Origin of the sequence: Cellulomonas persica (assembly GCF_007989825.1) — a bacterium.
Lineage (GTDB): Bacteria > Actinomycetota > Actinomycetes > Actinomycetales > Cellulomonadaceae > Cellulomonas > Cellulomonas persica.
In genome coordinates this window covers 57400-115070 of the sequence record NZ_BJUA01000011.1, presented here as the reverse complement: position 1 = coordinate 115070, position 57671 = coordinate 57400, and the positions used below count along the sequence as shown (strand labels likewise).

The 57671-nt window shown below is 73.1% G+C and carries 44 protein-coding genes, 1 tRNA gene and 1 riboswitch (2 of these 46 only partly in view); of the genes, 25 read left to right on the top strand and 20 right to left on the bottom strand.

Annotation, left to right across the window (positions count from 1 at the left end; genetic code table 11):
• Positions 1 to 175, bottom strand: the 5' end (the start) of a protein-coding gene (locus CPE01_RS12130) for an undecaprenyl-diphosphate phosphatase (protein ID WP_186811523.1). It extends 710 nt beyond the left edge of the window; the window shows 175 of its 885 coding nt (coding positions 1-175); the start codon lies at positions 173 to 175; its stop codon lies off the left edge, out of view.
• A gap of 94 nt (positions 176 to 269) precedes the next feature.
• Between CPE01_RS12130 and CPE01_RS12125 the strand changes: the two genes are divergently transcribed.
• Positions 270 to 1241, top strand: a complete 972-nt coding sequence (locus CPE01_RS12125; RefSeq protein ID WP_146807058.1) for an aldo/keto reductase — start codon at positions 270 to 272, stop codon at positions 1239 to 1241.
• Between the two features lie 106 nt (positions 1242 to 1347).
• Here the strand turns inward: CPE01_RS12125 and CPE01_RS12120 are convergent, their stop codons facing one another.
• The 4 genes from CPE01_RS12120 to CPE01_RS12105 form a co-directional block, all read right to left on the bottom strand.
• Positions 1348 to 4122, bottom strand: a complete 2775-nt coding sequence (locus tag CPE01_RS12120; protein WP_146807056.1) for an Ig-like domain-containing protein — start codon at positions 4120 to 4122, stop codon at positions 1348 to 1350.
• A 56-nt stretch (positions 4123 to 4178) separates the two neighbouring features.
• A complete protein-coding gene (locus tag CPE01_RS12115; RefSeq protein WP_146807054.1) occupies positions 4179 to 5885 on the bottom strand; it encodes a fibronectin type III domain-containing protein in 1707 nt (568 codons plus the stop codon).
• Positions 5886 to 5929: 44 nt separating this feature from the next.
• On the bottom strand, positions 5930 to 7399 hold the full coding sequence (locus CPE01_RS12110) for a dicarboxylate/amino acid:cation symporter (protein WP_186811521.1): 1470 nt from the start codon (positions 7397 to 7399) through the stop codon (positions 5930 to 5932).
• Positions 7400 to 7619: 220 nt separating this feature from the next.
• Positions 7620 to 7734, bottom strand: a riboswitch (SAM riboswitch).
• A 248-nt stretch (positions 7735 to 7982) separates the two neighbouring features.
• Positions 7983 to 8300 (bottom strand): primosomal protein, encoded by a 318-nt coding sequence (locus tag CPE01_RS12105; protein ID WP_146807050.1) that lies wholly within the window; start codon positions 8298 to 8300, stop codon positions 7983 to 7985.
• Between the two features lie 152 nt (positions 8301 to 8452).
• Between CPE01_RS12105 and CPE01_RS12100 the strand changes: the two genes are divergently transcribed.
• Complete coding sequence (locus CPE01_RS12100) at positions 8453 to 8686, top strand: DUF5703 family protein (protein WP_146807048.1); 234 nt, start codon at positions 8453 to 8455, stop codon at positions 8684 to 8686.
• 72 nt (positions 8687 to 8758) lie between these two features.
• Here CPE01_RS12100 and CPE01_RS12095 read toward each other — a convergent pair whose 3' ends face one another.
• On the bottom strand, positions 8759 to 10090 hold the full coding sequence (locus tag CPE01_RS12095; protein ID WP_146807046.1) for a M20/M25/M40 family metallo-hydrolase: 1332 nt from the start codon (positions 10088 to 10090) through the stop codon (positions 8759 to 8761).
• Positions 10091 to 10160: 70 nt separating this feature from the next.
• Entirely contained in the window at positions 10161 to 12245 is a 2085-nt protein-coding gene (locus tag CPE01_RS12090) for a M3 family metallopeptidase (RefSeq protein ID WP_146807044.1), read from the bottom strand.
• A 181-nt stretch (positions 12246 to 12426) separates the two neighbouring features.
• Between CPE01_RS12090 and CPE01_RS12085 the strand changes: the two genes are divergently transcribed.
• Entirely contained in the window at positions 12427 to 13986 is a 1560-nt protein-coding gene (locus tag CPE01_RS12085; protein WP_146807042.1) for a M20/M25/M40 family metallo-hydrolase, read from the top strand.
• 106 nt (positions 13987 to 14092) lie between these two features.
• Here the strand turns inward: CPE01_RS12085 and CPE01_RS12080 are convergent, their stop codons facing one another.
• The 3 genes from CPE01_RS12080 to ald all read right to left on the bottom strand — a co-directional run bounded on the left by CPE01_RS12080 (position 14093) and on the right by ald (position 16891).
• Positions 14093 to 14572: an ACT domain-containing protein gene (locus tag CPE01_RS12080; RefSeq protein ID WP_146807040.1), complete on the bottom strand. Its 480-nt coding sequence runs from the start codon at positions 14570 to 14572 to the stop codon at positions 14093 to 14095.
• Entirely contained in the window at positions 14569 to 15708 is a 1140-nt protein-coding gene (locus CPE01_RS12075) for a lactate/malate family dehydrogenase (RefSeq protein WP_146807038.1), read from the bottom strand. Before CPE01_RS12075 ends, CPE01_RS12080 begins: the two co-directional genes overlap by 4 nt.
• A gap of 67 nt (positions 15709 to 15775) precedes the next feature.
• Positions 15776 to 16891: an alanine dehydrogenase gene (gene ald, locus CPE01_RS12070; protein ID WP_146807036.1), complete on the bottom strand. Its 1116-nt coding sequence runs from the start codon at positions 16889 to 16891 to the stop codon at positions 15776 to 15778.
• Positions 16892 to 17008: 117 nt separating this feature from the next.
• On the opposite strand from ald, the gene CPE01_RS12065 reads away from it, so the two are divergent.
• Entirely contained in the window at positions 17009 to 17764 is a 756-nt protein-coding gene (locus CPE01_RS12065) for a fructosamine kinase family protein (protein ID WP_246783906.1), read from the top strand.
• 4 nt (positions 17765 to 17768) lie between these two features.
• Here CPE01_RS12065 and CPE01_RS12060 read toward each other — a convergent pair whose 3' ends face one another.
• Positions 17769 to 18974, bottom strand: coding sequence for an AI-2E family transporter (locus CPE01_RS12060; protein WP_146807032.1), 1206 nt, complete (start codon positions 18972 to 18974; stop codon positions 17769 to 17771).
• A 169-nt stretch (positions 18975 to 19143) separates the two neighbouring features.
• Here CPE01_RS12060 and CPE01_RS12055 point away from each other — a divergent pair.
• Positions 19144 to 19226, top strand: a tRNA-Leu gene (locus tag CPE01_RS12055).
• 322 nt (positions 19227 to 19548) lie between these two features.
• Here the strand turns inward: CPE01_RS12055 and CPE01_RS16485 are convergent.
• The 4 genes from CPE01_RS16485 to CPE01_RS12035 form a co-directional block, all read right to left on the bottom strand.
• The gene (locus CPE01_RS16485) at positions 19549 to 20706 is read right to left on the bottom strand and encodes an alpha/beta fold hydrolase (protein ID WP_186811520.1); all 1158 of its coding nucleotides are present in this window, start codon (positions 20704 to 20706) and stop codon (positions 19549 to 19551) included.
• Between the two features lie 151 nt (positions 20707 to 20857).
• Positions 20858 to 22510 (bottom strand): glycoside hydrolase family 43 protein, encoded by a 1653-nt coding sequence (locus CPE01_RS12045; RefSeq protein WP_146807030.1) that lies wholly within the window; start codon positions 22508 to 22510, stop codon positions 20858 to 20860.
• Positions 22507 to 24075 carry an alpha-N-arabinofuranosidase gene (locus CPE01_RS12040; RefSeq protein ID WP_281285119.1) on the bottom strand — a complete coding sequence of 523 codons (1569 nt, stop codon included), beginning with the start codon at positions 24073 to 24075 and terminating at the stop codon, positions 22507 to 22509. The genes CPE01_RS12045 and CPE01_RS12040 overlap by 4 nt, the downstream gene beginning before the upstream one ends.
• 64 nt (positions 24076 to 24139) lie before the next feature.
• On the bottom strand, positions 24140 to 25135 hold the full coding sequence (locus CPE01_RS12035; RefSeq protein ID WP_246783909.1) for a LacI family DNA-binding transcriptional regulator: 996 nt from the start codon (positions 25133 to 25135) through the stop codon (positions 24140 to 24142).
• A 485-nt stretch (positions 25136 to 25620) separates the two neighbouring features.
• Between CPE01_RS12035 and CPE01_RS12030 the strand changes: the two genes are divergently transcribed.
• From CPE01_RS12030 to CPE01_RS11975, 13 genes are all read left to right on the top strand, one after another.
• Positions 25621 to 27291 carry an extracellular solute-binding protein gene (locus CPE01_RS12030; RefSeq protein WP_146807026.1) on the top strand — a complete coding sequence of 557 codons (1671 nt, stop codon included), beginning with the start codon at positions 25621 to 25623 and terminating at the stop codon, positions 27289 to 27291.
• Positions 27292 to 27386: 95 nt separating this feature from the next.
• Complete coding sequence (locus CPE01_RS12025; RefSeq protein WP_146807025.1) at positions 27387 to 28478, top strand: ABC transporter permease; 1092 nt, start codon at positions 27387 to 27389, stop codon at positions 28476 to 28478.
• Positions 28479 to 28487: 9 nt separating this feature from the next.
• Positions 28488 to 29450 (top strand): carbohydrate ABC transporter permease, encoded by a 963-nt coding sequence (locus CPE01_RS12020; protein ID WP_146807023.1) that lies wholly within the window; start codon positions 28488 to 28490, stop codon positions 29448 to 29450.
• 83 nt (positions 29451 to 29533) lie between these two features.
• Entirely contained in the window at positions 29534 to 30151 is a 618-nt protein-coding gene (locus tag CPE01_RS12015) for a DUF624 domain-containing protein (RefSeq protein ID WP_222592916.1), read from the top strand.
• A 55-nt stretch (positions 30152 to 30206) separates the two neighbouring features.
• A complete protein-coding gene (locus tag CPE01_RS12010; protein ID WP_146807021.1) occupies positions 30207 to 32246 on the top strand; it encodes a DUF1565 domain-containing protein in 2040 nt (679 codons plus the stop codon).
• A gap of 163 nt (positions 32247 to 32409) precedes the next feature.
• Positions 32410 to 33882, top strand: coding sequence for a DUF3375 domain-containing protein (locus CPE01_RS12005; protein ID WP_146807019.1), 1473 nt, complete (start codon positions 32410 to 32412; stop codon positions 33880 to 33882).
• Between the two features lie 100 nt (positions 33883 to 33982).
• A complete protein-coding gene (locus tag CPE01_RS12000) occupies positions 33983 to 34588 on the top strand; it encodes a DUF4194 domain-containing protein (protein WP_222592915.1) in 606 nt (201 codons plus the stop codon).
• Positions 34585 to 37953: an ATP-binding protein gene (locus tag CPE01_RS11995; RefSeq protein WP_146807017.1), complete on the top strand. Its 3369-nt coding sequence runs from the start codon at positions 34585 to 34587 to the stop codon at positions 37951 to 37953. Before CPE01_RS12000 ends, CPE01_RS11995 begins: the two co-directional genes overlap by 4 nt.
• 60 nt (positions 37954 to 38013) lie before the next feature.
• Positions 38014 to 38790 carry an LLM class F420-dependent oxidoreductase gene (locus CPE01_RS11990; protein ID WP_146807015.1) on the top strand — a complete coding sequence of 259 codons (777 nt, stop codon included), beginning with the start codon at positions 38014 to 38016 and terminating at the stop codon, positions 38788 to 38790.
• Positions 38791 to 38928: 138 nt separating this feature from the next.
• Positions 38929 to 39051: a hypothetical protein gene (locus CPE01_RS16915; protein WP_281285118.1), complete on the top strand. Its 123-nt coding sequence runs from the start codon at positions 38929 to 38931 to the stop codon at positions 39049 to 39051.
• Between the two features lie 80 nt (positions 39052 to 39131).
• Positions 39132 to 40280: a HesA/MoeB/ThiF family protein gene (locus CPE01_RS11985; protein WP_146807013.1), complete on the top strand. Its 1149-nt coding sequence runs from the start codon at positions 39132 to 39134 to the stop codon at positions 40278 to 40280.
• A complete protein-coding gene (locus tag CPE01_RS11980) occupies positions 40280 to 41545 on the top strand; it encodes a hypothetical protein (protein WP_146807011.1) in 1266 nt (421 codons plus the stop codon). Before CPE01_RS11985 ends, CPE01_RS11980 begins: the two co-directional genes overlap by 1 nt.
• Positions 41546 to 41557: 12 nt before the next feature.
• Positions 41558 to 42481 (top strand): ATP-grasp domain-containing protein, encoded by a 924-nt coding sequence (locus CPE01_RS11975; RefSeq protein WP_371862003.1) that lies wholly within the window; start codon positions 41558 to 41560, stop codon positions 42479 to 42481.
• Here CPE01_RS11975 and CPE01_RS11970 read toward each other — a convergent pair whose 3' ends face one another.
• Complete coding sequence (locus tag CPE01_RS11970) at positions 42482 to 44722, bottom strand: LLM class flavin-dependent oxidoreductase (protein ID WP_146807009.1); 2241 nt, start codon at positions 44720 to 44722, stop codon at positions 42482 to 42484.
• Positions 44723 to 44786: 64 nt separating this feature from the next.
• Between CPE01_RS11970 and CPE01_RS11965 the strand changes: the two genes are divergently transcribed.
• Positions 44787 to 45170, top strand: coding sequence for a winged helix-turn-helix transcriptional regulator (locus tag CPE01_RS11965; RefSeq protein ID WP_246783904.1), 384 nt, complete (start codon positions 44787 to 44789; stop codon positions 45168 to 45170).
• Positions 45171 to 45191: 21 nt separating this feature from the next.
• Here CPE01_RS11965 and CPE01_RS11960 read toward each other — a convergent pair whose 3' ends face one another.
• The gene (locus CPE01_RS11960) at positions 45192 to 46748 is read right to left on the bottom strand and encodes an ATP-dependent DNA ligase (protein ID WP_146807007.1); all 1557 of its coding nucleotides are present in this window, start codon (positions 46746 to 46748) and stop codon (positions 45192 to 45194) included.
• 148 nt (positions 46749 to 46896) lie between these two features.
• Between CPE01_RS11960 and CPE01_RS11955 the strand changes: the two genes are divergently transcribed.
• Positions 46897 to 47508, top strand: coding sequence for an SRPBCC family protein (locus CPE01_RS11955; protein WP_146807006.1), 612 nt, complete (start codon positions 46897 to 46899; stop codon positions 47506 to 47508).
• Positions 47509 to 47561: 53 nt separating this feature from the next.
• Positions 47562 to 48119 (top strand): cysteine hydrolase family protein, encoded by a 558-nt coding sequence (locus CPE01_RS11950; protein WP_146807004.1) that lies wholly within the window; start codon positions 47562 to 47564, stop codon positions 48117 to 48119.
• Between the two features lie 9 nt (positions 48120 to 48128).
• On the opposite strand, the gene dnaE is transcribed toward CPE01_RS11950, so the two are convergent.
• The 3 genes from dnaE to imuA' are packed head-to-tail and all read right to left on the bottom strand — an operon-like array spanning position 48129 to position 54437.
• Positions 48129 to 51770, bottom strand: coding sequence for a DNA polymerase III subunit alpha (dnaE, locus tag CPE01_RS11945; RefSeq protein WP_246783903.1), 3642 nt, complete (start codon positions 51768 to 51770; stop codon positions 48129 to 48131).
• Positions 51771 to 51825: 55 nt separating this feature from the next.
• Positions 51826 to 53523, bottom strand: coding sequence for a DNA polymerase Y family protein (locus CPE01_RS11940; protein WP_146807000.1), 1698 nt, complete (start codon positions 53521 to 53523; stop codon positions 51826 to 51828).
• Positions 53520 to 54437, bottom strand: coding sequence for a DnaE2-dependent mutagenesis accessory factor ImuA' (gene imuA' / locus CPE01_RS16480; RefSeq protein ID WP_186811518.1), 918 nt, complete (start codon positions 54435 to 54437; stop codon positions 53520 to 53522). The genes CPE01_RS11940 and imuA' overlap by 4 nt, the downstream gene beginning before the upstream one ends.
• Positions 54438 to 54650: 213 nt before the next feature.
• On the opposite strand from imuA', the gene CPE01_RS11930 reads away from it, so the two are divergent.
• The 4 genes in view from CPE01_RS11930 to CPE01_RS11915 are tightly spaced (at most 59 nt apart) and all read left to right on the top strand, a layout consistent with a single transcriptional unit that may run on beyond the window.
• Positions 54651 to 54995, top strand: a complete 345-nt coding sequence (locus CPE01_RS11930) for an ArsR/SmtB family transcription factor (RefSeq protein ID WP_146806998.1) — start codon at positions 54651 to 54653, stop codon at positions 54993 to 54995.
• Complete coding sequence (locus tag CPE01_RS11925) at positions 54992 to 56764, top strand: SulP family inorganic anion transporter (RefSeq protein WP_146806996.1); 1773 nt, start codon at positions 54992 to 54994, stop codon at positions 56762 to 56764. The genes CPE01_RS11930 and CPE01_RS11925 overlap by 4 nt, the downstream gene beginning before the upstream one ends.
• The gene (locus CPE01_RS11920; protein WP_146806994.1) at positions 56761 to 57300 is read left to right on the top strand and encodes a YbhB/YbcL family Raf kinase inhibitor-like protein; all 540 of its coding nucleotides are present in this window, start codon (positions 56761 to 56763) and stop codon (positions 57298 to 57300) included. The genes CPE01_RS11925 and CPE01_RS11920 overlap by 4 nt, the downstream gene beginning before the upstream one ends.
• Before the next feature lie 59 nt (positions 57301 to 57359).
• A protein-coding gene (locus CPE01_RS11915) for a YbaK/EbsC family protein (protein WP_146806992.1) crosses the window boundary here: on the top strand, positions 57360 to 57671 show its 5' portion. It continues 252 nt past the right edge of the window; 312 of the gene's 564 nt are visible here — the first part of the coding sequence; its start codon is at positions 57360 to 57362; its stop codon lies off the right edge, out of view.

Here is a 57671-nt window from a genome sequence, read left to right as displayed (position 1 = left end):
GGAAGTACAGGAGCACCGCGGTCTCGGTGCCGAGCTGGGTGATCGCCGTGAACGCAGCCCCGGGGTCTCCCCCGAGCAGGTCGCCGACGATCCGCAGGTGCGCGCTCGACGAGACCGGCAGGAACTCCGTGAGCCCCTGCACCAGACCGAGGATGATCGCGTCGAACCCGCTGATGTCTGCCACGGGCGGTCACGATATCCCGACCGGCTCTCGGGACGGCCCCGACGCGGCGTCGACCTGCTGTGTCGTCCGACTAGGGTGGCGGCCCATGGAGCATCGTCACGTCGGCCGCACGGGCTTGCGCGTCTCGCGCATCGGCCTGGGCACCATGACCTGGAGCCGCGACACCGACGAGCACGAGGCTGCCGAGCAGCTGCGCGAGCTCGTCGCCGCGGGCGGCACGCTCGTCGACACGTCGGCGTCGTACGCCGAGGGCGGCGCCGAGGAGCTCCTGGGCTCGCTGATCGGCACGGTCGTCGCGCGCGACGAGCTCGTGCTGTGCACCAAGGCGGGCGTCCGCCGGACGTCGACCGGGCCGGTCGTCGACGCCTCGCGCGGCGGCCTCCTCGCGTCGCTCGACGCCTCGCTGGCGCGCCTCGGCACCGACCACGTCGACCTGTTCCTCGTGCAGTCCCCCGACCCCCGCACGCCGCTCGAGGAGACCGCGTCCGCGCTCCGGCAGGCGGTCGTGTCCGGGCGCGCGCGGTACGTCGGCGTGTCGAACCACGCGGGCTGGCAGGTCGCGCTGCTCGCGGGGCTGCTCGACGACGTGCGGGACCGCGTGGGCCTGGCCGCGGTCGAGATGGAGTACTCGTTGCTGCAGCGCGGGATCGAGCGCGAGGTCGTGCCCGCCGCGCGGGCCGTGGGCGCCGGGGTGCTCGCGTGGTCCCCGCTCGGCCGCGGGGTCCTCACCGGGAAGTACCGTCGCACCGTCCCGGCCGACTCGCGTGCCGCCTCGCCGCACCTTGCCGGCTTCGTCCAGCCGTACCTGACCGCGCACGCGTCCGCGGTCGTCGACGCGGTGGTCATGGCGGCGGGCGGTCTGCAGCGCCAGCCGCTCGAGGTCGCTCTCGCGTGGCTCGCGCGCCGCGAGCGCGTCGCGTCCGCGATCGTGGGTGCGCGCACGGCGGCCCAGCTGCGCGGTGCGCTCACGTCGCTCGACCTCGAGCTGCCCGACGAGATCGTGCAGGCACTCGACGACGTCTCCGCGCCCGTCGTCGGCTACCCCGAGCGGTTCTAGCCCGCCGGGTCCGCCCACCGGCACTCGTCGGCCGGACGCCGGCACGCCCGGGGACGGCGGTGGCGCCCGCTCCGCCAGGAACGAGCGCCACCGGCGTCACGTGGTCCTACTTCGTGACGACGAGCTTCGTCGTCGCACCGCTCGCCGCGGCGTACGTCGTGGAGCCCAGGTACTTCACGGAGACCTTCCACGTGCCCTTGGCCAGCTTCGGCAGGGACAGCGTGGCCTTGCCGGACCTGAGGGTCACCGTCGTGGTGGTCGAGCGCCCGCTCTTGGAGAGCGTCACGCTGACCTTGCCGGTCGCGGTGGCGAGCCCCTTCGGGACCGTCACGGTGACCGTGGCCTTGCCCTTGGCCGTCGTCGTCGGCGTGGTGGTGACCTTGACGGCCACCTTCGAGATCGCGCCCTTGGTGATCTTCAGGGCACGCGTGGCGGTCGCGGTGGCGACGTTGGTGCTGCCCCCGTAGCTCGCCTTGAGCGTGTACGACTTCACCGCGAGGTTCGTCGGCAGCGTGACGACGGCCTGACCGCTCGACAGCGTCACCGTGCGGGACGAGCCCGCGCCGCTGAGCGTGACCTTGCCGGAGGCCGCCTTGCCGCGCGAGTCGACGACCTTCACCGTGACCTTCACGGCCTTGCCGTACGCGCTGCTCGAGACCGCGGAGATCGACACCTTCGCGGTGAGCTTCTTCACCGTGAGCGTCACGGGTGTCGACGTGGACGCCGTGTGGAGGGCGTCGCCGCTGTAGACGGCCGTGAGCGCGTAGGTGCCTGCCGCGACGGACGACGGGACCGTGAGCGTCGCCGTGCCGTCCACGACGGCGGACGTGACCGGGCCGCCCGGAAGACCCTGCAGGGAGACGGTGCCGGTCGCGCCGTCCGTCACGGTCGCCGTGTACGTCACGGACGTGCCGTACGAGGTCGACGCGGGGCCCGACAGCGTGGTCGCGGAGACCTTGCCGACGCGCAGGTCGACGGACGACGACGCGATCGAGTAGCCCCGGCCCAGGTAGACGACCTGCCACACGTCACCGATCTGGTCGGTCGTGATCGTGGGCAGCGTCAACGTGACCGGCGAGCCGTCCCGCTTGAGCTTCACCGAGCTCCCGACGAGCTCGCCGTCCTGGTCGAGCACGACGACCGAGCCCGCGGGGGTGCCGGTGCCGACGGCGGGCGCGACGTTCGCACCGCTCGTGTTGAACGTGATGAAGGGGGCGTAGCCGGCTGCGCTCGCCTCGACGCCCAGCGTGGGGGTCGTCCCCGGCACGAGGTCGGTCGAGGCGGCGCCGTCGACGGTCACGGACGTGGTGCTCGAGTAGCGCCGCGCACCGCCCAGCGAGCCGAGGACGTCCGTGTAGGCGCCGATCGCCTCGGAGGCGAAGTCACGCGCGTTGGCCAGACGGTCGCCGCCCGCGGCGAGTGCCCCGTTGAGCGTGGTCTCCGGCGTGTTCGGCAGGTCTCGACCCGCGACGTACCAGTACTCGGTCATGTACTCCGTGTAGGTGCCGTTGTCGTTGGTGCGGATCGCCTCGTCGACGACGGGAGCCGGGTTGCCGAACGCGTCCTCGTGGTCGGCGTGGTGCACCAGCAGCGCCGGCACCTGCAGGCGGCGCGCCGACTGGAGCGGCTGCGTGGTGTCGCCACCCGGGTAGTACCAGTTCGGGCTCGCACCCGGCTCCCCCGCCGCCGCGTACTCCGCGACCGCGTTGTGCAGGTAGGTGTTGAACAGGTCGCCGTACAGGTACCCCGGGGCGAGCGTCTTGCCGTCGGTGACGACAGGCGTGCCGCTCGTGCGGATGTGGTCGTACGCCGAGCCGGAGTTGCTCACGGAGAACAGCGAGAAGTCCAGGTTGTAGATCGTCTTGACCCCGTTGGCCTGGGCCTGCGCGTTGATCTCGTGGATCACGGCGCGCGTGTTGTGGCACCACGTGCCGCCGAACAGCAGCGGCACGTCGCTGTCGACGTAGCGCGGGTCGCTCAGCAGGTGGATCGTCTCGGGGTACGTCAGCTGCTGGACGCGCCACCCGTCGGCGGCGTCCGCGTCGCTCAGGATCGCGCCGCCGTACTTGGTGGCGTCCGGGTACGACGCGGTGTGCCGGCGGTTGACCTCGTCCCTGTAGAACTCGAACTGCGTGCTGACGTCGAGGTCCGGGTTCCCCGCGGTGCCGCCGGCAGCGAGGAGCGTCTGCTTGACCTCCTCCTCGTACGCGGCCTGCTCGGCCGGGGTGTCGAGGTCGGCCGCGGTCTTCGTCTCGGCCAGCGAGGCGACCACGCGGTCGTCGTTGCCCTCGCCGTCCTGGTGGTCCTTGTCGAGGACGACGAGGTACGGCCCCGTCACCTTCCCGGCCTCGGACCGGACGAACTCCGGCGCCGGGCTGTTGCCGTTGATGAGGTCGATGAGCGGGCCGCCCGTGGTCGCCGCCGCGCCTTCGGTCTTCCAGTAGGCCAGGCCTGCACCGGTGAGCTGGGTCTCGAGCTCGGCCCAGTCGAAGACGTTGAGCGCGTTGCCGTCGATGCGCGGGTTGAAGACGTAGATCTTCGGCACGCCGATGCTCTTCGCCGCGGCGTTGATGTGGGCGATCTCCGCCTGCGTGCTGGCGTCCTTCGGGTCGCCGATCAGGACCGCGTAGCGGCCGGACGTGAACCGCAGCAGGTACTTGAGCCGCTCGATCGTGATGGTCTCGAAGACGTGCTCGCCACGCTGCGGTGCGAGCGCGGGGAACACGTCCGCGAGGTAGTCGAAGTCGACGCTGGAGCTGATGGCGGGCGCGGCCGCGGGGGTCGCGGCGTGCGCGGCGGGGGCGAGCGCGACCGCGGGCGCCGCCGCGAGGGCGGCGACCACGATCCCGGCGAGCCTGCGCCGCACGGTGGTGGTGGACATGGCGATGACGTCGCTTTCTCCCGCCCCGGAGGGCGGGCGGTTCGGGGTGGGAGAGGTCAGCGGACGGGCTGGGCCGCGGGGGTCGACGGCCCGTCTGCTCGGGTGGGTGGGACGAACTGCCAGGTGACGCTGAGCTGCCCTGCCTCGGGGGCGACGTGCACCTCCGGGTAGGGAAGGGCGGAGGCCGCGGGCGTGTACGGCACGGTCGCGTGGTGCACCGCGGTCGGACGCGCGGCGGTCGAGTACGCGGTGGTCGAGTACGCGGCGGTCGGGTCCGCCGAGGTCTCGGGCGCGGCGTGCGCGGCCGTGGCCACGGGGATGCGCTTCGGGGCGAACGCCGTCAGCAGCGGGTTGTCGAGCTGCAGCGGCGGCAGCACGGCCGTGGCCGGAGCTGCGGCGGCCGGCTGGCCGGTCGTCGCCGGGACCGTCGGCACCGGCGCGGCGGCGGCCCGGCGCGACCCTCCGCGGGCGTAGTGCGACGTGAGCAGGAGCACGCCGGCGACAGCCAGCGCGCCGAGGATCACGAGCCCCGTGAGCGGCGGGACCGTCTCCGAGGGCGTCGGCCCGGGGTCCTCACCCGTCGTCGGCGCGGCGGCGGTCGTCAGGGTCACGGCGCTCTGCGAGACGGCCTGCCCCTGGTACGCGACGACGAAGTGGTGCTCACCCGCGGGCGCATCCTGCGGGATGACGACGTCGGTGGCGAAGGCGCCCGACTCGTCGGTGGTGACGGTCGTGAGCAGGACGGGCGTGGAGTGGAGCTCGACGTCCAGCTGGACGCCGGCCGCGTAGCCGGCGCCGGTCAGCGCGACCGTCGCGCCGGGCGCGACGTCACCGGTCCAGGTCAGCGTGCCGACGACCGAGCCCGCGGGTGTCCCGATCGTCACCGGCTCCGACGGCGTGGAGGCCGCGGACTCGCCGACCTCGTTCACCGCACGCACGGCGGCGCGGTAGCTGCCGTCGGGCAGGTCACGGAACTCCTGCGTGAAGGTCTCGGCGTCGACCTCGGCGCGGTTGCCGCCGCTGAGCAGCACGACGTAGCCCGTGACGCTGTCCAGCTCGACGTCGACCGACGGCTCCCAGGCGACGACGATCGTCGATCCGTCGACGGTGAGCGTCGGCGTGCCGGGTGCGGAGGGCGCGCCGGCGACGATCTCCTCCTCCGGGTCGATCCCGAGGTCGTCGACGACGGGCGTCGCCGGTACGGCGGGCGGCGGCGTCGCGCCCGGCGCGGGCGTGCTGCCCGGCGCGGGCGGCGTGGTCGGTGCGGCGGTCGCGCCGGGCCGCGGCGTGGGGGCCTTGGTCGGTGCCGGCGCCTGGGTGGGTGCGGGCGTCTTCACGGGGGTCGGCGCCTTGGTCGGCGTGGGCGTCTTCGACGGCGCCGGCGTGGGCGACTTCGTCGGGGTCGGCGTGAGGTGGTAGTCGGCCGGGAGGTCGTCCTCGTACAGCACCTCGTCGGCGGCACCCTGCCAGATGCCCGTGCTCGCGCTCGAGTGCACGATCCGGCCCTTGTACTTCGGGTTGTTCCCGTCGTACTCGTGGCACGTCGGGATCGGCTGGCACCACTTGTCCTCGGGCAGGTACGTGAGGGCTGCGCCGTTGTCGTCCTGCAGGCAGTGCTGATCGTCGCCGCCGTCGACCCAGGAGACGGACGCGGCGTCGGCCTGGCTGGCCTGGACGACCGGCAGGCCGAGGGCCAGCAGGGCGACGACGAACGCCGCGGCGAGCGCACGGGTGCGGCGGTGGAGCGTGCGGGCGAGGTTCACGGTGGACGCTTTCTCGGAGATCTTCGGGGGAAGGAGCGGGCGGGTCAGCGGGCGCCGACGCGCTCGCGAGGGCTGGGGTCGACGGCGCACGCGCCGACGGGGACGCCGCCCCACAGCGCGTCGTCGCCGTGCTCCGCGGTCGGTGCGGGCTCGGCGGCGCTGACGTCCTGCGACGAGGCGTCGAACGCGACGCTCACGTCCGGGTTGGGCGCCCGGAAGACCTCGTCGTCGAGGCGGCCCTCCTTGCGGGCGACGATCGTCGCGGCGACCGCCGCCGAGGTGACGTTGTTCGTGGTACGCGCCATGTCGGCCAGCGCGCTGATCGGCAGCGTGAGGATGACGACCTCGAGCGGAAGCCCGGCGGCCGCGAGCACGGTCGTCGCCGTGACGGTCGCGGTGCCGGGCACGCCTGCGGTACCGATCGAGACGACGAGACCCAGCAGGACCAGCACCGCGTAGTCGCCGAGGCCGTACGGGATGCCGAGGGCGTTGACGGAGTACACCGCCAGCAGCGTCGGCCAGATGCCGGCGCACCCGGGCATCCCGATCGTCGTGCCGAGCGGGGCCGTGAAGCCGGCGATCTCGGCCGGGACGCCCACCCGGGTGCGCAGGAGGCTCGTCGTCAGCGGCAGCGTCCCGGCGCTGGACTGCGTGGTGAACGCCGTGAGCTGCGCGGGCAGGATGTGCCGGAAGAACGCGACCGGGCTGACGTTCGCCGAGACCCGCAGGAACACGCCGTTGACGAGGTACGTGTGCGCGAAGCAGACGACGAACGCCACGACGAGCAGCGTGAACAGCGGCCACAGCTGGCTGGTGTCGGCCGAGACCGTCGAGGTGAACGACGCCGTGAGGGCGAGCACCGCGTACGGCGTGAGGCTGATGACGAAGCCGACGGCGCGGTAGATGATCTCGCGGAACGCCTCGACCAGCCGCTTGAACGGAGCGACCTTCTCGGGGTGCTTGTCGGCGATCAGCGAGCACGAGACCGCGATGAGCAGGCTCACGAGAATGATCGGGATGACGTTGTTCTCGGAGACGTCCTTGACGATGTTCGTCGGGAAGAAGCCGATGAACACGGCCGAGAAGGGTTGACGGACCGAGTCGAGCGACCGCGTGTCGACGCCTTCGGTGCCGAGCTGCGCGCCCGAGCCCAGGCCGACGAGCAGCGCGGTGCCGAGCGCGAGGAAGATCGCGACGAGGTTGAGGCTCAGGAGCCAGTACACGGACCGGCCGCCGATCGTGCGCAGCTGCGCGGTCGAGCCGAGCGACGTGATGCTCGACAGGATCGAGACGATCACCAGCGGCGCGACGATCGTCAGCAGCAGGTTGACGTAGACCCGGCCCAGGGGCTGCACGTACTCGACGTGGTCGCGGAAGACCACGCCGACGCCGACGCCCAGGAACAGGCCGACGAAGGTGAGCACGCTGAAGTTCACGCGCTTGCGGGACAGGGCGAGGATGCCGGCGAACAAGCCGATGGTGACGGCGAGCGCCGCTGCGTCCCAGACGTTCACGGGGGCTCCGATCGTGCACGAGCAGCACCGCACGGCCGTCGGACGGCCGTGGGCGGCGTGCTCAGGGGGAAGGGGGACAGACCTTCAGGCGCGGGAGGACGAGGCCTCGCGCACGAGGTTCGACGTGCGACAGGGGGCGGCGCAGGAACATCGACGGAGTCGGTGCTCGGCTGCGCCCTTCACGCCTGTGCTCCTCATGTCTCGAGGCGTCGATCGCTCGCCGCCGTGCTTGCCGCCGCGCGGTGCGCGACGACCTGGTCCTCACCCGGGGCACCCCGCCACGGACGGAGGGTTGCCGGTCTCCCAGCCGGGGCTTGTCGGAGACGCTCGTGACCTGTCAGTGCCGACCGACCTTATTCCTACTCGATCGGTCAGCCTTTTCCTGACGTGCTCTTTCTAGTGATCCGGCGCAGCGAGGGTCAACGACCGGGACGCAGAAGTCCGCGATCTGAGACCGGTTCACCCGTTCGGGCGCAGGTCACGGGCCCGGACGGGATCCGCAGGTCAGAGGCATGCCAGAGAGGTCAGAGGGCATGCCAGCGCCTCGGGCGCGCAGAGCGCACCCGAGCGATCGCGGCACGCGTCAGCGCGCGGTCTCGACCTCGTCGTACTCGTCGTCGCCGGTCCAGCCGCCCTCGGCGTCGTCCGACTCGTCGTCGCCGTCCTCGACGTCCTCGTCGAAGTCGTCGTCGTCCTCGTCCTCCTCGGCGAGGTAGAACGGCGTCGCCTCGCCGTGCACGGTGCCCAGCGCGTCGTCGTACACCTCGAAGGCGTCGGCGAGCACGTCGTAGGCGTCGTCGACCGCGGGGTCGTCCTCGCCCTGGCGCGAGACGACGGCGCTGTAGTGCGCCTCGAGCGCAGCGACGAAACGGTCCAGCGCGGCACGGGGGTCGACGGTCATGCCCGAACCGTACCGCCGCGAGCGGGTCCCTGGCAGGACCGAGGACTGCCGACCACCCCTGCGGCCGTGGGCCACGTCCCGGACCTCCCGACGGCAGCGCGGTCCGCGGTGCACAATGGGCGCCACGCGAGTCGGCAACGGGAGGGTGACGGATGGCCGTCGAGACGCGTCAGCGACGCCGGGACTGGGTCGCGCAGGGTGGGCAGTACGAGTACCGGGTGGTGGTCCTGCCACGCACGACGAGCCGCAGCGACGCCCAGCGGATGCTCACCGAGCACGCCGAGTACGGCCGATGGGAGCTGGCACGCTCGGTGCTGTACGTGGGAGGCGAGCGGCGCGTGTGGCTGCGCCGCAAGGTGCTGCGGGTGCGCAGCACGCTCGCCTGAGCGGGTCCCCGGACGCCCGGCGGGCCCGGGCACGGCCGCACGCCCGGCGGGCGGGTCGGCAGCGGGGACTCGTCAGAACGTCGTGAGCAGCCGGTCCAGCACGCGCGTCCCGAACTTCAGGGCGTCGATCGACACCCGCTCGTCGACGCCGTGGAACATGCCTGCGAAGTCCAGGTCGTCGGGCAGCCGCAGCGGCGCGAACCCGTACCCCGTGATCCCCAGACGCGAGAGCGACTTGTTGTCCGTCCCGCCCGACAGCGTGTAGGGCAGCACCGCGGCGCCGGGGTCCTCGGCGAGCAGCGCGTCCGTCATCGCGTCGACGAGCGATCCCGTGGTCGGCGCCTCGAGCGCGACGTCGTGGTGAATGCGCTCGAGCCGCACGTGCGGGCCGGCGAGCCGCTCGATCGTCTCCCGGAACTCCGCCTCGCGGCCCGGGAGGAACCGGCCGTCGACCGCCGCCTCGGCGCGGCCGGGCACGACGTTCGCCTTGTAGCCCGCGGTGAGCTGCGTCGGGTTCGACGTGTGCCGCAGCGTCGCCCCGACGAACCGGCTCGCCGAGCCGAGCGCCGCGACGAGCGCGTCGATCGCCTGCTCGTCCTCGGGGTCGAACGGCAGCCCGGTGAGGTCCGCGACGCCCTCGAGGAGCGCACGCACCGTCGGGGTCAGCTCGAGCGGCCACGCGTGCCGCCCGATGCGCGCGACGGCCTCCGCGAGGTGGGTGACGGCGTTGTCGGGCGTCACCTGGCTGCCGTGCCCCGCGCGGCCCTCGGCGACGAGCTTGAGCCACGACAGGCCCTTCTCGGCGGTCTGCACGAGGTACGCGCGGCGCCCGCCGACCGTGACCGAGAACCCGCCGACCTCGCTGATCGCCTCGGTCGCGCCCTCGAAGATCTCTGGCTTGTGGTCGACGGCCCAGCTCGCGCCGTACGTGCCGCCGGCCTCCTCGTCGGCGAACATCGCCAGGACCACGTCACGTGCGGGCTTGCGCCCCTCGCGCGCCATCTGCCGGATGACGGACAGGATCATCGCGTCCATGTCCTTCATGTCGACCGCGCCGCGGCCCCACAGCAGGTCGCCGTCGACGTGGCCGGCGAACGGGTCGACGGTCCAGTCGGACGCCTGCGCCGGAACGACGTCGAGGTGCCCGTGCAGGACGAGCGCGGGCCGGCTGCGGTCGGCGCCTTCTATGCGCACCGCGAGGCTCGTGCGGCCCGGCGCGCTCTCGAACACGTCCGGTTCGAGCCCGACGTCGCTGAGCAGCCCCGCGGTGTACTCCGCTGCGGCCCGCTCCCCCGGGCCCGACCCGTCGCCGTAGTTCGAGGTGTCGAAGCGGATGAGGTCGCGGCAGATGTCGACGACCTCGTCGGCGGCGGTCAGGCTGGGGCGGGGCTCGTTCGTGGGCACCCGCCCACCGTACCTGCGCGCACGGACGGGCCCCACGACCGCGGGGCCCGTCCCGTCCGGCGGTACGGCCTCAGGCCTGCACGGCCGCGGTCAGGCCGCGGCGCACGAGCAGCGGCTCGATCTGCGGGTCCCGGCCGCGCAGGTCGCGGAACGCCTCCATCGGGTCCACCGAGCCGCCGCGGCCCAGCAGCTTCGCGCGGAACGCGTCGCCGTTCTCGCGGCGCAGGCCGTCGTTCTCGCGGAACCACTCGACGGTGTCGGCGTCGAGCACCTCCGACCAGATGTAGGAGTAGTAGCCCGCCGAGTAGCCGCTCGAGAACACGTGGTTGAAGTACGCGCTGCGGTACCGGGGCGGCACCGGCGCGAACGCCACGCCGGCCCGCTCGAGGGCCGCGGCCTCGAACGCCTCGACCTGCTCGGGGTCGGTCGGGACCTCGGCGGGCGTCAGGCGGTACCAGGCCTGGTCGAGCAGGGCCGCCGCGAGGTACTCGGTGGTGCGGAAGCCCTCGCCGTCTTGGCGACCCGCGAGCAGCGTCTCGACCCACTCGCCGGGCATCGGCTCACCCGTCTCGTGGTGCACCGCGAACGCCTGCAGCACCTGCGGCTCCCACGCCCAGATCTCGTTGACCTGCGACGGGTACTCGACGAAGTCGCGCGGCACCTCGGTGCCCGACTGCGACGGGTAGCGCACCGCGGACAGCAGCCCGTGCAGCGCGTGGCCGAACTCGTGGAACATCGTCGTGACCTGATCCCACGTGAGCAGCGTCGGCTGGCCGTCCGGCGGCTTGGGGATGTTGAGGTTGTTCACGACGACGGGCGGCTCACCCAGCAGAGTCGACTGGTCGACGAGGTTGTTCATCCACGCGCCGCCGCGCTTCGACTCGCGCGTCCAGTAGTCCGCGAGGAACAGGCCGAGCCCGGAGCCGTCGGTGTCGAACACCTCGAACACCCGCACGTCCGGGTGGTAGCCGACGAGGTCGGTGCGCTCGGCGAAGGTGAGCCCGTACAGCGCGGTCGCGGCGCGGAAGACGCCCTCGTGCAGCACGCGGTCGAGCTCGAGGTACGGGCGCAGCGCGGTCTCGTCGAGCGAGCGGGCGTGGGCCCGGACGCGCTCGGCGTAGTACGCCCAGTCCCACGCCTCGAGCGTCGCTCCGGGCTCGTCCTGCTGGAGCGCGGCCGTGAGCTCGGCCGCCTCGGAGCGCGCGTTGGCGACCGCGGCGGGCGCGAGCCGGCTCAGGATGTCCTCGACCGCCTCGGCCGACTTCGCCGTCGCGTCGGCGGCCACGTACGCGGCGTGGTGCGGGTAGCCCAGGAGCTGGGCACGCTCGGCGCGCAGGCGGGCGAGCTCGAGCAGCGTCGCGCGCGTGTCGTGCGCGCCGCCCAGGCCACGTCCGACGGAGGCGCGGTGCAGCCGCTCGCGCAGCGCGCGGTCGCGCAGCGTGACGAGCTGCGGCTGGCTCGTCGGGAGCTGCAGCTCGAGGAGCCAGGCACCCTCGTGCCCGCGCTCGGCCGCGGCACGTGCCGCCGCCGACCGCGCGTCCTGCGAGAGCCCGTCGAGCTGCGCCTCGTCGGTCACGAGGACCGCGGCCTCGTTCGTCGCGGCGAGGACCTCGCGCCCGAACACCGTCGCGAGAGTCGTGATCTGCGCGTTGAGCTCGCGCAGGCGGTCCTGCGCCGCGGCGTCGAGCCGGACGCCTGCGCGCACGAACGTCGTGCGCGTGCGCTCGAGCAGCCACGCCGTGTCGGGCTCGAGCGTGAGCTCGCCGGCGCGGACCTGCGCGTCGAGGGCCTCGAGCCGGGCGAACAGGCGCGCGTCGAGGTGGATCGCGTCGAGGTGCGCGGCGAGCTGCGGCGCGACCTCCTCCTCGAGCGCGTCGAGCTCGGGCGTCGAGTCGGCGCTCGACTGGTTGAAGAACGCGACGAGCACGCGCTGCAGCGTGCGGCCCGCGCGCTCGAGCGCGACGAGCGTGTTCTCGACCGTCGGCTCGCTCGGATCGGTGGCGATCACCTCGACCTGGGCGCGGTGCTCGGCCATGCCGTACGCGATCGCGGGCCGGTAGTGCTCGGTCCTGATGCGGGTGTAGTCGGGCAGGCCGTACGGCAGGGACGACGGTGCGGCGAACGGGTTCTCGGGGTCGAGCGGCTCACGCTTCATGTCCCGCATCATCACCCACGCGACCGTGTCCCCGCTGATGCACGGCACGGCGGGACGCGCGAGTCGGCGCATCCCGTGACAACTCGGTCGAGATCGGCCACCGTGGGCCTCGGTGTCGCCCGTTCGGGTGACACCGACGGCGGTCGACCGGCCGCCGTCCTCGCGACGAAGGGACACCATCGTGGCAGGACGACGCACCCGTGCCCTCGCAGGCACCCTGGTCACGCTCGTGGTCGGCACGAGCGCACTTCTCGCCCCACCCGCCTCGGCGCACGGCCCCGGCGGTCACCACGACGACGCCGCGCGGTTCGCGAAGCAGGTGACGACCCGCGGGGTATGGCGGCACCTCGAGGAGCTCCAGCGCATCGCCGACCGCCACGACGGCAACCGGGCGGCGCTCACCGAGGGGTACGAGGCGAGCGCGCGCTATGTCGAGCGCACGCTCGCGAAGGCCGGCTACCACACGAAGCGGGACCCGTTCACGTTCGACCTCGAGGTCGTCGACGCCGCGAGCCTGACGCTCTCGACCGGCGAGTCGTACGCCGTCGACCAGATGCAGTACGCGCCCAACAGCCCCGAGACCGGCGTGAGCGCTCGCGCGTCGGTGCCGGTCGACCCGACGGGCTGCACCGCCGACGCGTGGGGGGACGTCGAGACGGTCGGCACGATCGCGGTGGTCAGCCGCGGCGTCTGCTCGTTCGCGCAGAAGGCGGTGACGGCCGAGGCCGCTGGAGCCGTCGGCCTCGTCGTCTACAACAACGTCGAGGAGATGCTGTTCGGCACGCTCTCCACCGAGGGCCTCGTGCAGATCCCGGTCGCAGGCATGCCGATGGCGGACGGGCTCGCGGTCGTCGAGGCCGTGACCGAGCGCGGCGCGACGCTCACGCTCGACACGCGCTTCCACACCGAGGAGCGCACGAGCTTCAACGTCATCGCCGAGACCAGGGCCGGACGCGACGACAACGTCGTGATGCTGGGCGCGCACCTCGACAGTGTCGAGGAGGGCCCGGGGATCAACGACAACGGCTCAGGCTCGGCGGTGCTGCTCGAGGTCGCGGTCCAGCTCGCGAAGCAGAAGCACCACCACAACACCGTCCGCTTCGCGTGGTGGGGCGCCGAGGAGCTGGGGCTCATCGGCTCCACCGAGTACGTGGACGAGCTCGCGACGAGGCCCGGTGAGCTCGACCGCATCGCCACCTACCTCAACTTCGACATGGTCGGCTCGCCGAACTACATCATCGGCGTCTACGACGCGGACGAGTCGACCTACGAGGCGCCGGTGGACGTGCCCGAGGGCTCGGCGCAGACCGAGGCCGTCCTGACGGGGTACTTCGACCGCATCGGGCAGCCGTGGGTCGACACCGAGTTCTCCGGCCGCTCGGACTACCAGGCGTTCATCCTCAACGGCATCCCCGCCTCGGGCCTGTTCACCGGCGCGGACGACATCAAGACCGACGAGGAGGTCGCGCTGTTCGGCGGCACGCCCGGCATCCGCCACGACCCGAGCTACCACACGGCCGGCGACGACCTGGCGAACGTCAGCCGCGAGGCGATCGGGATCATGGCGCCGGCCGTGGCGTTCGCGACCGCGAGCCTCGCGCGCGACACGTCCGCGATCAACGGCGTGAAGGGCCCCGGCAAGCCGGGTCACCACCCCGGTCCGGGGAGGCCCGGGCACCCGGGCAAGCACCACGGGCACGGCCCGGGCGGCGAGCACCGGCACCTGGAGCGCGCGTCCTGACGCACCGCTGAGCGCCCGCTGACGCCCAGCTGAGGAGCCCGGCTGCTGAGCCCGGCTGCTGAACGCCTGGTGGGGCCGGGTCGGCGACCCGGTCCCACCAGGGGCGTCAGAGGCTGGTCGGGGGCTGGATGACGATCGCCGTCGAGCGTGCGCCCGCCTCGCGCGCGGCCGCGACCACGTGCTCGACATCGACGAGCGGACCCTCGACGAGCACGGGCTGACCCAGCTGCGACTCCCCCGACCAGCTCACGGCGGCGTGCGCCGGCGGCCGGAACGCCACGTCGCGCGGCAGGTGGCAGACCCCCGCCGCACGCACCCCCAGGTCCTCCGCTCGGCGCACCACGACGCCCGAGACGGCCGCGAGCCGCTCGACCGCGCGCACCAGCTCGTGCTGGCGGCGCTCGGTGGTGCGGAACGTGACCGTGACGAGGCCGGCCTGCGGGTCCGCGTCGCTCGTGGCGAGCGCGTCGAAGCTGATGCCGCGCGTGGCGAACACGGCGGTCACGGCCGCGACCGTGCCCGGTCGGTTGGCGCCGCGCACGAACACGACCCAGCGGTCGTCGTGCAGGTCCTCGAGCTCGTTCATCGCACCGCCTCCTCCCGCTCGACCGCCTCGGCGCGTCCGACCCCGCCGCGTCCGACCTCGTCGAGCGCGACGTCGGTCCACGGCGCCGTCCCAGCCGCGATGCGGCGCGCGACCGCGGCGAGACGCTCGTGCTCGTCGTCCGCGAGCGCGGGCAGCAGCACCTGCGTCCAGCCCTCGGGCCCGAGCACCACGGGGACGCCGAGCACGCCGTGCACGGGCTCTCCCGCGAGCGCGACCTCACCGTCGAGCAGCACCTGCCCGGCGACGACGGTGTCGCGGCCGTCGAGCACGGTCTCGATGAGGTCGATGGTGGCGCTGGCCGTCCCTGCGGCGGTCTTGGCGCCGCTCTGCTGGGTCATCCAGGGCCGGGCGGCGAGCCTGACGTCGGGTGGCCACGTGTCGACGAGCCGGAACGCGGCGGCCAGGTCCTGCACCGCGGCGCTCGACAGCGCGTGCTTGGCGGTGGCGATCTCGTCGTCGTACGTCGCGAGCGTGCGCGGTCCTCGGACGCGAGCGACCTCGGCGCGCCGCTCGGCGGCGTCGAGGCCGGCGATCCGCACGGTGGACCACAGCGGGACGAGGTCGTCGCCGTGCTGGCCGACGGCGAACCCGCCGACCCGGTGGCGTCGCACGCCGATGGAGGCGGCGACCTCGCGACGGAACCGCAGCGTGTCGAGCCACGCACCCATCCCGATGACACGGTGCCGGCCGAGCGCGTCGCCCAAAACCGCGACGCCGAGCTCGACGGGGTTGGAGACGACGACCACGACCTCGCGACCCGAGCCGTGCCGGGCGAGCGCGTCGGCGTAGGTGGCGAAGACGCGCGCGTTGTCCTGTGCGAGCGCGCGCCGGTCGACGGGCGCGCCCGGCGTCGTGCCCGCGGTGCGGCCGGCCGCGACCACGACGACGTCGGCCACCACGTCCGACGGGTCGAGCGCGACGTCGAGCAGCGGCGCGTGCTCGTCGTACGCGTCGACGAGGTCGGCCGCGAGCCCGTACGTCGCGGTCGCCGACCGTCCGCCGGGGCGACCGACGAGCTGCAGGCGGGACGTCGGCGGCAGCACACGCCGCTCGACGAGCTGCGTGCAGATCTGCCGCCCGACGTCGCCCGTCGCGCCCAGCACCGCCACATCCATGGCGCGAGACTAGGCGCGCTTCGTTGCGGGCGCGTGACGCGCGTCCCGCTGCCGGCGGTCCATGGCGTCAGGCGAGCGCGTCGGCGACGGACACCGACGGGTAGGCGTGCGCGGCGGCGACGGCGGCGTTGACGAGCCGCCCGGCGTGCGTCGTCAGCCCGCTGGCCAGCGCCGGGTCGTCGGACACCGCGGCGCGCCAGCCGCGCGACGCGATCGCGTGCACGTACGGCAGCGTGACGTTGGTCAGCGCGCGCGTCGAGGTGACGGGCACCGCACCGGGCATGTTCGCGACGCAGTAGAAGACGCAGCCCTCGACCAGGTAGGTCGGGTCGTCGTGCGTCGTGGGGTGCGTCGACTCGAAGCACCCGCCCTGGTCGACCGCCACGTCGACGAGCACCGAGCCCGGGCGCATGCGGGCGACGAGCTCGTCGGACACCAGGCGCGGGGCGCGCGCGCCGGGGACGAGGACGGCACCGATGACGAGGTCCGCGTCGGCGACCTCGCGCTCGAGGACCCAGCGGTTGGACGCGAGCGTGCGGATGCGACCGGCGCTGGCCGCGTCGATCTCCCGCAGCCGCGGCATCGACAGGTCCAGCACCGTGACGTCGGCGCGCATGCCGAGCGCGATCTGCGCGGCGTGCCACCCGACCGTCCCGCCGCCGAGCACGACGACGCGCGCGGGGTCGACGCCGGGCACGCCGCCCAGCAGCACGCCCGCACCCCCCTCGTTGCGCATGAGGTGGTACGCGCCGACCTGCGCCGCGAGCCGTCCGGCGACCTCGCTCATGGGCGCGAGCAACGGCAGCGACCCGTCGGGCAGCTGCACGGTCTCGTAGGCGATCGAGGTGGTCCCCGCGGCGAGCAGCGCGTCGGTCGCGGGACGGTCGGCGGCCAGGTGCAGGTAGGTGAACAGGACCAGGTCGTCGCGCAGGTGGACGAACTCGGCGGGCGTCGGCTCCTTGACCTTGCACACGAGGTCGGCCTCGCCCCACACGGTCGCCGCGTCGGCGACGATCTCGGCTCCGGCCGCGCGGTACTCGTCGTCCCCGATCGCTGACCCGACTCCCGCGCCGGACTGGACGAGGACGCGATGCCCCTCGGTCACCAGGTGGTGCGCTCCGGCGGGTGTGAGCGCCACGCGGTACTCGCGGTTCTTGGTCTCCTGCGGGACTGCGACGATCATCTCGGCTCCCTGGGTCTGGGCGGGGTGTGCCCGGGCGTGCGGGTTCGGCACGCCGGGTCGCGGCGCTGCCACGTCCAGCATCCGTCGTCGGTGCCCGCGGCGCGAGAGGATCACGGCGTGTTCCGCAAGACGCGCCCACACGCTCCTGCCGGCTTCTTCGCGTGCGAGGCCGCCGGCCTCGCCTGGCTGCGCGACGCCGGCGGGACGCCGGTCGTGCGCGTGCTGGACGTCGGCGAGGACCACCTCGACCTCGAGCGCCTCGTCCCGGTCCCGCCCACCCGGGACGCGGCCGTCGCGTTCGGCCGCTCGCTGGCCCGCACGCACGCGGCCGGCGCGCCCGCGTTCGGCGCGGTGCCGCCCGGCTGGGAGGGCGACGCGTGGTTCGGTCCGCTCGACGCACCGCTCGTGATGGCCGCGGGCGACGACGAGCGCTGGGGCACGTTCCTGGCGGAGCGCCGCCTGCGGCCCCTGGCCGACCAGCTCGTCGGGATCGCGCCGACGAGCGTGCTGGACCGCCTCGCGCGCGTCGCGGACCGCGCACGGGCCGGGGCGTGGGACGACGACGAGCCGCCCGCGCGGCTGCACGGTGACCTGTGGGCCGGCAACGTCATGTGGACCCCGCAGGGCGCGACGCTCATCGACCCGGCTGCCCACGGCGGGCACCGCGAGACGGACCTCGCGATGCTCGCGCTGTTCGGCCTCCCCCACCTCGACGACGTCCTGGCCGCCTACGACGACGAGCGCCCTCTGCGACCCGGGTGGCGTCGCCGCACGACGCTGCACCAGCTCTACCCCGTGGGTGTGCACGCGGTGCTGTTCGGCGGGCACTACGTCGCGCAGCTCGACAGGCTCCTGACGTCGCTGCACGCGTGAGGCGTCAGACGCGCGCGTCCTCGTCGTCGACCCGGCTCCCCTGCGGCCCCATGCCGTCGTCGGCCTCGTCGGGAGCCATCGGGGGGTCGAGCGTGCGCATGCGCGAGAAGATCGCCCACGCCACCGCGACGAGCGGCACGCTCACGACCGCCCCGAGGATGCCCGCCGTCAGCGTGCCGGCCGCCACCGCGAGCGCCACGACGACCGGGTGGATCGCGACCTGCTTGCCCATGACGAGCGGCTGCAGCACGTGCCCCTCGAACTGGCCGATGAGCGCGATGCCGACCCCGACGAACACCGCCGACCAGAAGCCGTTGGCCGCGAGCGCCACGATCATCGCGATCACCATCGCGGCCGGCGCACCGATCAGCGGGATGAACGCACCGATGAAGACGAGCACCGCGAGCGGGGCCGCGAGCGGCACCCCGAGGATGAGCAGCAGGATGAACGCGAGGATCCCGTCCGTGACGGCGATGATCACCGTCCCGCGCGTGTAGCCGGAGAACGTGTACCAGCCCGCTCCGCCCGCCTGGATCCAGCCTTCGCGGAACCGCTCGGGAAGCTGGTTGAGGAACCACGTCCACATCTCGCGGCCACGCGCGAGGAAGAACACCGTGCAGAAGATCGCGAGCGCGAGCGCGGTGAACACCTCGACCACCGACCCGGCGCTCTGCGCGGCCTGACCCGCGAGGTCGCCGGCGTGGTCCTGCACCCACTGCTGCGCGTCGTTGATCCACTCGGCGATCTGCTCGCTCGTGATGCGGAACGGCAGCTTCCCGCTCTCCAGGAAGTCCGTGATCTGCGTGAGCCCGTTGCTGAACTGGTCGGACAGGTCCTCCCACTCGTTCGCCACCGAGTAGCCCACGTACGTGAGCAGCCCCGCGAAGAACAGCACGCCGGTGAGGATCGCCAGCGCGGTGGCGAGGAACCTCGGCACGAACCGCGCGAAGAGCTCCACCAGGGGCCGCAGCACGGCGGTGAACACGAGCGCGAGGAAGACCGCGATGAACAGGAGCTTCACCTGCGAGGTCGCGTAGAACACCATCCCGACCGCGATGACGACGACGATCAGCCGCCACGCGGACCCCGCGAGCATCCGCAGCCAGTGCGGCGCGTCGTGCTCGACGGACTGGGGTGTGCGCCGGGTACCCGCGACCCGACGGGCCGGTCGCGCGGCCTGCGCTCCGGCGCGCTCGCCGGGCTCCGCCATTCGTGCCCTCCCCCACGTCGGTCGACGGCCCGGTCGCAGCGCGAGGGCCGGTGAGCGAATCGTCCCAGCCCGAGTCTGCCCCTGGGGGCCGATGCATGCCCGGCCGACTCACCGTGCTATCTTTTCTGCCGCACCACGGGGCGCCTCCGGGCTCTCCGATGGTCCACCTGTCCGGGTGGCGGAATGGCAGACGCGCTAGCTTGAGGTGCTAGTGCCCGCAAGGGCGTGGGGGTTCAAGTCCCCCTCCGGACACTCGTTGAGACAGCGAACCGAAGGGCCGTGACCGGCAGCAGTGCGGGTCACGGCCCTTCGTGTGTCCGCGACCGTCCTGCATCTCAGCAGCGTTGCTGCAACGCCGGTCCAGGCGTCCGGGCACGCACGTGTCGAGGCCGACCCGAAGGTCGCCTGCGTGGAGCATGCGACCGAGGTCGGGGCGTCTCGTCGTCACGCCCGCATCTGTCGGACCGCCTCGGGCAACGGGACGCGTCCGTGGCCTTCACGGCCGCAGGACCGCGGTGGGAGAGTTCGGTCCATGTCGGGAGCCGCGCATGCCCCGAGCCCGCGAGGCCGGACGTCACTCCCGACGACCGATGTGCTCGGTGAGGAACGCGTCGACGGCCGCGTGGTAGGCAGCGGGCTGGTCGCGTCGCACGCAGTGGCCCGCACCGTCGACGGCGACCCTGCGGACGAGGGGGTTGTCGACCAGGTCCGGGCGGGGCGCCATCGGCGCGTCACCGGGCAGGACGAGCAGCGTCGGGACCGCGAGCGCGGCGAACAGCTCCTCCCACGCGAGATCTCCGAGGAACAGCCCCCGCCGGACGTACGCGCGGTCGACGAGCGGACGGCTGTCGGCCCACGCCTCGATCTCGGCGTCGCTCCAGGCCGTCTCGCGGCGCATGCGGGCGACCTCGGCAGCGCGGTCGCGCTCGGTCGCGACGAGCGACGACTCGACGCCGGTCACCACGTCGGGGTGGGCGACGAACACGGTCCGGTCGCCCTCGCGCGTGGGGATGCCGTCGGGCTTGGCAGGGTCCTCGAGCACGAGCGCGCGGACCGCGTCGGGGCGCTCGAGTGCGGCGCGCAGCGCGAGCAGGCCGCCGAGCGAGTGCCCGACGAGCACGACCGGGGCAGGCTGGGCGTCGAGCAGGTCGAGCACGTCGGCGAGCATCACGTCGGGCGCGCGGTCGAGCTCGTCGTCGGTGAACCGCGGGGACCGTCCGTGCCCGCGCAGGTCCGGCGCGATCACGTCCCAGTCGTCGTCCCAGTGCCTGACGAGGTCGGGCCAGGTGGTCCCGGCATCGGTCAGCCCGTGCAGGAGCACCACGCGCGGCCGCCCGGGCCGGCCGTAGCGGTGCACAACCAGCGGGCGCTCGGCGCGTCCGTCATCGGGAGCTCGCGAGTCGCCGGGCCGTCTCGTGGCGGGACCGGCTGCGGGCTCGAGGGTGACGTCCTCGTACGCCTCCACGCGCGGCGGGCTCGCGAGCAGGGTGTGCCACTCGTCGATCAGAGCGCGCATCGCGGGGTCCTGCTCGACGCGGACCTGGTCCGCCGCGTAGGTGACACGGTCGCGGTACTCCATGATCTCGACGAACGCCCCGGGCTCGGTCAGGCTCCACTGCAGCCGCACCCTGATGCCGCCCGGCGCCTCGTACACCGGGCGGGCGCGGGCCAGGAACGACTCCAGCGTGCGGGCGTCGCACGCCGCCCTGCCGTGCAGGTAGAGGGTGATCATGGCGACCATCGTCCCGGCGACCTGCGACGACGCACAGCCCGAACGTCCCGGGTCACGACCGGCGACGCGCCCCGTGGCGTCGTCGCCGGCTCGTCGCCCGGACGTCCACGGCGTCCGCAGGGCTCCCGCCGGTCCGGCCCGGCCGGGCACCTCACGACGCCGGCGATGGCCTTCGGCGGTCGATGTCGTCGCCGACGCGGAACCAGTCGACGTCCACGTGACCGCCCGTCTCGGCCGTGGCGTAGCAGAAGATCGCGAACCGGTAGCCCGTGAAGTGGTCGAGGCTGTACTCCATCGCGAGGTCGTCGCCGATCGGCGTCCAGGTGGCACCGTCGAGCGAGTACGCGAACGTGGCGCGGTCGGCCGCGTCCCGGAAGTCCACGTCCACGCGGAGCAGGACGGTGTCGGCCGTCAGCGGCACGTGGGTGCTGGTGAACGCGACGTGTCCCTGCGCGTCGGCACGGCGCATCACGAGCCGGCGGGCGCCCTCGACCATCTCGACCGCGACGTACCCGTACTTCTGCTGGTACGCGGACAGGCCCGCCACGTCGCCGTTCCTCATCGCGGACACGTCCAGCGAGATCGCCGCGGCGCTCGCCGGGCCGCACGTGCGCTGGGTGAGCGTGTTGCGGGCGTCGATGATGCCCGACGCGAGGCTGCCCGTGGTGAGCCGCAGGTGCCCAGGGCGTTCGGTCAGTGACCAGAACCGGTGGTCCGGGTGGTGGTTCCACTGCCAGGCCAGCCCGAGGCTCGAGCCGTTCCAGGCGTTCTCGTCCGCAGTCGTCAGGGCACCGGCGTTCGTCGTGCTCCAGTAGCCCGCCTGCGTGGGCTGGTTGTCGAAGTCGTCCGAGACCAGCAGCTCCATGGCTCCCGGCGAGCGCGCGCCTGCGTCCCCCGTCGTGCCGGTGTCGAGCGCGTAGACCGGCCACCCGTCGTCGTCCCAGGTCACGCGGGCCAGCTGCGGCGAGCGTCCGAGCGGCCCCTCGTCCTGGAAGAGCATGGCGTACCACTGCCCGTCGGCCGCCTGCACGACGCCGCCCTGCGCGACGCCGTCGCCCTGGCGCCCCTCGACCGACACCGCCTGGCTGAGCACGAGCCTGCCCTCCCAGGCCCCGCCCTGGGACTGCGGCGTCAACGACGTCGACCGCCACACCAGCTCCTGGCGGATGCCGCCCGTCGGCCACTCGATCATGAAGACGTAGTAGTGGTCGCCGATCCGGTACGCGTGCGCGCCCTCGGCGTCCAGCCCGCTGGTCTGGTCGACGTTCGCGTCGTCGACGAGCCGCGTCGGCGGTCCGTCCCACACGAAGGTCCCGTCGGGTTCCCGGCCGAGCCGGCGCAGGTCGATCGCTCCGCTGCCGTAGACGAGGTAGACGTCGTCGCCGTCGAACAGGAGCGACTGGTCGTGCGCGTAGCCGTCGAGGACCGACCGCGTCCACGGCCCGTCCTCGATGCTCGGCGTCGCATAGACGTACGTCTGCTGCGTGGTCAGGCTGCCGACCGACACGTAGTACGTGCCCTCGTGGTACCTGATGCTCGCAGCCCACGTGCCCTGGCCGTAGGCGCTGCTCCCGTTGCGCAGGGCGAGCGCGTCGGTGTCGTCGAGGATCGGGCCCGTGTAGCCGGCGATCGACCAGTGCACGAGGTCGCCCGAGCGCATGATCGGCACGCTCGGGGCGAAGTACATCGTCGTGCTGACCATGTAGTAGTGCCGGCCGTCGTAGGTGACGTCCGGGTCGGGGACGTCCGCGAAGATGACCGGCCGGCCGACGTCGAGCGCCGCACGGTCGGCGCGCCCCGTCACCGCAGGTCCAGGCTGACGGTGACGTACGAGTGGGCGGGCAGGTCGACCTCGAGCCCGCGCGGGTGGGGCCGCACGCCGTGGTGGACGGTCGGGGCGACGGCGTCGAGCTGCTCCGGGGTGTTGTGGGCGTCCAGGGTGGGCGCGGTCAGCACGCGCGCCTCGTATGCGACGACGGCGCGACCGCGCAGGTCGAGCACGACCGAACGGTCGGTCTCGGTGTCCAGGTGCGACAAGGAGATCAGCGCTGCGTCTGCCTTGACCGACGCGGACGCCGAGACCAGCGGCAGCTCGGACCCGTCGACGGCCCGGGTCGGCACGCCCCGCAGGTGGACGGCGAGCGCGGCGGCGTCGTGGTGCGCGGTGTTCATCGCGAACACGTGGTACGTCGGGGTGAGCACCAGCGCGCCCGTGCCGGGATCGGTGAGGATCATCGCCTGCAGCACGTTCACCGTCTGCGCGATGTTCGCCATCACGACCCGCTCGGCGTGCCGGTGGAACGCGTCGAGGTGCACGGACGCGACGAGCGCGTCGCGCAGCGTGTTCTGCTGGTACAGGAACCCCGGGTTGGTGCCCTTCTCGACGTTCCACCAGGTGCCCCACTCGTCGACCACCAGGCCGACCTTGCGGTGCGGGTCGTACCGGTCCATCACCGTCGAGTGGCGCGTGAGCAGCTCGTCCATGTGGCGGGCCCTGGCCATCGTCGTGTACCACTCGTCCGTGCTGAACCCGGTCGCGTCGCCCTTGTCCCCCCACGAGCCGGACATCGTGTAGTAGTGCAGCGACAGCGCCTGGAACGGGCGGACCGGCTCGTCCGGGTCCGCGGCCAGGTCGCCGAACGACCGCATCAGCGTCTCGGTCCAGTGCAGGTCGCCCGAGTCGGCGCCGGCCGCGATCCGGTACAGGGAGTTGTCGCCGTGGTTGCGCGCGTACGTGGCGTACTGCCGGGCCAGCGACGCGAACTGCTCCGCCCGCAGGTTGCCGCCGCAGCCCCACGCCTCGTTCCCCAGCCCCCAGAACGGCACCCGCCACGGCTCGTCGCGCCCGTTCGCCCGGCGCAGCGCCGCCATCGGCGAGTCGTCCGCCCGGGTCAGGTACTCGACCCAGTCCGACATCTCCGCCACGGTGCCGGACCCGACGTTCCCCGAGACGTACGGCTCCGCCCCGAGCAGCTCGCACAGGTCCATGAACTCGTGGGTGCCGAACGCGTTGTCCTCGACCACGTCACCCCAGTGCGAGTTGACCATCCGGGGCCGCTGGTCGCGCGGACCGATCCCGTCACGCCAGTGGTAGTCGTCGGCGAAGCAGCCGCCCGGCCAGCGCAGGTTCGGGATCTGCAGGGCCCGCAGAGCCGCCACGACGTCGGAGCGGATGCCACGCACGTGCGGGACGGCGGACTCCTCGCCCACCCAGAACCCGCCGTAGATGCACCGGCCCAGATGCTCCGCGAAGTGCCCGTACACGTGCCGGCTGATCGTCGCACCGGGCAGGTCCAGGTCGATGATCGCTGTCGTGGTCGCCGCATCGGGGACTGCCGCAGGGGCAGGCGGAGGCACGGGGCTGCTCACGAGTTGGTCTCCTTTGACCGGGAAGCGACGTGGGTGACGCGCAGAGCCGCGCGCGTGCGTGTGACTAGGAGTCGCCGCGCGTGGATCCACGCACCACGAGGCGGACGGGTGCGACGACGTGCTCGGCCGGGCCGGTCCAGCCCGACATCTGGCGGTGCAGCAGTCGGACGGCCGCCTCGGCCACACCCTCGTGGTTGGCGTCGACAGACGTGATGCCCGGTGGGATGAAGCGCGACATGTCGAGGTTGTCGAACCCGGCGAGCTGCACGTCGTCGGGGACGCGCAGCCCGGCGTCCACCAGGGCGGACAGCGCTCCGAGCGCGACGATGTCGGTGACGGCGAAGACCCCGTCGAACGGCAGTCCCGAGGCGATGACGTCGAGCATCGCCTCGCGACCACCGCGGGACGTGTAGTCGCTCACGGGGACGACGTAGGCCGGGTCGGGGGTCAGGCCGGCCTCGCGGTACGCGTGCTCCCACCCGACGCGGCGGTCCGTGGTCATCATGTGCGCGGCGTCGAACGAGCACCCGAGCGCGAGGATGCGACGCGACCCGCGCTCGAGCATGTGCGCCGTGGCGAGGGCGGCACCCGACTCGTTCGCCAGGCGCACGTGGTTGAGGTGGTCGGGCACGTCGCGCTCGCCCAGCACCACGATCGGCTTGGCGGTGCGGACCAGCCCGAGCTGCTCCAGGTCGAGACCGGCGACGGACAGCAGGACGCCGTCATAGGTCTGGAGCCGCGCGACGCTGAGCGCCTCCATCTCCTGCTGCGCGTTGGCGCTCGTCCGTTCGAGCACGAGGTGACGCCCCTGCGCCTCGATCAGCGGGGCGACCTGGTCGGCGAGCTCGCCGAAGTAGTCATGGAAGCTCGGGACGACGAAGGCGACGGTGTCGGTCCGTCCGGCACGCAGGTGCCGCGCGGTCAGGTTGACCTCGTACCCGAGGTCCTCGACAGCCGCCATGACGCGGGCGCGCGTCTCCTCGCCGACGGGAAGGCGCTCGTTGAGGACGTTCGACACCGTCATGACCGAGACGCCGGCCGCGCGGGCCACGTCCGCCATCCTCACCACGGAGATCCTCCTTCCCGCAAAGCCCTGCCGGTCGGCATGCGGTCGTCGCGTCGCAGGCCCCGGCCACGGCGCCGGGGCGCGCTCAATATATCGATACAACGCACGGCCGCAAGACCCCGACGGGAAGCTCCCGGTCGAAACTTTCAACCGGCGCTGCGCCACCGCGGGGCCGTCTCGCGCGGCCGCGGCGCGAGCGGATCCGCAGCGACGAGGTCACGGCACGGACGTCCCTGTCCGCCCACTGCGGCGAGTGCACTCGAAAGTGGTCGTGACCATTTCGAGACTTGCGAGGGCTTGACGGCTCGCGAAAGACGTCTCTACTTTAACGCTAAAATCCCGCCCGGGATGAGGACGCAAGCCCCAAGGCGTCCGATGTGCACACGTTCCAGTCAAGGTGGACGGGAACTGTTCTCAAGGGAGAGACCTCGGTGCGTACCGCAAGAACGAAGTTGTCAGCTCTTGTCCTGGTGGCGGCCATGTCCGCGGGCCTCGTCGCATGCAGCTCCGACGGCGAACCCGAAGACAAGGGCCCCTCGACCGCCGCCGTCATCCCCGAGGGGGATCTCGCGGACAAGTCCGGCACGCTGACCCCCAGCAACCCGACCACGCTCACGACGTGGATCACGTCGGCCCAGCAGGCCCCCGCGGCTGACAACAAGATCACCAAGCTGCTCAAGGAGCAGCTCGGCGTCACGCTCGAGTACGAGATCGTGACCCCGGACAACGTCGACCAGAAGATCGGCGTCATGCTCGCCGGCGGCCAGTACCCCGACCTCGTCGGGACCACGGACCTGAAGATGCGCCTGCTCGAGGGCGGCGCTCTCCTGCGCCTGGACGACATGCTGGCCAGCGGGGACTACCCCAACCTCGCCACGCACGTCGAGGACGACATCAAGAAGATGAGCTACTCCGGCGAAGAGGTGGAGCCGGGCCTGTACATCTTCCCGAACTACAACCGCTTCTACGGCGAGCCCACGGGCGGCACCTACTACGGTCCCGCGTTCTGGATCCAGAAGCGCGTGCTCGAGGACGCCGGCTGGCCGGACCTCAGCAACATGACCCTCGACCGCTACTTCGAGCTCATCGCCGACTACAAGGCGAAGAACCCCGAGACCGAGGGCGCCCCGACCGTGGGCTTCGAGGTCCTGGCCTCGACGGGCCGTGAGTGGGGCATGACCAACCCGCCGGCGCTGCTGGCAGGCTCCCCGAACAACGGCGGCGTCATCGTCGACGACTCCAACAACGCGCAGATCTACGCTGACAAGGACGTCGCGAAGGACTTCTACAAGGTCCTCAACGAGCAGTACGCCGCGGGGCTCGTCGACCCCGAGTCCTTCACCCTGACGTTCGACCAGTACGTGGCGAAGCTGGCGACCGGCGCCGTGCTCGGCATGCACGACCAGGGTTGGGACTTCCAGACCGCGACCGACTCGCTGCGGAGCGCCGGCAAGGACCAGTACACGTACGTGCCCCTCATGCCCGTCTACGACGGCGCCGAGCCGTGGTACGCCGACCGTCCCGTCATGAACACCAACCAGGGCTTCGGCGTCTCCGTCTCCAGCAAGCAGCCGGAGAAGGCCCTCAAGTTCCTCGACCTCATGCTCAGCGAGCCGTGGCAGAAGGTGCTCTCGTGGGGCATCGAGGGTGAGGACTACCAGGTCGGTGAGGGCGGTCTGTTCACCCGCACCGAGGAGCAGCGTGCCAACGCCCGCGACCTCACCTGGCGTGCCTCCAACCGTCTCGAGGCGCTGCTCGACATGCTGCCGAAGCACAACGGCCAGTTCTCCGACGGCAACGCCTACAGCCCGGACGACCAGCCCGAGGAGTTCTTCGCGACCCTGACGGACTACGACCGCAACGTCATGGAGCAGTACGGCAAGAAGACCTGGCTCGAGTTCATGAACCCGCAGCCGGAGAACCCCAAGTACTACCCCGCGTGGAACATCACGCTCTCCGACGACGCCAACCAGGTCAACCAGCAGCTGACCGACGCCAACGTGCAGAACCTGCCGAAGATCATCGCCGGTGCCCCCGGAGACTTCGAGGCGAACTGGAACGCCTACGTGGACACCATCAAGAAGATCGACGTCAAGGTGTACGAGGACGCGATCAACGCCGGCATCCAGGAGCGTCTCGCCAACTGGTAACAGTCGCGAGCCGTCGTGGTGGGGGGCGCACGCGTCCCCCACCACGACGCGCTCACGGTGACCACTCCCCCGCTCCTGACGACGAGGTTGGACAGATGACGGACGCACCGGTCAGCAACCTGGTGACCGCCACCGGGGTCGAGCCGGCCCTGGAGCCCGCGAGCAGCTCGCGGGCTCGCGGCCGCAAGGCCCGGACGCGAACTGCGAACAAGGCCCGGACGAGCAAGGCTCGGACGCGACCAGCGAAGGAGCCCAGGCGCAAGATCACCTGGGACAGGATCTGGGCGCAGCGGGTGCTGCTCGCGATGGCAGTCCCGCTGCTGATGTACCAGATCCTGTTCAAGTACGTCCCGGTCTACGGGTGGGCGATCGCCTTCCAGGACTACAAGCCGGGGCGCGGCAGCATCTGGAACCAGGAGTGGGTCGGCTTCGAGAACTTCGTCGACCTGTTCACCGGCGTCAACGGTGAGCGGTTCCGCCGCGTCATCGTCAACACGCTCGGACAGTCGCTGCTCACCCTGATCGTCGGGACCCTGGGAGCCATCGTCCTGGCACTCCTGCTGAACGAGGTCAAGAACCTGCCGTTCAAGCGGATCATGCAGAACATCACCTACATGCCCCACTTCCTCAGCTGGGTCATCGTGGCGAGCCTCGCGTCGGTGGCGCTCTCGCTGCCCTCCTCCGGCGGGTTCATCAACCAGGGCCTCATGGCCATCGGTCTCGTCCAGGAACCGATCCTGTTCCTCACCGAGCCGAACCACTTCTGGGGGATCGTCGCCGGGACGAGCCTGTGGAAGGAGCTGGGCTGGAACACGATCCTGTACCTGGCCGCGATCACCGCGATCGACCCGAGCCTGTACGAGGCCGCCGAGGTCGACGGCGCGGGCCGCTACCGCAAGATGTGGAACATCACGCTCCCGGGGATCCGTCCCACGATCGTCGTGCTGCTCATCATCAACAGCGGCTGGATCCTGTCGACCAACTTCGAGCTGCCGTACTTCCTCGGCAACGGCCTGATCTCCGAGACGGCCGAGACGATCGACGTCTTCGTGCTGCGCTACGGCTACCAGCTCGGCAACTACAGCCTCGCGGTCGTCGCTGGCATCTTCAAGACCGTCGTCGCCATCATCCTGGTCGGCTCGGCGAACATGGCGGCCAAGCGCCTCAACCAAGAGACGCTGGTCTAGGAGGACTTCATGACTAGCACCGTTGCCCCGAAGCCTCTGACGCAGCCCGCCCCACGGAGCCGGTCACGGCGACACAAGTGGACGACCGAGCGGATCATCTTCACGACGCTCAACACGACCTTCCTCGTCGCCCTCGCGGCGCTCATGCTCTACCCGCTCCTGAACACGCTCGCCATCTCCCTGAACGACGGCATGGACGCCGTCCGAGGCGGGATCGGCATCTGGCCCCGGGTCTTCTCGCTGAAGAACTACGAGGTCGTCCTCAACATGGACTCGATCTACCAGGCGTTCATCATGAGCGTGCTGAAGACCGTCGTGGTCGTGGCGACGAACCTCGTGTTCACCTCGATGCTCGCCTACGCGCTCAGCCGCAAGGAGTTCATCTTCCGGCGCCCGATCACCCTGATCTTCGTGCTGACGCTGTACTTCGACGCCGGCCTGATCCCCAACTACCTGCTCATCAAGGACCTGGGCATGCTGAACAGCTTCCAGGCCTACTGGGTACCGACGATCATCAGCGCGTTCAACCTGATCATCCTGCGCACCTACATGAAGTCGATCCCCGACGAGATCACCGAGTCGGCCCGGATCGACGGCGCGGGTGAGTTCCGCACGTGGTGGCAGATCATCATGCCGCTGTGCAAGCCGGTGCTGGCCGTCGTGGGTCTGTTCGTGGCCGTCGGCAGCTGGAACGCGTGGCTGGACACGCTGCTGTACAACTCGGGCGACCCCGCGCTGACCACGCTGCAGTACGAGCTGCAGAAGCTGCTGGCGAGCTCGATGAACGCCGGCGCGAACTCCGCGAACACCGCGGCCAACGCGGCCTCGGTGGGGGCAGGCGGACAGCTCACCACTCCGATCGCGCTCCGGTCGGCGATCACCATGGTGGCGGCCATCCCGATCCTGTTCGTCTACCCGTTCCTGCAGAAGCACTTCGTGTCCGGTCTCATGATCGGATCCGTGAAGGGCTGACCACGTCGTCGGCCTCCCGCAGACCGCGGGAGGCCGACCTCGTCCTCGAGACCCGTCACGTCCGCGCACCGAGAGGCCCGACCATCTTTCGTTTCAACCCTGCGTCGCTGCTGTGGCGCATCCTCGACTCGCTCGGCTCGGTCATCCTGATCAGCCTGCTCTGGCTCGTGAGCGTCGCCCTCGTCGTGACGGCGGGTGCGGGGACCGTCGTCGCCTACGAGGTCTGCCGCCGGTACGTCCTGGGCAAGGACGCGGGCGCCTGGGCCGTCGCCCGGAAGGCCTGGCAGCAGAGCTGGAAGCAGGCGACCGTCGTCGGCCTCCTGGCCGCTGCCGTCGCGGCCGTCGGCATCGTCACGCTCTCCTACCTGCCCACGCTCGGGCTGGCCGAGGTGCTGGTGCCGCTCCTCGTCGTCGGGCTCTTCCTGCTGCTGCTGGTCTTCTGGTGCCTCCCCCTGGTCGCCCGCTTCACCAACCCCACCTGGCGCCAGCTGCGCAACGGGTTCACCTTGGGCCTGACGACGCCCAGCCTGACCTTCCTGCTCGGGATCGCCGTGGTCGTGGCGGGAGTCGCTATCTGGAACTTCATGCCCGTGGTGTTCGTGGCACCCGGCCTCATCCTGGTGTGGTGGTGCTACCTGCTCGAGCGGTTCTTCGTGGACCGGGGGTACGTGCAGCCGGAGCCGGAGGAGGCGGAGGTCTGACGCTCTCCCCCGCCCTCACCACGCTCGACCCACGTGATCGACGAAAGGCGTTGTCGTGACCATCCTGCACGTCGCCGTCACCGGCTCCGACCGCGCTGACGGCTCGGCCGAGGCTCCGTTCCGCACCATCACCCGGGCCGCTCAGGCCGCCCTGCCGGGCGACACCGTCTCGGTGCACGAAGGCGTGTACCGCGAGTGGGTGAACCCGCCGCGCGGCGGCACGGCCGACGCACCGATCACCTACCAGGCCGCGGTGGACCCGGACGGGCGCTTCGAGCCCGTGACGATCTCCGGCGCCGAGGTCGTCACCGACTGGCGTCCCCACCCCGGCGCCGAGGGCCGCGTCTGGGTCACCCAGGTGTCGAACGCCCTGTTCGGCGACCGCAACCCGTACGCGGAGCGCATCGGCGGGGACTGGTTCTTCGACCGGGTCAACACGTGGCACACGGGCGAGGTGTACCTCGACGGCAGGTCCATGTACGAGTCGCTCACGCTCGCCGGCGTCGAGCACCCCGAGGTCACCCCCGACTCGTTCGACCCGGAGGGCTCGCTCCTCACCTGGTACGCCGAGGTGGGCGACGACGTCACGACGATCTGGGCGAACTTCGGTGGCGTGGACCCGGCCGCGCACGAGATCGAGATCAACGCGCGCACGTTCGTCTTCTGGCCCGCCGCGACGGGGATCGACCACATCACGGTGCGAGGGTTCACCCTCACGAAGGCCGCCACGCAGTGGGCCCCGCCCACCGCCCTCCAGGAAGGCCTGATCGGCCCCCACTGGTCGAAGGGCTGGGTGATCGAGGACAACACGATCACCGACTCGAAGAACGTCGGCGTCTCGCTCGGCAAGGAGGCCGGCACCGGCCAGAACGAGTGGACCGCCGGGGCGGACGGCGCCAAGGGCGGCACGCAGCGCGAGCGCGAGGTGATCCAGCGGGCGCTCGTCCTGGGCGGACCCGCCGCAGGCGAGCCGCAGCCGTGGCACCGGGACCACATCGGCTCCCACACCGTGCGCCGCAACACGATCCGCGACTGCGAGCAGGCCGGCGTCGTCGGGCACCTGGGGGCAGCCTTCTCGACCATCGCCGACAACCACATCTCGCGCATCCACGTGAAGCGGCAGTGGCACGGCGCCGAGGTGGCCGGGATCAAGCTGCACGCCGCGATCGACACGGTGATCAGCGGGAACACGATCCATCACACGCACCGCGCGCTGTGGCTCGACTGGCAGGCGCAGGGCACGCTGGTGCGGCGCAACGTGTTCTACGCCTCGACCGCCGAGGACTTCATGGTCGAGGTCTGCCACGGCCCGTACCTCGTGGACTCGAACCTCTTCCTCTCGCCCTGGGCCGTCAAGGACATGTCCTCCGGCGGCGCGTACGTGCACAACTACGTCGCGGGTCGCATCGCGAACTGCACCGAGCACCAGCGGTACACCCCGTACCACGTCCCGCACGCCACGGCCGTCTACGGCGTCTCGAACATCCTCGGCGGCGACGACCGGTTCTACAACAACGTCTTCGTCGGCGGCAGGACGACCGGGGAACCCGACGGGCCGGACGGGGACGACGAACCCGCGCTCGCCAGCTTCTGGTCCGGCGCCATCGACATGGACGGCGTGCCCGGCAGGGCCACCTTCACACCGACCCCGGTGGGTACCTCGCAGTACGACGCCTACCCGACGGCGCAGGAGTACCCCAACGAGCCCGGCAGCGACCTGGCCGGGCCACGGCTCCCCGTCTGGATCGAGGGCAACCTCTACGCGGAGGGCGCCGAGCCGTTCCGCGCGGAGCCCACCGCCCTCGTGGTCGACACGTCACCGGTGCGCGTCGAGGTGATCGACGCCGACGCCGGGACGATCCGTGTCGTCGTGAGCCACGCGGGCGACGTCGACGTCGTCACCCCGGTGACGACCGCCCGCCTCGGGACGAGCTACCAGGCCGAGATGCCCTACACGAACCCCGACGGGTCCGACCTGGACCTGAGCACCGACTTCTGCGGCACTCCGCGCGACCAGGTCGTCCCCGGACCGTTCGCCGTCTCGACGACCGAGGCTCGGGTCCTGCCCGCACCGGGTCCGGTCGGTCGGCGCTAGACGCCGTGGCTCGCACCGCTCGTCGTCGAGCGGTGCGAGCCACCGCACGGCTCGACGGTCGTCCGTGCCGGCGCGGGAGCACGAACCGCGAACTGCGATCCGCGCGACTCGCCCAGTGGCGTCGTCGGCGGCGCGCCGCCTGCGCCACTTAGGGTGTCCCGCGATGATCACTCGTGCCGAAGGGGCCTACCTGGGCGCTGTCCGGGCCTTCCAGAACCCGATGCTGGACCTGCTCCACAAGAAGCACGCACCGCTCGTCGTCTCCCTGCTGTCCGTGACGTTCACCGCGGAGCGGCCGACCGTCCCCGTCGCCGACGCGCACACGGAGATCGGTGACGCGCTCGACCAGCTGCGCGCCGCGGGCTACGAGGAGTCCCTGCCGACGGGGACCGCGCGCGACCTGTGCCGGCAGTGGGCGGACGCGGGCTGGCTGATCCGCCAGGTGCTGGACGACGACGTCGAGGTCTACCGTCTGTCGGCGCACGCGGTCGGTGCGCTCGAGGTCGCGGGCCGCGCGGGGGGTGCGCGGGCGCGTGTGTCGCAGTCGCGCGTGCGGACGCTGCTCGACGCGGTCGAGCAGCTCGCGCAGGACGCGGACCCGGACGTCATGGTCCGCATGGCGCGCCTGGACGGGCAGATCGCGCGCCTGCAGGCCGAGCTGGACCGCGTGCAGCGCACGGGCACGGTCGACGAGGTCGACGACGAGGAGCTGCTCGAGGAGGCGGAGAACGTGCTGCACCTCGTGCGCGAGCTGCCCGCGGACTTCGCGCGCGTCGCCGAGTCGATCAAGGCGATGCAGCGTGATGTGGTCACGGCGCTGCGGCAGGACGAGCGCCCGACGGGTGACGTGCTGCGCGAGTACCTGGAGCGCGGCGAGCACGTCATGGAGTCCACGTCCGAGGGCCGCGCGTTCGCCGGGGCACTGCGCCTGATCGGTGACCCGCAGCGGCTCGACGAGCTCGCCAACCAGCTCGACGTCGTCCTGCGCCACAGGTTCACGCGGCGCCTGGCCGTCCAGCAGCGCACCGAGCTGCGCGAGATCGTGCGTCGCATCGAGCAGGGGCTCGACCAGGTGTTCACGGCGCAGCGCGAGGCGTCCTACGTGATCACCGCGCAGGTGCGCAACCACGACCCGCTGCGCGACCGACAGGTCGACGTGCTGCTGCGCGACGTGATGGCCGGGATGCAGTCGTGGCTGCCCGACACCCGCCGGTTCCAGTCGGTCGACCCGCTGCTGCGCCTGCCGGTCGCGGAGGTCGAGCACCTGCGCCAGACCGCCGGCGACCTGCGCCCGCCTGAGGCGCCCGCTCCCCTGCCGGACTGGGACGACGACGACGTGGACGCCTCGGGGGACGACGCGCGCGCCTGGGGTGGTCCGCACTACTCCGAGCTCGCCACGCACCTCGCGCAGTTCGCGGACGGCGCCGACGAGGTCGACGTCGCCGCGGCGTTCGCGGCGGCCCCCGACGCGCTGCGTCGGCCCGTGGACCTGCTGGGCGTGCTCGAGATCGCGCACGCCCGCGGCATGACCGAGACCGACCGGGTCGCGTTCGTCGACGCGGTCCGGCCCGACGGCACCCGCCGACGCCTCGCGTTCGGCGCGGTCAGCACGACGACGAAGGACGACGATGCCTGAGACGACCACCACCGAGCTGCGCGACGGCACCGGCACCGCACCGGATGCCGTGCCCGGTCCGCATCCCGCGCAGGACGAGGGCTTCATCGCGCCGGTCCCGATGGAGGAGGACCCGTCCGAGCTGTTCGCCGGCGACTCCGGGACGCTCGACGCGGACGTGCGGCGCGTGCTCGTGCGCCTGCTGCAGCGCCGCTTCCTCGTCGCGGACAAGAACCGCGCGCAGTGGCGCACGTTGCTGGAGAACCAGCAGGTCATCGAGTCGCGCCTGCACGACCTGTTCGTCCATCTCGTCGTCGACCACGACCGCGGCGTGGCGTACAAGAAGCAGGTGCGCTCGGCCGAGCTCGACGTGCCCGTGCTGCTGCGCGACGACGCGTACTCGCGCGCCGAGACGCTCGTGCTGGTGCACCTGAGGACCGTGTTCCAGCGTGAGCAGAGCGCAGGTGAGGTCTCCGTGCGCGTCGACGTCGAGGAGCTCGAGCAGACCGCGCTGACGTACTTCGACCCCGACGACACGAACGTCGCCGCGCACCAGCGCGAGATCCGGGCCGCGATCGCGCGCCTGGAGCGCGAGGGCCTGATCGAGGAGGAGTCGCAGGGCCGGTTCCGGGTCACGCCGCTCGTCGAGATCGTCCTGAGCAACTCCCGGCTCGCCGAGCTGCGCGAGTGGCTGCGCCAGCAGGGCACCCAGGAGGTCGCACGATGACGATGGTCGACACGCTGTTCGGCCTGATCCCCGCCGCCTCGACCGGGCAGCAGTGGGTCGCGCGCGACCTGCAGCTCGTGAACTGGGGCGGCTACGACGGGCACCACCGGGTGCGCCTGGCCTCGACGGCGACGCTGCTGTCGGGTGGGTCGGGCTCGGGCAAGTCCACGCTCATGGACGCCTACATCGCGCTGCTCATGCCGCACACGACGCCGTTCAACGGTGCCTCGAACGGAGGCGTCGTCGGGCGCCCCCGCGGCAAGGACCAGCGCAACATCCTGTCCTACGCGCGCGGCAAGCTCGACGAGTCGCGCACGCAGGACGGCACGCGTCAGCGCGTGCTGCGCGGCGACGGCCGGGACACGTGGTCGGCGATCGCGATGACCTGGACGGACCAGTCCGGCACCGAGCTGACCGCGGTGCGCGCCTGGTACGTGCCGTCCGCGGCGCGCACGCTCGAGGACGTCGTCGCGCTGCGGGCGACGTGCGACGGCGAGCTCGACCTGCGCGAGCTCGAGACGGCTGCCGGCCAGCGCTTCAGCAGGCCCGCCGTCACCGACGCGGGCCTGACGGCGTTCGACACCGACCGCGAGTTCACCGCACGCCTGCACTCGTCGCTCGGCATCGGCGCGGCGGGCGACGGCAACAAGGCCGTCGCGCTGCTGGGCCGCATCCAGGCCGGTCAGCAGATCACGACCGTCGACGCGCTCTACAAGGCGATGGTGCTCGAGGAGCCCGACACGTTCGCGACAGCCGACGCGGTCGTCGAGCAGTTCGACAAGCTCACCGGCACGCGTGAGCAGATGATCACCGCCCGCCAGCAGGTCAAGGCGCTCGAGCCGATCCGCGCGTACCGGGCCGACATCGAGCAGGCCGCCACGCGCCTGCAGGTCATCGAGCAGCTCGGGACGTTCGACGACGCCACGTCGCCTGCGGCGCTGTGGAAGCACGAGCGTCGCCTCGACCTGCTGCGCGAGGCCGAGCAGGACCTGCAGCGTCGCCACCAGCAGGGCAACGCCCGGGCCGCCGAGACCGCCGCGCGCGTCGCGGCCGCGCGGGCCGAGCTCGACGGGGTCAAGGAGACGCTGTGGTCGTCCGGGGGCGACCGTCTGGCGACCGCGCAGCGCGAGCTCGCGGGCGTCGAGACCCGGCTGCAGGAGGTGCGCCGCGCGCGTGCCCGGTTCGACGACCTGCTGCGCGCCCTGCCCGGCACGTCGGTGACCACGCAGGCCGAGCACGCCGCGCTCGTCGCGCGGGCGCACGAGGTGCTGGGCGACGCCGACGCGAAGGCCGCCGCACGCCAGGCGCTCTTCGACGCGATGTCGGAGAAGAAGGAGGCCGCCGCGGACCTCGCCGACCTGACGGCGGAGCGCGCGGCCGTCGCGCGCCGTCAGGACAACATCCCCGGCGAGCTGCACCGTGCGCGCGCCGCGCTCGCGCAGGCCGCGGGCCTGACGCCCGACGAGCTGCCGTTCGTCGCCGAGCTGGTCGAGGTGCGCACCGAGCACGAGCCGTGGCGCGACGCGTTCAACCTCGCGCTCGGCGGGTTCGCCACGCGGCTGCTCATCGACGTCGCGCACCTCGGCGCGTTCCGCAAGGCGATCGACGCGGTCCCCACGTCCTCGCGCATCCGCTTCCAGGGTGTGCCCACCGGCGTGCGCGACGACGTCGCCCTCGACGCGCGCACGCTGCCGGGACGCCTCGACTTCCGCAGCAGCCCGTTCACCGGCTGGCTGCGCGGCGAGCTCGCGCGCGCGTTCGCGTACGTGTGCGTCGACACGCCCGGCGAGCTCTCGCAGCACGCCAAGGCGCTGACCCGCTCCGGGCAGGTCTCCGAGGGGACGAAGGGCGCGCACGGCGGGCAGGGCCGCGCGAACGTCCTCGGCTTCACCAACACCCGTCGCCTCGCGCACCTCGACGAGCAGATCGCCCGCGCGAACGAGCGGCTCGACCTCGTCGAGCAGCAGGTCCGCGACGCCGAGGCCCGGCTCGACCGGCACGACACCGAGCGCCGGGTCTACGAGGCGCTGACGGAGATCGGCTGGGACCAGGTCGACGTCGCGACCGTCGAGGCCGCCCAGGCCCGCTGGGAGCAGGTCATCACCGAGGTGACGTCCGGCAACCCGGAGATCACCCGCCTGCAGCGCCGCGCCGACGAGCTCGACACGACGATCCACGCGCTGACCGAGCAGCTCGGCGTGACCAAGGACGAGGCCCGCGCCGCCTCCGAGCTGTGGTCGTCGACCACCGACGAGGTCGACGCCGCGCAGCAGGCGCTCGACGAGGCGCGGTCCGCGGGCACGCGCGTGAGCCGCGACCAGCGCACCTACCTCGAGGGCCTGCTCGTCGGGACCGACCTGCCGGACGCCCGGACGACGAACGGCGCGGCCGACGCGCTGCGCGCGTTCGACGACGTGCTCGGCCGGGCCCACGCGCTCCTGCTCGCCGACCGCCAGGCGGCGCAGCAGATCATCGGCACCGCACGCGAGTCGCTGCGTCGCACGTTCGAGACGTTCGTCGAGCGCTGGCCCGACCCGAACCTCGGCTCCGACCCCGACGACTCGTACGCGGACTTCGAGCGCATCCTCACCGAGCTCGAGGCCAACGGGCTGCACGAGCTCGAGGCCGAGTGGCGCAAGAGCCTGCTGCGCCTGTCGGGCAACGACCTGACGGACCTGCACAGCGCGCTCGCGCGGTCCGTGCGCGAGATCAAGGAACGCATCCGGCCGGTCAACGACATCCTTGCGGACCTGCCGTTCGCCGACGACGACCACCGCCTGCGCATCGACGCACGGGACACGCAGTCGACCGTCGTCGCCCGGTTCCGCAAGGAGCTGCGCGACCTGCGCGAGGTCCTCGCGACCGAGGCGACCGACGCCGAGCGTGAGCGTCGCTACCTGCGCATGGCCAAGGTCATCGACCGGATCCGGCGGACCGCACCCGACTTCGCCGACCTCGTCGACGTGCGCCGGCACGTGCGCCTGTCCGCCGAGAAGGTCGACCTCGAGGGCAACCACGTCGCGCTGTACGACCACATCGGTGAGAAGTCCGGCGGTGAGTCGCAGGAGCTCGTCGCGTTCATCGTCGGCGCCGCGCTGCGCTACCAGCTGGGCGACGCGGGCGCCGAACGCCCCCGCTACGCGCCGGTGTTCCTCGACGAGGCGCTCATCAAGGCCGACGCGCGGTTCACGGGTCGCGCGATCGGCGCGTGGCGCGGCCTCGGCTTCCAGCTCGTCATCGGTGCGCCCAACGACAAGTTCAGCGCGCTCGAGCCGCACGTCGACCTCAAGTACGTGGTCCTCAAGGACGCGACGGGTCGCTCGCGCACCAAGCCCATCGCGGGCGTGGCGCCGGACGCCTCGTGACGGTCCGCCTGGTGGGAACCCGGGCGACGCGGGTGCGGGTCGCGCCGTAGGTTCGGACGCATGACCTTTCCCGTGCGCATCGGTGTCCAGCTCCAGCCGCAGCACGCCGACTACGGCCAGATCCGGGACGCCGTGCGGCGTGCCGAGGACCTGGGTGTCGACGTGATCTTCAACTGGGACCACTTCTTCCCGTTGTCCGGTGACCCCGACGGCAAGCACTTCGAGTGCTGGACGATGCTCGGCGCGTGGGCGGAGCAGACCGAGCGCGTGCAGATCGGCGCGCTCGTGACGTGCAACTCCTACCGCAACCCGGAGCTGCTCGCGGACATGGCCCGCACGGTCGACCACATCAGCGGCGGCCGCCTGATCCTGGGCATCGGTGCGGGCTGGTTCGAGAAGGACTACGACGAGTTCGGCTACGAGTTCGGCACCGCGGGCGGCCGGATCGCCGACCTCGCTGCGGCACTCCCCCGCATCAAGGCACGCTGGGCCGCGTCGAACCCCGTCCCGACGCGTGAGATCCCCGTGCTGATCGGCGGCGGAGGCGAGCGCAAGACGCTGCGCGTCGTCGCGGAGCACGCGGACGTGTGGCACTCGTTCGGGGACGCACCCACGCTCGCGCGCAAGAGCGCGATCCTCGACGAGCACGGCGAGGCGGTCGGGCGCGACACCGCGACGCTCGTCGAGCGCTCCGTCGCGGTCTCCGGGCCGCCGCAGGAGCAGGCCGCCGCCTACCTCGAGGCCGGGGCCACGCTGCTGACGGTCGGCGTGAGCGGGCCGGACTACGACCTGTCCCTCGTCGAGACGTGGGTCGCCTGGCGCGACGCCCAGGGCTGACCCGACCGCGGCCTCGCCCTCGCGACCTGCGGGAACGCACCCTCGCTCTGCGTCGTGGCGCGGTCGCACGTGGGTGAAGACTGCCGGCCTGCCGTATCTGCCCCGCACACCTGCGTTCCTCGTTCGCGTTGTCGCCGCGTGAGCGACGCTCCACAGCAGGACGCAGGGGGAGGTGCAAGGAAGATGACGATCGAGATCATGGACGTCGAGGAGATCACCGCTACGCGGATCCACCTCGACCCCGACGCCGGCGGCGCCTGAGCCCGCCCGTGAGCCGGCCCGGTCACCACGACCGGGCCGGCTCCTTCCGTCTGAGCCCGCTTCGTCTCCGAGGACCGTCCATGCTGCCCCGACTCAAGTCGCTCAACTGTCTCGCCGGCGACGGCGAGCTCGTCGTGAGCCTCGACCCGAAGGTCCGCACCCGGCTCGCGGACCCCGACGGCCAGGTGCTCGCGCTCCTCACGCTCCTGCGTGAGGGCGCCCGGGACACCGCCGCGCTCGCCGGCGCGATGCGCGAGCGCTGGCCGCGGACGACCGAGCAGGACGTCGCCGCCGTGCTCACCCAGCTCGACCGCCTCGGTTGGCTGGAGGACGCGTCCGCCCCGACGACGTTCGACACGCACGACCGCGAGCGCTACTTCAGCAACCTCGCGTTCTTCGACGCGTTCACCACGCTCTCGCTCCCCCGCGAGCTCCCGCAGACGCGCCTGCGCGCCGCGCACGTGCTCGTGCTGGGCGCGGGCGGCCTCGGGTCGGCCGTGCTGATGAACCTCGCCGGGCTCGGCGTCGGCGCGGTGACCGTCGTCGACCAGGACCGGGTTGAGCTGCGCAACTTCGCGCGCCAGTTCACGTACACCGAGGCGGAGGTCGGCGAGCCCAAGGCCGAGCGGGTCGCGCAGTGGCTGTCCGCGTTCGACCCGACGTTGCGCGTCGAGGCGTTCCGCCGTCGGGTCGAGTCGACCGACGACGTCGCGGCGCTGCTGCGAGGCTCGGCGTTGAGCGACCTGCCGGACCTCGTCGTCTCCGCGATCGACGAGCCCGACGAGGTCGACCGGTGGGTCAACGAGGCGTGCGTCGCCGCCGGCGTGCCGTTCATCCGCGGCGGCCTCGCCTACACCCAGGGCCTGTACTGGTCGGTGGACCCGGGACGCAGCGCCTGCCGGGAGTGCCTCGAACGGCACCGCGAGCGCCTGTCGACCCTCATCGACCGGGAGGTCGTGACCCGTCCGCGTGTGCTCGAGCAGGACCGGGTCAACCGCGCGATCGGGCCGGTGACGAGCGTCCTCGGCGGGCTCGTGTCGCTCGAGGCGATGCGGTTCCTCACCGGGCTGTCCGCGCCCGTCTCGCTCGGGCGCTACCAGCTCGTCGACTTCGCGGGCGACGGCCGGACGACGACCGACGCCTGGCCCGCCGATCCCGACTGCCCGGTGTGCGCGACGGCTCCAGCCCGGCGCGCGCACGCGGACCGCTCGGACACGACCGCGGCCTGATGACCACGGTCCCCGCCGAGGCTCCCCCGGCCCCGCAGGTGCTGCCGAGCTCGGTGCTCCGGCTGCATGCGCTGACGCGCACCACCCAGGGTGACCGCGTGGTCGTCGGCCGTGCCGACACGGGCCGGTTCGTCGCGATCCCCGCCGTCGGGTTGCGCGCGCTGGACCTGCTCGACGAGGGACGCTCGGTCGCCGAGGTCGAGCGGGAGGTGACGCCCGACGACGCGCCGGAGCCCGTCGACGTCCTCGCGTTCGCTCGCAGCCTCGTCGCGCTCGGCTTCGTCGCGGAGGTCGACGACGCCCGCTCGGACGGCGCCTCCGCCGAGGCGGGCCCGGCCCGCGGGTTCGTCGTCGCCCCGCGTGCCCGCGCCCGGTGGCTCTTCTCGCGTGCCGGCGCCGTGCTCGCGGCGCTGTGCGGCGTCGCGGTCGTCGCGATGCTCGTCGCCGTGCCCTCCGTGCGGCCGCACGCCCTCGACGTGTTCTTCCTCGACTCACCGGCCCGCAGCCTCGCGGTCGTGACCGTGGTGACCTACGTGCTCGCGGGGCTGCACGAGCTCGCGCACGTCATGGCGGCTGCCGCGCTCGGCGTCCCGGCGCGCCTGCGCATCACGCGTCGGCTGTACTTCCTGACCTTCGAGACCAACCTGACGGGTCTGTGGGCGCTGCCGCCGCGCCGTCGCGTCGGGCCGCTCCTGGCCGGCATGGCGTTCGACGTGGTCGTCCTCGCGGCAGCTCTCGCGCTGCGGGCCGCCGGGATCGGTCCGGACCGCCTGCTGGCCGCGGTCGCGCTCGTCGAGCTGTCCGCGATCGTCGTGCAGTTCTTCGTGTTCCTGCGCAGCGACGTGTACGCGGTGATGACCGCGCTGCTCGGCTGCACGCACCTGCAGCGCACGACGCGCCTGCTGCTGCGCCGGGCCGTGCGCCGCCTGACGCCCGACGAGCGTGCGACGCTCGCCGCGACCCCGCCACGCGACCTCGCGGTGGCCCGCTGGTACCGCTTCGTCCACGTGGCGGGGATGGTGCTGGCGACGTGGTTCTTCGTCGTGCTGTTCGTGCCGTCGACGTGGCACCTGCTCACCTGGATGCGTGACTCGCTGGTGTCCGCCGGGCCCACCAGCGGTGCGTTCTGGGAGGCGCTCGTCCTCGGGGTCCTGCTGCTGTCGCCGCGCGTGCTGACGGCGGTCGTGGCCGTCCGCGACCTCGTCGCCCGCCGCGGCGCCGCAGACACACGCCCGTCCCGCCCGCCCGTGGGCCGCAGCGCCTAGAGTCACGTGCTCGTGAGCATCGACCCCAGCACGCCGCGCGTCGGCATCGTCGTCACCGACTCCTACCCGCTCGAGGACCTGGACCACGACACGGCCCCGCTGGTCGACGCGCTGCGGGCACGCGGCGTCGACGCGCGCGCCGCCGTGTGGCACGACGAGTCCCTCGACTGGGCCCGGTTCGACCTGCTCGTCCTGCGCAGCCCGTGGGACTACCCCGAGCGCGTCGAGGAGTTCATGGCGTGGCTCGAGCGGGCCGAGGCCGCGACGCGCGTGCTCAACGAGCCGGCGCTCGTGCGGTGGAACCTCGACAAGCGCTACCTCGCGCAGCTCGAGCGCGAGGGCGTCGCGGTGGTGCCGACGACGTACCGCACGGTCGTCGACGACGTCGCGGCCGAGCTGCGTGCGTTCGCCGACGCGCACGTCGTGCTCAAGCCGGCCGTCTCCGCGGGTGCGCGGGACACCGGGCTGTTCCGGGCCGACGACCCCGCGGCGCTCGAGCTGGCCGCACGGATCGTCGACGCCGGCGGCACGGTCATGGTCCAGCCCGAGATCCCCGAGCTGTCCGCCGGGCGCGAGAAGGCGCTCTACGTGATCGACGGCGAGCTCACGCACGCGATCGCCAAGGGTGCGCTGCTCGCGCCGGGCGGGGGGCTGCTCGGCGGGACGTACGAGGAGCACCCCGAGCTGGTCGCGGTGACGGACGACGAGGAGGCGTTCGCGCACGCGGTCGTCGCCGCCGTCGGCCGCGCGACCGGGCTCGAGGCACCGCTGTACGCGCGCGTCGACGTGGTCGACTCGGCCGCGTACGGGCTCGTGCTGCTCGAGGCCGAGCTGTTCGAGCCCGCGCTCAACCTGCACGTCGCGCCGCACGTCACCCACCTGGTGGCCGCTGCCGTCGCCCGTCGCCTCGAGGTGGCCGCGACGCGCGTCGGCTGATCACGCCGCCGCGTCCACCCCGGGCGAGATGAAGAAGTTGTCGCGGAACAGACCCGACGGGTCGTAGCGACGCTTGACCTCGCGCAGCCGCGCGAGGTGCGCCGGCGGGAACGCGCGCGCGACGACGTCCGGTCCTTCGGCGGACTCGAAGCTGAGGTACATGCCCTCGAAGTGCGGCTCGAGCCGTCGCCACCACGTGTCGAAGCCCGAGGCGGTCGTGCCGAACGCCGCGACGCTGAACCCGGCGTCGCGCCATCCGTAGGCGGTCGCGTCGCTCGCGACGTCGGCGACCGCGCCGCCCACCGCACGGATCTGGAAGAAGTACGACGCCCCGGCGTCCAGCAGCGCCGCGGTCTGCTCGGCGAGCTCGGGCGTCAGGTACCGCGCGAGGCCCGAGTGCGACAGCGGCTCGCCCTGCCCGCGCTGCGGCCCCTCCTGGTGGAACGCGCCCATGATCTCGTCGTACCGCGCGAGCACGACCGACTGGTCGAGCAGCGGTGCGACCTGCGCGACGCCGCCCAGCCGCTCGACGATCGTGTCCGGGTCGTCGGAGTCGACGACGAGCATCGCCTGCGCGTAGCGCGGGGCTCCCGCCCGGGCCGCGCCCAGGATCAGCGTGCCCGTCACAGACCGGTGCGCGGACTCGATCGCGCTCCCCCAGCGCACCAGCAGGTCCGGCAGGTCGCTCGCGTCGAGCACGAGCTGGGCGAAGCCGACCTGACCCACGCGCGACGCCTCGATCTCGAACGACACCGCGACCCCGAAGTTCGCACCGGCCCCGCGCATCCCCCAGAACAGGTCCGGGTGCTCGGTGGCGGACGCGCGCACGAGCGAGCCGTCCGCGAGGGCGACGTCGACGCAGCGGACATGGTCGATCGTCAGCCCGTGCTCGCGCGCGAACCAGCCGATGCCGCCCGCCGTCGCCAGTCCGCCGACGCCGACGCCGCCGTAGTCACCGCTCGAGATCGCCAGCCCGTGCGGCGCGAGCGTGCGCGCGACGTCGATCCAGCGCGCCCCCGGCCCGAGTCGCACGAGCCCGCTGTCCTCGTCGAGCAGCGTCACCTCGTTCAGCGCGCTCACGTCGACGACGAGCCCGCCGTGGTTGACCGAGCGCCCCGAGATCCCGTGCCCCGCGCTGAGCAGCCCCAACGGCACGTCCCGGTGCGCACCGGCGAACACGACCGCGTCCTGGACCTGCTCGACGGTCTGCGGGCGCAGCACCAGGCCGGGCGCGCCGCCGCGCAGGTACGACGAGGTGTAGCGGCCGTAGCCGCGGTCGCCGGGCTCGACGGCCGTCTCGACGAGCGACGCGGGCACGTCGTCGTACGCGATACCCGGCATCCGGCGCGCGAGGGCGACCTGGTTGCGGATGCGGCCGACGGCCGCGGTCCCGCGCGCCGCCCGCTCGGCCTCGACCTGCTGGCGCACCGCGGGGATCACGTCGCGGGCCATGTGCTCGAGCGTGCGCGGGTCGTCGGCGGCGACGATGAACACGCTCACGCCGTCCTCGAGCGCGAGTCGGACGATCTCGTCGACGCCGAGCGCGCCGATGTTGAGCAGCCGCGTGATCTCGCGCGGGTCGCGGCCCGCGGCCTGCGCGGCCTCGTCGATGGTCGTCATGCCGCGCTGCAGGTCACCGGGCTGCAGGTAGCTCATCGACGGCAGCCACCCGTCGCCCGCACGGCCGATGAGGCGCAGCATGCGCGGCTTGAGCGCACCGATCCAGATCGGGATCTCGTGCGCGGGTGCAGGCCCGCGCTTGGCGCCCGTGACGTGGTGGTGCTCGCCTCCCGCGCGCAGCGGCCCGCGCGTGTCCGCGTCCCAGATCCCGCGGATCACCTCGACCGCCTGCTCGAGCGCGTCGACTGCCTGCCCCGGCGTCAGCCGGTCCCCGCCCATCGCCTCGATCGCGTCCCAGAAGCCGCCCGCGCCGATCCCGAGGTTCACGCGCCCGCCCGAGAGCAGGTCCAGGCTCGCCGCCGAGCGCGCGAGCACCGCGGGCTGCCGGAGCGGCAGGTTGAGGACGTTGCCCGCGAGCTGGATCCGCTCGGTGCGCGCGGCCACCCACGTCAGCAGGGTCCACGTGTCGTGGAACGCCGGCTGGTACGGGTGGTCCTGGAACGTGACGAGGTCGTAGCCGAGCTCCTCGCTCAGCTGTGCCAGCCGCACGGGCTGGTCCGCCGGTGCGTTGACCGGGGTGATGAAGGTGCCGAAGCGCAGGGGGTGGCCGTAGTCGGGCATGCCCTCAGCATGAGCGGCCGGTTCACCGCTGCGCAAACGGTGGTGAGCGGCTTACTCTAGGTAAGTGAGCACGCCGACGCCCTCCACCGCCGCCCCCCGGCCCTCCACCGGCGCCCGCAAGGCGCTGCTGCCGATCGACGACGACGCGTGCCGCAGCGCGTCGCACGTCCTTGAGCTCGTCGGCCGGCGCTGGAGCAGCAGCATCCTGTTCGCCGTCGGGCGCGGCGCACACCGCTTCACGCAGATCCAGACCTCCGTCATCGGCCTCTCGGACCGCATGCTCTCGGTGCGCCTCAAGGAGCTCGAACGCGCCGACCTGGTCGCCCGCCTCGTCGAGCCGACCACCCCCGTGAGCGTCCGCTACGAGCTCACCCCCCGCGGTCGCGACCTCATCGAGGCGATGCAACCCCTCGTCCGCTACGGCCACCGCTGGGAGTCCGACCACTGACGGCGGCTCTCCTGCGCGCAGCTATCCCCACGACGCCAGCTCTCGGACGCGCGTGATCGTGTCGGCCTCGTCGGCCGACTTGTCGTCGCGGTAGCGCAGGACGCGTGCGAAGCGCAGGGCCAGGCCGCCCGGGTAGCGGGTCGAACGCTGCACGCCGTCGAAGGCGATCTCCACGACCTGCTCCGGGCGAACCGTGACGGTCCAGCCGTCGTCGGCCACCTCCAGCTCACGGAACCGCCGCGTCTGCCACGTGAGCATCGCGTCGGTCATGCCCTTGAAGGTCTTGCCGAGCATGACGAAGCCGCCTGCGCCGTCCCGGGCACCCAGGTGGATGTTGGAGAGCAGACCCTGCCGGCGGCCCGAGCCGCGTTCGACCGCGAGGACGACGAGGTCGAGCGTGTGCCGGGGCTTGACCTTGACCCACGCCGCGCCGCGGCGCCCCGCCTCGTACGGCGACGCCGCCGCCTTGACGACGACCCCCTCGTGCCCGGCGGCCAGGATGGCGCGCGCGTGCGCCTGCGCGGTCTCGGGGTCGGACGTCACGACCCGGGCGACGCCGAGCTGCGGGTGCGCCGCGAGCAGACCGTCGAGTGCGGCCAGGCGATCGGTGAGCGGGCGGTCGAGCAGGTCGTCGCCGTCGAGGTGCAGGCAGTCGAAGAAGAACGGCTGCAGCCGCTGGGTCGCGGCGACCTCGACGTCCCCGCTCGCCGCGCGCGCGGCGGTGTCCTGGAACGGGACGGGACGGCCGTCCTCGCCGACGACGAGCGCCTCACCGTCGAGCACCAGCCGCTGGGCCGGGAGATCGCGCACGATCTCGACGATCTCCGGGACGCGCGTCGTGATGTCGTCGAGCGAACGCGTGAAGACCCCGACCGCGTCACCCGAGCGGTGCACCTGGATGCGGATGCCGTCGAGCTTGGCGTCGACGACCGCGTCGGTCCCCTGCTCGACGTCCGCGACGGTGGCGAGCGCGGTCGCGACGTCGGGCGCGGACTGCGCGAGCATGGGGCGCACGGCCCGGCCGACCTCGAGCGTGAAGGCCGCGAGCGCCGCCAGCGCCGCGTCCGGGTCGGGTGCGGCGAGGGCCGCCTGGGCGACCGGCTCGGTGGCGCCCGCGAGCATCGCCGCGCGCCGCACGGCCTCGGCAGGGACCCCTGACGCCTCGGCCACGGCGTCGAGCAGCAGGGCGTCCAGCGCACCCTGACGCAGCTCGCCTCCGACCAGCCGGACCAGGAACTGCTGCTCGGCCGCGGTGGCGGCACCGAACAGCGCTGCGACCTCGGCAGCGCGGGCGGTGCCCGATCCCGGCCCCGCGAGCGCGGCCATGCGCGCGAACGCCGCGTCGACGTCCCCGACCTGCAGGCTCGGCTCGGCCGCGGGCTCGGGCAGAGTCTGCAGCGACCGCCACCCCAGGCCCGTGCGGCGCTGCCGGAGCTCACCGGCCAGGTACCGCGCGACCACCGGCACGTCCTGCGGCGGCGTCCGGCGCAGCAGGTCGACCAGCAGCGCGCGCTTGGCCAGGCGCGATCGCGTCGCGGCGAGCGCAGTGGACGTCGCGGCCACGTCGGCGAGCAGCATGCGGGCATCGTGCACCCGGCCACCCACACCGGCCACCCGTCGCGTGATCCCCCGGCGGTGCGCTGCGGAACGCCGCGCGGGTCCGGCCGGCGGACGCCGGGACGTTCGTCGCTCGCGCGATCGTGGCCTCGAGGAGTCCACTGGGACCATGCGCGCACCCTCACCCCGCGCCGCGGGGCTCCTCGTCGCCGCCACGGCCGTCGCGCTGCTGCCCCTCGCCCGCACGTGGGGACTGCAGTGGGGCGCGAGCGAGGACGAGCTCGACGCACGCCTCGCGGGCGACGACATCATCACGGTGCCGGGGCTCGTCGCGACCCGCGGGATCACGATCCGCGCGTCCGCCGAGCAGGTCTGGCCCTGGCTCGTCCAGCTCGGCCAGGACCGCGGCGGCTTCTACTCCTACGACTGGCTCGAGAACCTCGTCGGGCTGCACATCCACTCCGCCTCCCGCATCGAGGACCGGTGGCAGGGGCTCGCGGAGGGCGACGAGATCCACCTCGCGCCGAGCGCCGCGCTCGCCGTGACGATCGTCGACCCGCCCCGCGCGCTCGTGCTGACCGCCCCGGACGCGAGCTTCAGCTGGGCGTTCACGCTGCACCCGGGCCGGGACCGCACGACGCGCCTCGTCGTGCGTGAGCGTTACGCGCGTCCCCGCGGGTGGGCCGTCCCGATCAACGAGGTCGTCGGCTCGGTGAGCACCGTGATGTCGCGGCGCATGCTCATCGGCATCCGCGACCGCGTGGAGGGCACGGTCCGCTGACGCGGGCAGGCAAAGGTTCGGCGCGTGTCAGTGGTCGGTGGGTTACTGGCGGTATGACCACTCTCCAGGGACGAGCCGCCACCGCGCTGCTCGTGATCGACATGCAGAACGGGGTCGCGAACGCGTTGCACGCTCGCGACCAGGTCGTCGCGACGATCGACGGGCTCGTGACCCGCGCTCGCGCACAGGGCACGCCGGTCGTGTGGGTGCGCCACCAGTCCGACGAGCTGCCCGAGGGCAGCGACACGTGGCAGCTGATCCCCGAGCTCAGGCCTGCAGCCGACGAGGCGATCGTGGACAAGCGCTACGGCGACTCCTTCGAGGACACCCCGCTCGAGTCCGAGCTCGCGTCGCGCGGCGTGGGTCGGCTCGTCGTCACGGGCGCTCAGACCGACGCGTGCGTGCGGGCGACCCTGCACGGCGGGTTCGTGCGCGGCTACGACGTGACGCTCGTGTCGGACGCGCACAGCACCGAGGACCTCACCGAGTGGGGCGCACCACCGCCCGAGCTGGTGGTCTCCCACGCCAACCTCTACTGGCAGTTCCAGGACGGGCCGGGACGGACAGCCACGGTCGAGTCCTCCGACGAGGTGGACCTGGCCGGCGTCTGAGCACGCGGCTCACTGGAAGTCGCGCGACGTCGAGCGGACCTTGAGCGACAGCGGGGCCAGGTGCTCCGCGACGAGGTTCGTCGCGCCGTCCTGCCGTTCCAACAGCCCGCGCACGACCATCGCGCGGCTCGTCCGCGCGGTGCGTCGGAACCGCTGCCACAGGCCCGCCGAGCACACGACGTTGAGCAGCCCGGTCTCGTCCTCGAGGGACAGGAACGTGACACCGCCCGCAGTGCCGGGACGCTGGCGGTGCGTGACCACGCCGGCGACGGCGACGCGTCGCCCGGTCTCGTGCCGGTAGGCCTGCTCGACACGGAGCACCCCGGCGTCGTCGAGCCCGTCACGCACGAACTGGGTCGGGTAGGAGTCGACCGAGACGCCCGTCGCCCACACGTCCGCGGTCGCGGTCTCGACCGGGCTGAGCCCGGGCAGCGTCGGGGCGCTCACGCCGACGCTCACGCCGGGCAGGGTCTGCGGGCTCTCCTGCGCGAGCGCGCCCGCCGCCCACAACGCCTCCCGCCGCGTCACGCCGAGCCCGTCGAGCGCGCCCGCGGTCGCGAGGGCCTCGAGCTGGGTGGTCGTGAGCCGCACGCGGCGCACGAGATCGCGCTGGTCGACGAACGGCCCGTGCGCCTCACGCTCGTCGACGATCTGCTCCGCGAGCGCGGTCCCGATGCCGCGCACCGCGGCGAGCCCGATCCGCACGGCGAGCGACCGCGCCGGCTGCTGCACCCGGTCGCGCGCCTGCACCACGTCGCCCACCGCGGCGGCCTGCGCGGAGGTGCCGGTGCGGACACCGGGCTGCGGCGTCGGTCCCGTGCCGCTGGGACGTGGGACGAGTCGCGGCTCTCCGCCGGGCGGCGTCGGCCCGACGCGCTCGACGCAGGCCAGAGCACGTGACCGTTGCACGTCCGGCCGCAGCACCTCGATCCCGTGCCGACGCGCGTCGGCCGCCAGGCTCTGCGGTGAGTAGAACCCCATGGGCTGCGCGGCGAGGAGACCCGCGTAGAACGCCGCGGGGTGGTGCACCTTGAGCCACGCGCTCGCGTACACGAGGAACGCGAACGAGTACGCGTGCGACTCGGGGAACCCGAAGTCCGCGAACGCCTTGAGCTTGTCGAAGATCTGCTCACCGGTCTCACGTGAGATGCCGTGCGACGCCATGCCGCTCATGAGGCGCTCCTTGAGCGCGAGCATCCGCTCGGTCGAACGCTTGGAGCCCATCGCGCGGCGGAGCTGGTCGGCCTCGGCGGGCGTGAAGTCAGCGACGTCGATCGCCATCTGCATGAGCTGTTCCTGGAACAGCGGCACGCCGAGCGTCTTGCTCAGCGACGGTTCGAGCAGCGGGTGCAGGTAGGTCACCTTCTGGCGGCCGCGGGCGCGCTCGATGTAGGGGTGCACGGAGTTGCCCTGGATCGGGCCCGGCCGGATGAGGGCGACCTCGATGACGATGTCGTAGAACTTCTTGGGCTGCAGGCGCGGCAGCGTGCCCATCTGCGCGCGCGACTCGACCTGGAACACCCCGACGGTGTCCGCGGCGCTCAGCAGCTCGTAGACCAGCGGGTCGTCCTGCGGCAGCGCGTGCAGGTCCAGGTCCGGACCGCCGTGCTCGCGCACGGAGTCGAACGCGATCCGCAGCGCGGTGAGCATCCCCAGGCCCAGCAGGTCGAACTTGACCAGCCCCGCGTCCGCGCAGTCCTCCTTGTCCCACTGCAGCACCGTGCGGCCGGGCATGCGCGCCCACTCGACGGGGCAGACCTCGATCACCGGGCGGTCGCACATGACCATGCCGCCCGAGTGGATCCCCAGGTGCCGGGGCAGGCGCAGGAACCGCTCCGCGAGGTCGATCACGTGCTCGGGGATCTCGCCCTCGGCCTCGGCGGACGGCGGCAGCCTCGTCGGGACCACGTCGTGCCCGTCGGCCGTGGCCAGGCCGGGGATCTCGTCACCCTTGCGTCCTCGCGCCGGTGCCGACGACGAGCGCGGGGTGCCCGGCGTGCCCGGCGTGCCCGAGACCCACTGTGCACCGCGCGCCTGCGCACGCAGCTGCCGGCCGGTGACGACCGGTGGCGGCCCCGCGTGCCCGGTGTGCGGACGCGCGTCGCGCACGGCGGCGGTCGTCGGGCTCGTCGGGTCGTGCTCCACCGACGGCGCGGTGCGCAGGCTCCCCCATCGCTCGACGGACTTCGCCCACGCGTCCTGCTGGCCCGCGTCGTACCCCAGCGCACGGGCCGCGTCACGCACCGCGGAGCGCGGCCGGTAGGAGATCACGTTCGCCACCTGCGCGGCGTGCTCACGCCCGTGCTTGGCGTAGACGTGCTGGATGACCTCCTCGCGCCGCGCCGACTCGATGTCGACGTCGATGTCGGGCGGCCCGTCGCGCTCGGGCGCCAGGAAGCGCTCGAACAGCAGGCCGTGGTGCACCGCGTCCACGGCGGTCACACGCAGCGCGTAGCAGACCGCGGAGTTCGCGGCCGAACCGCGGCCCTGCGCCATGATCCCGTTGTCGCGGCAGAACGTGACCAGGTCGTAGACCACCAGGAAGTAGCCCGGGAAGCCGAGCTCCTCGATGACGCGCAGCTCGTGCTCGAGCTGCGCGTACGCCCCCGGCACGCGCTCGTGCTCGGGCGGGCCGTACAGCTCGAGCGCACCCTGCCGGACCAGCTCGCGCAGCCACGTGGCCTCGGTGTGCCCGGGCGGCACCGGGTACGGCGGCAACGACGGCGCGACGAGCGCGAGGTCGAACGCGCACTGCGCCGCGAGGTCCGCGGCGGTGCTCACCGCGTCCGGGTAGCGCCGGTGCAGGCGCAGCATCTCGGCGGCCGAGCGCAGGTGCGCGCCGGGACCCGCGGGCAGCCAGCCGTCGAGGTCCTGCAACGACGAGCGTGCGCGCACCGCGGCGAGCGCGGCCGCCAGGTCGGCGTCGCGCGGGGTCGCCTGGTGCGCGGCGGTGGTCGCCACCAGCGGCAGCCCCGCGTCGCGCGCGAGCGTGGCCAACGCGTCCGCGCGCTCGTCGTCGTACGCGTCCCCCGCTGCCGTCAGCTCGACGGCGACGTTGTCCCGTCCGAACAGGGCGACGAGCCTGTCGAGCTCACGCGCCGCCGCCGCCATGCCACCGGGCGCGACCGGGACGACGCCCGACGGGTCCCCGCCCGCGAGCGCACGACGCACGGCGCCCTTGCGGCAGCCCGTCAGCACGAGCCACTGCCCCGCCGCGGCCTCGGCCAGCGCCTCGAGGTGGTACTCGGCCGCACCCTTGCGCCCGGTGTCCAGGTGCCCCTGCGCGATGGCACGGGACAGCGCCCGGTAGCCGTCCGGCCCGCGCGCGAGCACCAGCAGGTGCGACGAGCGCGGGTCCGGGACACCGGTCGGCTCGTCGAGCACGGGAGGTCCCGGCTGCGGCGCGGGCTCGCGGCCGTGCCGACGCGCGTCGGGTGCCGGCAGGTGCAGCTCGGCGCCGAACACCGTGGCGACACCGACGCGGCGCGCGGCCTCGGAGAACCGCACGACCCCGTACAGCCCGTCGTGGTCGGTGAGCGCGAGCGCGGTCAGCCCCAGACGCGCGGCCTCGGCCGCGAGCTCCTCGGGCTGGCTGGCGCCGTCGAGGAAGCTGAACGCCGAGTGCGCATGCAGCTCGGCGTACCGCGGCACGCGCGGCCCGGCGCTCCGAGATGCGCGGGACCCGGGTGCGCGGGACCCGGTCCACTCAGTCATAGCGCGCCTCGCACGCCCAGCCCGACGGGGTCGCGGTGAGCAGCGCCGCGGGCTCGTCGTCGAACGTCATCTGCACGTGCCCACGCACCACGGGAGGTCCGACGGGGTCCTCGGCCCACCAGCGGCTCGTGAGCAGCCATGGCCCCGCCCACCCGCGCACGCGCGAGCGCCGGCCCGCGCCCCACGCCACCCAGCTCGGCACGCCGCTGAGCCCGGCACGCACGTCGAGCACCACGGGCACGCCGCGGTCGTCGAGCACCTGCACCGGCTCGGGCTCGGGCAGCACGGTCGCGGGTGCGGGAGCCGGCAGCCGGCCGGGCCACGGCCGGTCCAGGGGCCGCACCGGGTCGCTCTGGTCGCCCCAGGGGCGCAGGTGCACCTGCTCGCGGACGTCGCGACCGCCCTGCAGCGCGGCCGTGAGCAGACCGGAACCTCCGACGATGCTCTGCACCCGGTCCAGGGCGCGGTGCGCGCGCAGGTCGCCGCCGGACGGCCCGCCCCACAGCCGCCCCTGCTCGGCGCCGGCGGGAGCGACGTCGAGCGCGGTGACCGACAGCCGGACGAGCGTGACCGGCGGCGTGTCCTCGGGATCCGGGTCCCACTCGGGCGCCTCGGTGGTGGCGTCCGTGCGGCCTGGTGCGGTCGATGCGCGGCGGGCGCGCGCGTCGAGACGGCGAGAGCGTGCGGTGGTCACGGCCGTCGTCGTGAGCCAGCTCTCGAGCTGCCAGCGGATGCGGTCGGTGATGCGCGCGGGTGACAGCCCACCCCATCCACCGAGGTCGGTGCGCCACACCCGGACCAGGTCCGTGCCCTCGTCGGTGCGCGCCGCGATCTCCAGACGACCGCACGTCAGCCCGCGCGCGACGAGCATCGCGTGCAGGTCCTCGGCCAGCCGCCGGCCCGCGAACGTCGCGGTGTCCACCCGGTCCACGGGAGGGTCCAGCTCGGTGCCGACCTCCAGGTCCGCCTCCGGCCTGCGCCGCACGGGAGGTCGTTCGTCCTCACCGCGCGCGAGCAGGTGCGCCCACGTCCCCAGTCGGCCGAACCGTGCGTGCACGTCCGCCGACGGCAGCGCCGCGAGCTGGCCGAGCCGGCGCAGCCCGAGCCGGTGCAGCAGGTCGACGAGCTCGGCGACCTGGGCCCCGGCCTCGTCGGTGACCGCCGCGAACGCGAGCTCGGTCATCGGCCGCGACGCGAGGAGCTGTGCCGAGGTCCCCGGCGGGACCAGGACGCCGGTGCGGGCCGCGACGACGGCGGCGAGCAGCCCGTCGGCCGTCCCGACCGCACACTCGTGCCCCGTGCCCTGCGCGACGGCCTCGACGAGCCGTTCCGCGAGCGCGTCCTCCGAGCCGTGGTACCGGCTGGCCCCGCCCGCGGGCAGCAGGAGCAGCCCGGGCCGGACCACCTCGAGCCCGGCCACCACGGTCTCGGCGGCCACCGCGACGGGTTCGAACATCCGCACGTCGCGCGCGTCGTCGGCCGGCAGCAGCTCCAGCTCGGGGCAGCAGCCCTGCGCCTGACGCCGGCGCATGCCGCGACGCACCCCCTCGAGCCGGGCCAGCGCGTTGACCGCGCTGACCCGTTGGCCCGCGAGCACCGCGGCCGGCAGGTGTGCGGGGACCTCGAGCGCCGCGGCCGCCGCGACGACGGGCCAGTCGGGCACCCACAGGACGGTGGTGCGCGTGCTCATCCGACGAGCCGCAGGTCGGGGCGGTCGGCGAGCGCCGAGGCCGTGGGCACCGGCTGACGACGCGGGTCCTCGGGGATGCCGTCGGGCGCGGCCAGCGGCAGCGTGAGCACGAGCGACAGCGGCACGGCCGCGCCGCGCCTCCCGCTGCGGGCCACCCGCACCTGCTGCGTGCGCAGACGTCCCTGGCCGGCACCCACCCCGCGCCACCCGCCGTGCTCGCCGACGGGGTCCGCGGTCAGGACCACGTCCGCACCCGGCCAGGCGACGGTCGGCAGCAGGGTCGCGCCGCGCTCGCGCGCGCGAGCGGACAGCCGTCGCCGGTCGGCGTCGACGAGGGCGACCCGCGGCCCGACGACCACCGCGTCCATGCCGTCGACGAGGGCGCCGAGCACGGTGGCGGCGTCCGCCCCCGGCGACGGGACCACCGCGAGGCGGGTCAGGTCGACGCCCGCCTCCGCCGCGGCGAGCAGGCCGAACGTGGGCTGCCCGACGACCGCGACCCACGCGCCGGCAGCACTCGCCGCGGCGAGCACCGCGAGCGCGAGCGAGGTCGAGCCCAGGACGGCCGTGGTGGCACCGCGGCGCAGGCCGTCGGGGAGCAGCGGGGCGAGCGCGGGCGGGACGGGCAGCGCTGGACGTTCGGTGGTGAGCAGCGCCGTGGTCAGGACGTCCGCGCGCGGACCGCGCAGCGACTGCGGCGGCGACTGGGGCGGCGAGGCGTCCGCCGCCGCCTCGTGCATCGCTTCCGGACGGACCACCTCCGGACGGACCACCTCCCGGCGGACCACCTCCGGGCGGACCACCTCCGAGCGGACCATCTCGGCGCTGCGGGCACCGGTCCGGAGCTCGGCGCGCGCCAGGGCGAGGCGAGCGCGGGCGACTCGCTCCTCCCGGGTCAGCACCTCGACCGCCATGACCGTCCCTGTGTTCGTGTCGTACCACGAGCGCGCCGGACCCGACCAGGGCCGACGTCTCGTTCGAACGCGTGTTCGATCGTTCTAGTAGACGTCGCCGGTCGACCCGCTGTCAACCTCGCAGAGACCCGTCACGCGCCGGGTCGAGAAGGGGTATGGTTTGACGGTTTTGATCAATCCATCAACACATCAAGCCGCCGCACCGGAGACCCCGTGACCCTGCGCGCCCACGGCCTCGACCGCCCCCTGCCGGAGGTCAAGGCCGACCTGTTCAAGGCGCTCGCGCACCCCGTGCGCGTGCGCACCCTCGAGCTCCTCGTCGAACGCGACCGCCAGGTCGCGGAGCTGCTCACCGAGCTCGGCCTCGAGGCCTCGCACCTCTCGCAGCACCTCGGAGTGCTGCGACGCGCGGGGGTCGTCACCGCGCGCCGGTCCGGCAACGCGGTGCACTACGCGCTCGCGCTGCCCGCCGTGGCCGACATGCTCGCGGCGGCGCGCGCCGTCCTCGTCGACGCCGCCGCCCGCCGTCACGAGCTCCTCACGGACGCCGACGCATGAGCGCAGGCGCCCCCGACATCACCTTCGGTCAGGCACATCCCGGGGCGCTGCTCGTCGCGGCACGCCGCCGCCTGATCGCCCTGGCGCCGCACCGCGACGACTACACGGGGCTGTCCCGGTCCTGGCGTCGTGACCTGCTCGCGGGCCTCACGGTCGCGATCGTCGCGCTGCCGCTCGCGCTCGGCTTCGGGGTGTCCTCCGGGCTCGGCGCCGCGGCGGGCCTCGTGACGGCCGTCGTCGCAGGTGCCGTGGCCGCGGTCCTCGGCGGGTCGCACCTGCAGGTCAGCGGTCCGACGGGCGCCATGACGGTCGTCCTGCTCCCGGTGGTCGCGCGGTTCGGGCCCGAGCTGGTCCCGGTCGTGGCGATCATGGCGGGCGGCATCGTCGTGCTCGCGGGCGTCCTCGGGCTCGGCAGGCTCGTCGCGTACATCCCGTGGCCGGTGGTCGAGGGCTTCACCGTCGGGATCGGTGTGGTGATCGCGCTGCAGCAGGTCCCGCTCGCGCTGGACACGCCCGCGGCCCCGGGCACCAACGCCGCCGCGGTCGCCCTGAAGACCCTCGGCTCGGTCGACTGGTCCGCGGCGGTCGCGCCTCTGGCGCTCGTCGCGCTGGCGATCGCGCTCATGGTCGCCCTGCCCCGTCTCCGCCGCGGGCTGCCCGCCTCCCTCGTCGCCGTCGTGGCGGCCACGCTCGTCGCGGAGCTCGCGCACCTCGACGTGGACCGGATCGGCACGCTCCCGGCGTCGCTGCCCGCGCCCCACCTCCCGGTCGTCGACCTCCAGACGACGAGCGCGCTGTTCTCCTCGGCGCTCGCGGTCGCGGCGCTCGCAGCGCTCGAGTCGCTGCTGTCGGCGCGCGTCGCGGACGGCATGGCGGACGACCTGCCGCGCACCAAGCCCAACCGCGAGCTCGTCGGCCAGGGTCTGGCGAACGTGGCCTCCGGCCTCTTCGGCGGACTGCCCGCCACGGGCGCGATCGCGCGCACCGCGGTGAACGTGCGCTCCGAGGCGCGCACGCGCGTCGCGGCGCTGAGCCACGCCGTGATGCTCGCGGCCGTCGTGTACCTCGCGGCGCCCCTGGTGGGGCGGATCCCGCTCGCGGCGCTCGCCGCGGTGCTGCTGGTCACGGCCGCGCGCATGGTCGACGTCTCGACGGCGGTGGCCATCTGCCGCTCGGGCCGCTCGGGCGCGGCCGTGTTCCTCACGACGCTCGTCGTGACCGTGGCGTTCGACCTCGTCCTCGCGGTCGAGGTCGGGGTCGCCGTCGCCGCCGTGCTGGCGTTGCGGGCCGTCGCCCGCGCGAGCGGTCTGCACCGCGAGGACGCGCCCGACGAGGTGCTGCGCGCCGACGACGAGCGAGCCCTGCTGCACGAGCACATCGCGGTCTACCGCATCGACGGCGCCCTGTTCTTCGCGGACGTGCGGCGCTTCCTCGACGAGCTCACGCAGGTCAGCGACGTGCGCGTCGTCGTGCTGCGCCTGTCCAGCGTGAGCATGCTCGACACGAGCGGCGCGTACGCGCTCGCGCAGATCGTCGCCGACCTGCAGCACCGCGGCATCGTCGTCCTGCTCAAGGGCCTGCGCCCGCAGCACCGCCGCGTCGTGGAGTCCGTGGGCGTGCTCGACGCGCTCGCGCACGAGAAGCACCTGTTCGACGACCTCGGCACGGCGCTCGAGCACGCCCGCTCGCACGTGCGCCGCGAGGGGGCCACGATGGGCGCGGCCGCCCACGGCGGGCGGACGCACCCGACGACCTCGGAGGAGCCGTGACCTCGATCGACCGGCCCGTCGCACCCGACCCGTACAGCCTCCTGCCCCCGGTCCCGCAGCTCGTCGTGACGAGCGACGACTGGACGCACGGCGCACCCGTGCCGGACGTGCACACCCACACGGCGCGCGGCCGCAACCTCTCGCCGCACGTCGCCTGGAGCGGCGCGCCCGAGGGCACGCGCGGCTTCGCGGTCAGCGTGTTCGACCCCGACGCGCCGGGCGTCGCGGGCTGGTTCCACTGGACGGTCCTGGGTCTCGGCGCCGACGTGTCGTCGTTGGCCACCGGCGCCGGCGCACCCGACGGCTCACGGCTGCCGACGGGGGCCTTCCAGCTGCGCAACGACGACGGCGAGGTCGGCTACACCGGGTGCGCGCCGCCGCCCGGGGACCAGGTGCACCGGTACTTCCTCGCGGTGCACGCGCTCGACACCGCCGACCTCGGCCTGACGCCGGACACCTCCCCGGGTGCGACGAGCTGCGCGCTGGTGTTCCACACGCTCGCGCGCGGCGTGCTGGTCGGGACGTACCAGCGCTAGGCGTCCGGGAGCCGAGACCATCGGCCTCGACATGCGGGACGCGTCGCTAGGCTGCGCGCGTGACCCTGGGGACGTTGACCTGGCAACCCGCGCTCGAGCGACTCGACCTCGTCGCCCCGAGCACGGCCGCGGCCCTCACGGCGTGGGCCGCCGAGCACGACGAGGTCGCGAGCGCCGTGCTCGTCACCGAGATCGACCCGGACCTCGCAGACACCGCCGCACTGACCGAGGCGTACGACCTGCCGCCATCGGCGTCGGCCAACTGCGTGCTCGTCGGCGGCCGCCGCGAGGGCGTCGAACGCGTCGCCGCGGCGGTCGTGCGCGCCACGACGCGGGCCGACGTCAACAGCGCCGTCAAGCGCCTGCTCGAC

Excerpts from the sequence above, each read along its gene's own strand:
- CPE01_RS11980 (WP_146807011.1), top strand. The coding sequence starts at position 40,280 with ATGACCACGGTCCCCGCCGAGGCTCCCCCGGCCCCGCAGGTGCTGCCG.
- CPE01_RS11950 (WP_146807004.1), top strand. The coding sequence starts at position 47,562 with ATGACCACTCTCCAGGGACGAGCCGCCACCGCGCTGCTCGTGATCGAC.
- CPE01_RS11955 (WP_146807006.1), top strand. The coding sequence starts at position 46,897 with ATGCGCGCACCCTCACCCCGCGCCGCGGGGCTCCTCGTCGCCGCCACG.
- imuA' (WP_186811518.1), bottom strand. The coding sequence starts at position 54,437 with ATGGCGGTCGAGGTGCTGACCCGGGAGGAGCGAGTCGCCCGCGCTCGC.
- CPE01_RS12000 (WP_222592915.1), top strand. The coding sequence starts at position 33,983 with ATGGAGGAGGACCCGTCCGAGCTGTTCGCCGGCGACTCCGGGACGCTC.
- CPE01_RS12035 (WP_246783909.1), bottom strand. The coding sequence starts at position 25,135 with ATGGCGGACGTGGCCCGCGCGGCCGGCGTCTCGGTCATGACGGTGTCG.
- CPE01_RS11990 (WP_146807015.1), top strand. The coding sequence starts at position 38,014 with ATGACCTTTCCCGTGCGCATCGGTGTCCAGCTCCAGCCGCAGCACGCC.
- CPE01_RS11925 (WP_146806996.1), top strand. The coding sequence starts at position 54,992 with ATGAGCGCAGGCGCCCCCGACATCACCTTCGGTCAGGCACATCCCGGG.
- CPE01_RS11985 (WP_146807013.1), top strand. The coding sequence starts at position 39,132 with ATGCTGCCCCGACTCAAGTCGCTCAACTGTCTCGCCGGCGACGGCGAG.
- CPE01_RS12090 (WP_146807044.1), bottom strand. The coding sequence starts at position 12,245 with ATGAAGCGTGAGCCGCTCGACCCCGAGAACCCGTTCGCCGCACCGTCG.
- CPE01_RS11940 (WP_146807000.1), bottom strand. The coding sequence starts at position 53,523 with ATGAGCACGCGCACCACCGTCCTGTGGGTGCCCGACTGGCCCGTCGTC.
- CPE01_RS12020 (WP_146807023.1), top strand. The coding sequence starts at position 28,488 with ATGACTAGCACCGTTGCCCCGAAGCCTCTGACGCAGCCCGCCCCACGG.
- CPE01_RS12105 (WP_146807050.1), bottom strand. The coding sequence starts at position 8,300 with ATGACCGTCGACCCCCGTGCCGCGCTGGACCGTTTCGTCGCTGCGCTC.
- CPE01_RS12100 (WP_146807048.1), top strand. The coding sequence starts at position 8,453 with ATGGCCGTCGAGACGCGTCAGCGACGCCGGGACTGGGTCGCGCAGGGT.
- CPE01_RS11995 (WP_146807017.1), top strand. The coding sequence starts at position 34,585 with ATGACGATGGTCGACACGCTGTTCGGCCTGATCCCCGCCGCCTCGACC.
- CPE01_RS12025 (WP_146807025.1), top strand. The coding sequence starts at position 27,387 with ATGACGGACGCACCGGTCAGCAACCTGGTGACCGCCACCGGGGTCGAG.
- CPE01_RS11960 (WP_146807007.1), bottom strand. The coding sequence starts at position 46,748 with ATGCTGCTCGCCGACGTGGCCGCGACGTCCACTGCGCTCGCCGCGACG.
- CPE01_RS12060 (WP_146807032.1), bottom strand. The coding sequence starts at position 18,974 with ATGGCGGAGCCCGGCGAGCGCGCCGGAGCGCAGGCCGCGCGACCGGCC.
- CPE01_RS12030 (WP_146807026.1), top strand. The coding sequence starts at position 25,621 with ATGTCCGCGGGCCTCGTCGCATGCAGCTCCGACGGCGAACCCGAAGAC.
- CPE01_RS16485 (WP_186811520.1), bottom strand. The coding sequence starts at position 20,706 with ATGATCACCCTCTACCTGCACGGCAGGGCGGCGTGCGACGCCCGCACG.
- CPE01_RS11970 (WP_146807009.1), bottom strand. The coding sequence starts at position 44,722 with ATGCCCGACTACGGCCACCCCCTGCGCTTCGGCACCTTCATCACCCCG.
- CPE01_RS12080 (WP_146807040.1), bottom strand. The coding sequence starts at position 14,572 with ATGAACGAGCTCGAGGACCTGCACGACGACCGCTGGGTCGTGTTCGTG.
- CPE01_RS12075 (WP_146807038.1), bottom strand. The coding sequence starts at position 15,708 with ATGGATGTGGCGGTGCTGGGCGCGACGGGCGACGTCGGGCGGCAGATC.
- CPE01_RS12125 (WP_146807058.1), top strand. The coding sequence starts at position 270 with ATGGAGCATCGTCACGTCGGCCGCACGGGCTTGCGCGTCTCGCGCATC.
- ald (WP_146807036.1), bottom strand. The coding sequence starts at position 16,891 with ATGATCGTCGCAGTCCCGCAGGAGACCAAGAACCGCGAGTACCGCGTG.
- CPE01_RS12120 (WP_146807056.1), bottom strand. The coding sequence starts at position 4,122 with ATGTCCACCACCACCGTGCGGCGCAGGCTCGCCGGGATCGTGGTCGCC.
- CPE01_RS12005 (WP_146807019.1), top strand. The coding sequence starts at position 32,410 with ATGATCACTCGTGCCGAAGGGGCCTACCTGGGCGCTGTCCGGGCCTTC.